General features: G+C 34.4%; 24 protein-coding genes. 8 read left to right on the top strand and 16 right to left on the bottom strand.

Annotation, left to right across the window (positions count from 1 at the left end; genetic code table 11):
* A partial coding sequence (locus ACKI2W_RS02495) for an Ig-like domain repeat protein (RefSeq protein ID WP_407378953.1) occupies positions 1 to 8529 on the bottom strand: 8529 nt, incomplete at its 3' end.
* A 335-nt stretch (positions 8530 to 8864) separates the two neighbouring features.
* Between ACKI2W_RS02495 and ACKI2W_RS02490 the strand changes: the two genes are divergently transcribed.
* The 3 genes from ACKI2W_RS02490 to ACKI2W_RS02480 all read left to right on the top strand — a co-directional run bounded on the left by ACKI2W_RS02490 (position 8865) and on the right by ACKI2W_RS02480 (position 29120).
* A complete protein-coding gene (locus ACKI2W_RS02490) occupies positions 8865 to 16190 on the top strand; it encodes an Ig-like domain repeat protein (RefSeq protein WP_407378952.1) in 7326 nt (2441 codons plus the stop codon).
* A gap of 111 nt (positions 16191 to 16301) precedes the next feature.
* Entirely contained in the window at positions 16302 to 23225 is a 6924-nt protein-coding gene (locus ACKI2W_RS02485) for a hypothetical protein (RefSeq protein WP_407378951.1), read from the top strand.
* Positions 23226 to 23342: 117 nt separating this feature from the next.
* Positions 23343 to 29120: an Ig-like domain repeat protein gene (locus tag ACKI2W_RS02480; protein WP_407378950.1), complete on the top strand. Its 5778-nt coding sequence runs from the start codon at positions 23343 to 23345 to the stop codon at positions 29118 to 29120.
* Between the two features lie 250 nt (positions 29121 to 29370).
* Here ACKI2W_RS02480 and ACKI2W_RS02475 read toward each other — a convergent pair whose 3' ends face one another.
* A complete protein-coding gene (locus tag ACKI2W_RS02475; RefSeq protein ID WP_407378949.1) occupies positions 29371 to 29970 on the bottom strand; it encodes a DUF3800 domain-containing protein in 600 nt (199 codons plus the stop codon).
* A 339-nt stretch (positions 29971 to 30309) separates the two neighbouring features.
* Here ACKI2W_RS02475 and ACKI2W_RS02470 point away from each other — a divergent pair, with 339 nt between their 5' ends.
* The 3 genes from ACKI2W_RS02470 (at position 30310) to ACKI2W_RS02460 (ending at position 34116) form a co-directional block, all read left to right on the top strand.
* Positions 30310 to 32700: a hypothetical protein gene (locus ACKI2W_RS02470; protein WP_407378948.1), complete on the top strand. Its 2391-nt coding sequence runs from the start codon at positions 30310 to 30312 to the stop codon at positions 32698 to 32700.
* Between the two features lie 250 nt (positions 32701 to 32950).
* A complete protein-coding gene (locus tag ACKI2W_RS02465; RefSeq protein ID WP_407378947.1) occupies positions 32951 to 33985 on the top strand; it encodes an AAA family ATPase in 1035 nt (344 codons plus the stop codon).
* Positions 33982 to 34116 carry a hypothetical protein gene (locus ACKI2W_RS02460; protein WP_407378946.1) on the top strand — a complete coding sequence of 45 codons (135 nt, stop codon included), beginning with the start codon at positions 33982 to 33984 and terminating at the stop codon, positions 34114 to 34116. The genes ACKI2W_RS02465 and ACKI2W_RS02460 overlap by 4 nt, the downstream gene beginning before the upstream one ends.
* A gap of 26 nt (positions 34117 to 34142) precedes the next feature.
* Here ACKI2W_RS02460 and ACKI2W_RS02455 read toward each other — a convergent pair whose 3' ends face one another.
* Together ACKI2W_RS02455 and ACKI2W_RS02450 are read right to left on the bottom strand one after the other, a co-directional pair.
* Positions 34143 to 35594 carry a sodium-dependent transporter gene (locus ACKI2W_RS02455; RefSeq protein WP_407378945.1) on the bottom strand — a complete coding sequence of 484 codons (1452 nt, stop codon included), beginning with the start codon at positions 35592 to 35594 and terminating at the stop codon, positions 34143 to 34145.
* Between the two features lie 36 nt (positions 35595 to 35630).
* Positions 35631 to 35888 carry an STAS-like domain-containing protein gene (locus ACKI2W_RS02450; protein WP_407378944.1) on the bottom strand — a complete coding sequence of 86 codons (258 nt, stop codon included), beginning with the start codon at positions 35886 to 35888 and terminating at the stop codon, positions 35631 to 35633.
* A gap of 122 nt (positions 35889 to 36010) precedes the next feature.
* Here ACKI2W_RS02450 and ACKI2W_RS02445 point away from each other — a divergent pair, with 122 nt between their 5' ends.
* The gene (locus ACKI2W_RS02445) at positions 36011 to 36388 is read left to right on the top strand and encodes a hypothetical protein (protein ID WP_407378943.1); all 378 of its coding nucleotides are present in this window, start codon (positions 36011 to 36013) and stop codon (positions 36386 to 36388) included.
* Between the two features lies 1 nt (position 36389).
* Positions 36390 to 37079 carry a nitroreductase family protein gene (locus ACKI2W_RS02440; RefSeq protein WP_407378942.1) on the top strand — a complete coding sequence of 230 codons (690 nt, stop codon included), beginning with the start codon at positions 36390 to 36392 and terminating at the stop codon, positions 37077 to 37079.
* A 9-nt stretch (positions 37080 to 37088) separates the two neighbouring features.
* Here ACKI2W_RS02440 and ACKI2W_RS02435 read toward each other — a convergent pair whose 3' ends face one another.
* The 12 genes from ACKI2W_RS02435 to ACKI2W_RS02380 form a co-directional block, all read right to left on the bottom strand.
* Positions 37089 to 38165, bottom strand: a complete 1077-nt coding sequence (locus ACKI2W_RS02435; protein WP_407378941.1) for a CapA family protein — start codon at positions 38163 to 38165, stop codon at positions 37089 to 37091.
* A gap of 4 nt (positions 38166 to 38169) precedes the next feature.
* On the bottom strand, positions 38170 to 39597 hold the full coding sequence (gene ftsY, locus ACKI2W_RS02430) for a signal recognition particle-docking protein FtsY (protein ID WP_407378940.1): 1428 nt from the start codon (positions 39595 to 39597) through the stop codon (positions 38170 to 38172).
* A 224-nt stretch (positions 39598 to 39821) separates the two neighbouring features.
* The gene (locus tag ACKI2W_RS02425) at positions 39822 to 42542 is read right to left on the bottom strand and encodes a hypothetical protein (protein ID WP_407378939.1); all 2721 of its coding nucleotides are present in this window, start codon (positions 42540 to 42542) and stop codon (positions 39822 to 39824) included.
* Between the two features lie 64 nt (positions 42543 to 42606).
* A complete protein-coding gene (locus tag ACKI2W_RS02420; RefSeq protein WP_407378938.1) occupies positions 42607 to 44832 on the bottom strand; it encodes a carboxypeptidase-like regulatory domain-containing protein in 2226 nt (741 codons plus the stop codon).
* A gap of 144 nt (positions 44833 to 44976) precedes the next feature.
* Complete coding sequence (gene pfdA / locus ACKI2W_RS02415; protein WP_407378937.1) at positions 44977 to 45408, bottom strand: prefoldin subunit alpha; 432 nt, start codon at positions 45406 to 45408, stop codon at positions 44977 to 44979.
* Positions 45409 to 45429: 21 nt separating this feature from the next.
* Positions 45430 to 45654: a 50S ribosomal protein L18Ae gene (rpl18a, locus tag ACKI2W_RS02410; RefSeq protein ID WP_292797672.1), complete on the bottom strand. Its 225-nt coding sequence runs from the start codon at positions 45652 to 45654 to the stop codon at positions 45430 to 45432.
* A 17-nt stretch (positions 45655 to 45671) separates the two neighbouring features.
* A complete protein-coding gene (locus ACKI2W_RS02405) occupies positions 45672 to 46343 on the bottom strand; it encodes a translation initiation factor IF-6 (protein WP_407378936.1) in 672 nt (223 codons plus the stop codon).
* A 42-nt stretch (positions 46344 to 46385) separates the two neighbouring features.
* On the bottom strand, positions 46386 to 46631 hold the full coding sequence (locus ACKI2W_RS02400) for a 50S ribosomal protein L31e (RefSeq protein WP_058740110.1): 246 nt from the start codon (positions 46629 to 46631) through the stop codon (positions 46386 to 46388).
* A gap of 12 nt (positions 46632 to 46643) precedes the next feature.
* On the bottom strand, positions 46644 to 46799 hold the full coding sequence (locus ACKI2W_RS02395; protein ID WP_149731730.1) for a 50S ribosomal protein L39e: 156 nt from the start codon (positions 46797 to 46799) through the stop codon (positions 46644 to 46646).
* A gap of 28 nt (positions 46800 to 46827) precedes the next feature.
* On the bottom strand, positions 46828 to 47409 hold the full coding sequence (locus ACKI2W_RS02390; RefSeq protein ID WP_407378935.1) for a hypothetical protein: 582 nt from the start codon (positions 47407 to 47409) through the stop codon (positions 46828 to 46830).
* 5 nt (positions 47410 to 47414) lie between these two features.
* Positions 47415 to 47771, bottom strand: a complete 357-nt coding sequence (locus ACKI2W_RS02385) for a DNA-binding protein (protein WP_292797640.1) — start codon at positions 47769 to 47771, stop codon at positions 47415 to 47417.
* Positions 47772 to 47795: 24 nt separating this feature from the next.
* The coding region (locus tag ACKI2W_RS02380; RefSeq protein WP_407378934.1) for a 40S ribosomal protein S19 at positions 47796 to 48075 on the bottom strand (280 nt) is incomplete at its 5' end.

Genomic DNA, 48075 nt, shown 5'->3' with positions numbered 1-48075 from the left:
TAACACAGTAATGTTATTGGTTTTAACCTCACCGGTAGCAGGGTTGGTTAAAGTAATTGTGTAGTTACCAGCAATCAAGTTGATAGCGATTGAAGCTGAACCGTTAGCATTTGTAGTTCTGGTATATGCTGCACCGTTTACATCAAATGTAACACTAGCGTTAACCAAAGGATTGCCGTTTTCATCAAGGAATGTAGCGACAAATCTTTGAGGAGCCTTTTCAACTTTAGTCAAGTCTTCGGAAATGATAGTTTCCTCAGGAGCTGGAACCTCAATAGTCTCGGTTGTGTTTGCAGGTGCGTATTTCTTATCACCAGTGTAGGTAACGCTTACAGTGTGGTTACCAGGAGCTAATTCCGGTAATTCGAAACTTGCAGTACCGTTTTCAACAGGAACATAGTAACCTGTACCGTCAACGTCAACAAGCATGTAACCGGTAGCGTCTTCAGGCAATTCGATTTCAATTGCATCTTCAGAAGCTGTTACGTTAGCTTCAGGATCAACATCGGTTTCGTTTTTAGGAGCTGCAGGAACAGTTACAGCAACAGTTGTATTAGCTGGTGCGTAAGTGTCGTCACCGTCGTAAGTTACAACAGCGTCATAAGTTCCTTCATCCAATCCGATAACTTCAACAGTAGCCTGACCGTTTTCGATAGGAGCAAAGTAACCGGTACCGTTAACGTCAACTAAAATGTTACCGGTAGCGTTTTCAGCTACAGTTACAGTAATAGTAGTGTTTTGAGCATCTGCGGTTAAGTTAGCATCTTCTGGGACAACTTCAGGAACAGTCACAGTTGTATTTGCAGTTGCAGGTGCATATTTATCATCACCAGAGTAAGCAATTTCTACTGGATATTCACCAGGAGCAAGATCACTTAAATCTAAAGCAATTTCATCATCTGCATCGAAGTAGTATTTCTTATCACCAACACTTACAACAACATAACCTTCAGCATCTTCAGGAAGCTCAACAGATACATCACTGTCGTTTACAGCAACAGTTACGTTAGCATCTTCAGGTACAACTTCAGGAACAGTCACAGTTGTATTTGCAGTTGCAGGTGCATATTTATCATCACCAGAGTAAGCAATCTCAACAGGATATTCACCAGGAGCAAGATCACTTAAATCCAAAGCAATATCATCACCAGCATCAAAGAAGTAATCAGTACCATTAACACTAACAACAACATAACCAGTAGCATCTTCAGGCAACTCAACAGACACTTCAGTATCATTAACATCAACAGTAACATTAGCATCTTCAGGAACAACTTCCGGAACAGTTACAGTAGTGTTTACTGCAGCATCGAGGAAGTTTTCATCACCTAAGTATTCAACAGTTACATCATAGGTTCCAGCAGGTAAATCTGCAACGTCAATAGTGATTGGAGCTTCACTTGCATCTTTGATGTAAGAATCGTTTCCAACAGTTACAATAACTTTACCTGTTGCATTTTCATTGATGTTTACAGTAATGACTGTTTCATCAACATCAGCTTCGAGTTCTGCATCTAATAATTCAGGAACTTCTAATTCTGTTGTGAGAGAAGCATTGTTATAGTTGTCGTCACCTAAGTAGGTAATATCAACAGTGTAATTACCAGCAGCTAATGCAGGGATTTCAATTACAGCAGTTCCGTTTTCAACTTCAGCATAGTATCCTTTACCGTCAACTTTAGCTAAAACAATACCAGTAGCATCTTCAGGTAAAGTTAAGGTTAAGGTTGAATTTTCAACGGAAGCAACAATGTCTTCAGTGATTTCTACGTCAGCTTTGATGATTTCGAAAGTGGTTTCAGCAAATGCAGGACCGTATGTAATACCGTCACCATCGTAAGTTACAGATACAGTGTATGTACCAGCAGGTAATTTTCCTAAATCTAAAGTTGCGGTACCATTTTCAACAGGAACTTCAGTTTCTTCACCATTGAATGAGATAGTTACATTACCTTCAGCGGAAATTGTTACAGTAATGATTTCATTGTCAAATACTGTGACATTTTCACCGTCAACAGTTAAGTTTGAGTCAAATCCTAATGCGTATAATGTTTTATCAGCAACAGCGTAAATTATACCATTGTTGTCCATAGCTAACTGACCGGTTACTTTGGAACCTAAGTTGATAGTCCATAATAATTCACCGTCAGCACTGACAGCTACAACATCACCAGCAGCAGTGCTTACATATACATTACTGTCAGCATCGAGAATGATGCTTACACCAGTGGAGTTGAGTTCATATACTAAGCTTTCACTACCGTCAGTAGTATCATATTTGTATAAAGTTCCATTTGCGTTTACAGCATATAAGAATCCATTTTCATTGTCAACAGCAAGAGTAGTGCCGATTGCATCACTTACAGTAGCATTCCATAAGATACCTTCTGTACTGATTGCATAAATACCGTTTAAAGTAGCATCTAAAATGTATGCAATATTGTTTGAATCAATAACAGGTCTTCCAACACCATTAATGTTGGTGTCACTGAATACAGTTGCACCGGTTGCAATGTTAACTATTTTGAAACCTTTTACTGTGTTAGCATAGATGTATCCTAAACTATCGAATGATGGGGAAGCTTTAAGAGCTTGTGAACCATATCCTACACCAGTAATTTCAACAAGGAACAAGTTGAATCCGTAAGGTTCCCAGTCACTTCCGGTTTCATCTAAAACACTTATCCAGTAGTTACCTGACCATCCTTGACCGTCAGCAGGATATCCGTAATCAGTTGGAGTATAGATTCTTCCATCAGGACCAGTGATTGGAGCGAAATTACTTGAAGCAGACCAGAAGTTTCCATTGATAGCTGCACCAGTGGTTGCATTGTAAATCATCATAGCGTTATGATATTGTGGAGCTAGTACTAACTCATCTTTGTATAATGCAATACCAGCGGAACCGATTCCGCCAGACCATCTTAAAGTACCATTGCTTGTGAATGAATAGATTTTAGATCCGTCATTTACATAAATATTTCCTAATCCGTCGATGATAGCAGAGGAACGTAAATCACCGTTTAAAGCAGCTTCCCATATGATTGAAACACCATCTTCACGGGTAGCGTTAGCAATGCCTGAGTTTTGTGGGTTTCCACCTACACTAGGCCATTGTGAAGTTCTAGGGATTTTAATTGAAACAGTTCCATTGTTAGCAAGATAATTATCATCACCTTCATATGCAACAATAATATCATAAGTTCCCGGTGCTAATTTAGCGAAAGTAACACTGCCAGTTCCATTTTCAATAGTGCCTTCAGCAATAGTTTCATTGTTAGCAATTACAGTAAATTTACCTGTAGCATCATCAGCAGAAATAGTAACATCCACAGTAATTTCATTTGCATCATCATCAATAGTTGCAGTTGGAGTTACTTTAGGAAGAACAACTAAACTGAATGTTTTGTTAGCAGCATTATAAGTATCATCACCACTGTAGACAATAGTTACAGTATGATTACCTGCAGCAATATTTGTAATTCTAGCTTGCCAACCCATATTAGCATAGTATTTCCAATTTGCAGTATATTGTTTGCCATTTTCATCAATACCTTTAGTAGTACCTGTTGTGACATTAACACCATTGGAAATAATATTGTAATAGAAAATGTATCTTGAACCTTGCTCAATAACATCCCCTTCAGGAACGTTTTCAAATTCAACATCCAATTTAGCAATATCCACAGTAGCATTACCAGTTGCAGGCATGTATGCGTCATTACCTTCGAAAGTAGCAACGATAGTTTGGTTACCACCAGGAATAGTAGTAGTTAATTCTGCAACAGTTCCGTTAATAGCTACAGTAGTGTTTTTACCATTGATTGTGAAAGTAACATTACCTTCAACAGTTTCATTCAAGGTTGCGGTTACTGTGACATTATCGAATGCTTTGTAGTTACCTTCAGGAACGGTTACTTCAATGGAGATTGGATCTCTGTAACCTAATGCGAAGAGAGTGTCATTAGTGTATGCATAGATTATACCTTCATTGTTCATAGCTAATCCACCAGCAATTGGAGCACCTAAATTGATAGCCCATAATAAATTGCCTTCACTGTCCAATGCAGTTACATATCCATTAGTATCACCGACATAGACTTTACTGTCACCGTCAACGATTATGCTTTTAGCTTTTGCACCTAAATCATAGACAAAGGTTTCAGTTCCGTTATTGATGTCGTATTTATACAATTTACCTTCCTTGTTGACTGAATATACGAATCCGTTTTCATTGTCAATAGCTAAAGTTGTTCCAACAGTACCTGAAACTGTAGTGTTCCATAAATAACCTTCAGCGGTTAATGCATAAAGTGAATTTTCAGTTTCTTTACTTAAGTAGAATACGATATTTGAATCACTGATTGCAGGTCTTGCATTAGTGGATATTTTTGAGTCTGAAAATATTTTAGCTCCAGAATAAATGTTAACTGCACGAATACCACCTTTAGTAGCTACCCACATGTTGCCCTCATCATCAAATACAGGAGGTGCAATAGCTTCAGTGTCTATATATGCTGCATTCCAGTTAAATTTGTTAGTGTTACTGTAATAGGAGTTATAACCTTCAGTATAATCTATAACAGTTATCCAATTACCATTATTCGCCATATTATTATATTCGGAAACTATATAGACTCTTCCGTCAGGTCCTTCAACAGGGTAGTACATTGAACATGAAACCCATTGGAATGTACCAGAATAGGATTCGCCTGTTATGAAATCATAGATGACAATTTCATCATCGGTACGTTCAGCCATTACAATACTGTCATTGTAAAGACCAATGCCCGGCACTTTTCTACCCGGAGCTTTACTGAATAAAACATTTCCTTCCATATCATATACATAGACAAGATAACCGTCATTAAGGAATATAAGTCCGTCAGAACCTATTAATGGAGAGTATGTGGCTTCAACAATCCTTGTAATTTCACCAGTATATTCTTTCCTAATATTGTTAGGATATTTTGTTATGTTAATGGATTGATCATTGCTCCAAAGGACATATACATCATCTACTGGACGAGTATAATCAGGATTTCCACTGTTTTTATTATCAAAACCAGTAGTTACCCATTGGGAAGTTCCAGGAGTCCTGTTTATGACAATACTTTTTGAGGATGTGTAATTGTTTCCATTATTGTTTTGCCAGACAACAGTGAAATAATGTGCACCAGAATCCAAATCATTTATCTTGAATTCAGGGAATCCGTCATTACCTGTGACATTACCTAAATATTCATCATAATCATAAACATGTACGACACCGTTGTTGTCATGACCGTATTTGTCGTTGAATGTTAAGGTTACATTGTTTCCATTGCTTGTTAGTTTGACATCCAAACCGGTTGGATCACAAACAAAAGTAACTTCAATTGAAAATGGATCATAATTAATGTCACCTTCATAGGTAATAGTTTTCACTTCAGGACCCATCTTATCTGCACGGTTTACCCAGTCAATCGTTACAACACCATTTTCATTTAACTTACCAGTACATGGTTCACTACCTGTCGGAATTGAAACCTTACCTGTTGGAATAGGATAACCATCTTCAACAGTAATGGTTATAGTAACCGGAAGAACAGTATTGACGGTTTTTGTAGGTTGTTCAGGAGAAATAGTCATGCTAGTTACATTATGTTTTAAAATATCAAAAGAGTAATTAAAATCATAACTTACATATTTATATTTAGAGCTGGTGAAATGTACGGTTAAAGTGTAAGAACCGTTCATTAATTTTTTAGTAACATCAACGCTTGCTACACCATCCCTTTGTAGATTGCCGTAATTTTGTGAAAATGAATTTGGACCAACAAAATCAACAGAAACTCTACCACCATAGCTTAATTCACTTGTAAAGTTAAATGTGAATTTACCCCCATCTTGAGTAATAATACATGGTGGAATATATTTAACTACATCAAATGTATCAACTAATTGTTTTGCATTATGGTAGTTATCTCCACTATAAGTAAGATTTATTCCGTGAGTTCCATTGCTTAAACTACTATCAAGGTTTGTAGTACCACTAGTAGAACCCCATGTTCTAGACCAGCCATTATCTAAATTACAGGTAACAGACCCACTGACACTCATTTCAGAATCTTTAACTGCATATGTGATATAACCATTATCAGGATTAATACTGTAAGTTATTTCAACATCCCTTTTTTCAATTTCAAATTTGGAATCAGATTTTTCTTTTTTAAGGGTAGGTGCATAATTAGGGCTGCCTAAGTATTCATAATAGATATCATAGATTCCACCTATTAATTCATCACCCTTATTAACAATGACAACACCTTTTACAACAGGGACTTCATACATTGTACCATTAAGGTATACTGCTAATGTACCGTCAACAGGTCCATTATTACCTGATACAGAAATTACAATAGTACCATTGTTACGTACAGTAGTATTCTCAACGAATAATACATCAATACTATCAATAGTACCTGCAGAGAGAGTATAATTTATAGTGTAGCCGTCGACTGTTGCATTAATGCTACTTTCACCAGTAATTGGTGAAGTGTATGTGACAGTAGCTATACCATGAGTTAACTCAAGTTCAGTATTGTCAACATTACCTTCAAAGATGATTTGCCTTACAGGCAATGCATCGATATCAGGTATTGCATTATTATCAGAGTCTCTGATAAATCCTGCATATATGGTTTCACCTTCATTATATGCTTCTAACCTGAGATATTTTTTAGGTGTGGAAAGAGTATTTTCAATTCTAACCAAATTTTCAGGATTATTGGTAATCCACCAGTTGTATTCTTCTGCAACATTAGCCGCGTTATTTCTTAACCTGATTTGAGCGGAAGAATTATCTTTAAATATATTATATGAGATAGTTCCTTTACCGTTACCTTCATAGTAAATTGTAGGCCAATCATTGTCTGCAGAATTATTTACGAATATACAACCAGTAATATTGGCATTACGGGTATAAATAGCTCCGTTACCATTAGATGCAGTGTTGTTTATGAAAGTACAATTAATTATATTATTATTGGAGTTTGAACCAATTGAATAAATTGCACCAGCACGAGCACCTCTTCCACGTTCATTATTATTGTCACCTTTATTTTCAATGAATTGAGTGTTGACTACATTAAAATTTACATAATCACCACAAGCAACAGCCCCCCCATACTGATCAGCACCATAATACCAATCATCTTTAGGAGTTGCCTTGTTTGTATTATTTTTAAATAAAGAGTCTTTAATTGTTAAAGTAGTTCTATCTTCAGCATAAATAGCACCACCATTCTTTTGACCCTCATACAATACATTATCAATGAAAGTACAGTTTTCTACTGTAAGAGTCCCGCTGCCTAAATAAATAGCACCACCATGGCCTGAAGTAGCATAAGCATCAGAAATGATTAAATCTTTTAAAATAACATTAGAATTATTACCTATGTTGAATATTCTTACCAAATCAGTACCATTGATAACATGATTGTTACCGTTAATAGTGATGTCATTGTTTACATTGATTCCATCTTTATATAATCCATATTCGGCAGGATATAAAGTAAAATTATAATCTAAATCAATGACAGCACTATTTCTAATTTTTGAATCTAAATCCCAAAATCCTCCAGGTAATTCTTCTGGAACATAAATGGTTTGTTCATATGTTAATCCTGTTGCATATACACCATCCTGAACGATTTTAAGAGTATTAGAACCGAATATTTTTTCAAATGATACAGAAGACTTGCCATCTTCACCAACAGTACCATTAGCAACTTTTTCATCAGCCACATAAACAGTAAAATTAGCAGGACCGTCATTTGTTGAAATATCGACAGTTATAACATCAGTTATTGTTACTGTAGCATCCAATTTTCTCGGTTCCATTAAGACCAATGTTACTTTTTGAGAAAATGATCTATCTGCATTACAAAGAACAAAATCATATGTCCCTGTGAAAACATTTAAACTGTATTGATCGGTAAACATCATACAATCATCAAACTTAATATATTGATAATCATCAATGACACCATCACCACCATTATCCCATGGAGGCATAAATGAGAAATATTCGTTCATAGCATCTTTTCCATTAAAATCAAAATCAGAGTTATATGAATCCAATTTAATCACATTATCATTTTCATCATAGACATTGAAATAGATTTTAGAATATTGATACCCATAACTATCCCAGTCCCCTTCACTTCCAGGTTCCCAGTTTTCGGCTTTCATGAAAGTAATCACACCATCAACCTCATCTTTAAATTCGACTCTAGTGAATTGACCATCACCAATCAATCCTTCTTCATCTTCGCTAACCCCCAGTAAGGAGCTATCGGAGTCATTCGTACCTATGTCATCACAGACATAGTCAAATCCATCACTTTCTACATCCAAGTCAATATCACTTGATATAGAAATATCCGAATTTGAATCAAGTTCATTGTCAATAGCAGTTGCACTGACTGCACCAATGCTTAAAACCACCATTAACAATATAGAAATAAATAAAAATTTCTTCTTCATAGTTACCATCTATACTACCAATTTAATGCAAATTTCAATTAAATATGTTTTTCAATTAAAAATGAAAATTATAAAATTTAAATTGAAAATTACATATTTATAATTATATCAATTAAATATAAAAATATATCCATTTTTTATATTATAAAATAGTAAAACATAATATAAACTATATATGTATAAAAAATTTAAAATTTAAATAAATGGCATGTAATAGCAATACATAATAATTCCATTTTTTAAATCAAAAAAAATTAAATCAATTTTAATATAAATTATTAATCAATAAATCAATATAATTTTATAATATTTAAATTAAATTTAAGGTGTATGAAATGAAAAGGATAATACTAATTACATTAATAATCTGCATATTTTTATCAATGAGTTGTGTAAATGCAATTGATAACATTAATTATAGCAATTCTACAACAAATTGTGATGCTTCAAGTGAAACTATTTTAACCACTACGATTGATGAAGATGAAAATCCAACACTAGGTTATGGAACTTATAACGGTCTGAATAATGAACCCGCATGGGTTGTAAACAATTATGAAATAACACTCAACAAAGTTAATTCACACAACAATGTTGAAATTCTGGTTAATTTTTCTGGAATAACCCAAGTAACTGAATTCACTTTAATCAAATATCCAGTATATATTGTGGAAAATGAAGAAATAATAGGCCAAATTCCTCTTTCATCAGTGTCAAATAACGACTATCCGACAACAATCGGAGCAACATATTCGTTTAACGCAACATTCAATTATACAATAAAAAATTACGATACTGAACTTAAAGTGAAATTATGCAGCTTGGATTCAAATACACTGATTTTTGAAAAAAAACTACCTGTTACACTACATGGGCTTGATGAAAACTCCATCATAATCTCAAATGAAAATAATGAAACAATAACTTCTAATTCAAGCTGGACAAATTCAATCGAATCACTTGAAAATGCAATAAAACTTGCTGAAAATAATGGAACCATATATCTGAATGATTTGACATTATATTCCAACAATAAACTAAACAACCAAATCGAAATATCAAAAAATATCACAATCATCGGGAAGAACGTGAAGATTTATGGAATGGATAATGATTATCTTTTCAAAATAAAATCCAAAGTCACCTTTAAAAATATACTCTTTGAAAATACCTTCGATTATTTAATTGAAAATGAAAATGAATGTATTCTGGAAAATTGTACCTTCAGAAATACCTATGGAAAAGTTATTAATAATAACGGAAAATTGAAAATAATAAATTCCAAATTCAGTGAAATAAAAAAATTTCAAACATTATCCAAATGGAATACTGTCGATAATAACATAACTTCTTTAATTTATAACCAAAATGAATTAAAAATCATCAATACAACTTTTAATGATATTATCATGCCTAAAAAAATAAAAATTATGGAAAATAAAAGTGCTGCAAAAATAAGCAATCCCTCAGTAATATACAATACAAATAATGCATTGATAAACATGACAAACTCAACATTTTATAAAATTGATGCTGAATTAATAATTAATGAAGGTAAACTATTTATAAATAACTGTAATTTCTCAGAAATAAATGTACAAAATCCCAATCTTGAAATAATACATGATAAAGAAATTAATTTACAAAGTGCAAAAGTCTATTCCTATAAATTGAATTGGGACGATGAAAAGACAATCGGACCAATTTATTCAAGCAATTTCATAAGCATTAATAATACAAATTTTACAAATATCTCACTTAAAGCTGATCGCTTTAGATCATATACTCAAGGTTATGCTAAATTCGACTATTTTGTAAATAACAAAGATCATACAATTTATATTAGAAAAATAAAAACATACAATGAATTTGAGGGAGGAGTAATTTATAATAGTGGAAAACTAATATTAACACAAAGCAGTATTGAAAATGCTGTAGCGACATCAGCCGGAGCAATATACAATACAGGAAACGCATCAATTAACAGATTGAATACTAATAATATACAGGCATTTTGGGGAACCGGAGGAGTAATAATAACAAAAGGAGACATGAACATCACAAATTCCTATTTAAATAACAGTCAGTTGGATATTAGTCACACACAACTCGCAGGAGGTACCATTTATAATGCTGGCAGATTGATGATAGAAAACACAATAATTAATAAAACTCATGCATCAAATATGCGAGGAGGCGCAATATTCAACGAAGGAGAACTAAATATTACTTATTCTTCCATAATTAGTAGCAGTGCACTTGATAAGGGAGGAGCGATTTACAATGACAATGGTGCAACATTAAATGTAAATTCAACACTTTTTGAAAAATGCTCTGGTTCTTATGGAATTATCAGTAATAGAGAATATGGAAATGCAACAATATATAACTCCTCATTCATTGATTGCAAAATCGGATTAGATCAAAGTTATCCAAGAAGATATGTAGGAATAATACTTAACGAAGGAAATATGTTATTTGAAAGAAATATCCTTGACTTCAGAAATTATGTTGCAGATAGCGGATCAGGAACCTACGGTATTCACAATAATGGAAAAATAAAAATAACACACAACCTATTCATAAACACAAACACAACAACAAAAGTAGATAGATGGGGAGATGAAACAAGAAATATCATTATATTCATAATAAATGAGAATGGACATACAGAAATCAGCCATAACTACTTTGATACAAACAAAGACCCATATGGAAACTTTTCATCAGCAGATGTCGGACATTATTTCGTATTAGATATTGAACCCGAATACATTCCGCTCCAAATCGGAGAAGAAACAAATATAACCACAACATTGAAATTAGACAATGGAAAATACTACAAAAACTACGAATTGTTACCAAACATAACCATAGAATTCACCATAACGGGAAATAATGAAAATTATATAGTTAATGTGCCAATGCTAAATGGAAAGGCCAGTATAACATTTAACAAAACACAAACCAAAGGATCATACAACATAACTGCAAGATTAGGATACTGTATCAAAGAAATCACAGTAGATATTGGTAAAAATTACTCACAAATGGAAGTGAAGGCTGATGAAATATTCTATGGAGAGAATGCGACATTTTACATGAATGTGATTGGAAATCTAACACACCAACCAACAGGACACATTTCAGTAATTGTCGATGACAAAAAATACACAACTCCAATTAATAATACACATGCAAACATAACAATCACCGGATTAATACCCAAAACATACGATTTAATAATTAGATATGAAGGAGACGAAGACTACTTCAAATCAATATTCCATCATAACTACACTGTCCACAAAAGACCGACCAGTATAAACATGTCAATACCTGAAATTTATTATGGAGAAACAGGAGTTTTAACTGTCAATTTAACACCTAACGGAGTATCAACACAGGCATACATGTATATTACAGATGAAACAAACAAAACCACGAAAAAAACTGTTTATGTAAGAGACGGTACAGAATTAAAACTCAAAAATTATGCTGCAGGAGAATACAACATAACCATAGAAACCTGGGAAAACCTGAAATATGAATCATCTAATGCAACAGCAATATTTAAAGTAAACAAGTTTGAAACCAATTTAACAATCAATGCAACAGACATAAATGCAGGAGAAACAGAACTCCTAAATATAACACTATCACCAAAAGGAGAAGTAGCAGGAGAAGCGATACTCCAAATAAACAACTACACAGACATAATATATCTCAAAAATGGAGAAAATACCATTACAATAGTAAACTTAACTGGAGGAACATATAATGTTACAGTAACATTCCCTGGAGACAAAAAATATGCCTCAAGTACCGCATCATGCACATTTACTGTAAAAAAACTGCAAACAAACATAACCTCAAGAATAGAAAACAACACATTATACATCAATACAACACCAAATTCAACTGGAAAAGTATTGATTTACATTAATGATGATATCTACGAAGTTAATCTGACAAACAGCCAAATCATATTCCCAATAAACTTTAAAAAAGCAGAAAACTACATATTCATCTACTATCAAGGTGACGGATACTACAACTACACAACATGCAACCTAACATACGAATATGAAACCTTATTAAACCTAACAGGTTATGATGAAACATTCTACAACACAGAAAATGCAACATATTACGTTACATTAACCGATGAAGAAGGATACGGCATTGCAAATAGAACAATTACATTAACAATAAACAATGAAACACAAGAACACACCACCGGAAACGACGGAAGCATAACAGTCCAACTTAACCCAACAGTAGGAAACTACACAATAACTGCAAAATACAGAAACAAAACAACCACAAATACAATAATAATACTAGAAGACGCATTCATCAACACAAACGACACCAAAGCATATGACAACATCGATTTCACATTCCAAGCAAAAATAAAAGACCACAAAGAAAAACCAATAACAAATGCAGAAATCACATTCATAATCAACAACAAAACATACACCAACAAAACAAACGATAATGGTCTAGCAACAATCACACTAAACCTCAAAGAAGGAAACTATAAAATCACAACAACATACAAAACAATCAGCAAAACAAACAACATAACCATAGAAAACATACTCCTAAAAGGAGAAGACCTAACATTCTACAACACAGAAACCGGAACATACACAGCAACATTAATAGACAAAGAAGGAAACAAAATAGCAAACCAAACAATAACAATAACACTAAACAACAAAAAATACACACAAAAAACAGACATTAACGGTACAGTAAAACAAAAAATAAACTTAGACACAGGAAACTACACAATAACAGCCCAATACAAAAACCAAACCGAAACCAACAAAATAACAGTACTAGAAGACGCATTCATAAGCGCAAACAACACAAAAGCATACGAAAACACAAATTTCCCATACAAAGTTTTATTACTAGACCACAACAATAAAACACTTCCAAACAAAGAAATCACATTCATATTCAATGAAAAAACCTACACAAACACAACAAACAACAACGGAATAGCAACACTCGAACTAAACCTCAAAGAAGGAAACTACACAATAAAAGCCTCATACAAAACCAAAAATATAACAAACAAATTAATAATAATCGATGACTCACACCTAGTTGGAAACGACGTAAAAGCATACTCCGGAACCAATTTCACATACAGAACAAAACTAACAGACCACAACAACAACCCAATAACAAACGCAACAATAACATTCAAAATAGGAAACAAAACATATACCAACACAACCAACAGCAAAGGAGAAACAACACTAACATTCAACCTAGAAACAGGAAACTACACAATAACCGCCCAATACAAAAACATAACAATAGAAAACAACTTCGAAATAATCGAAGACTACATCCTAAAAGGAAATGACATAAAAGCATATGCAGAAACCAATTTCACATACAAAGTCAACCTAACAGACCACAACGGAAAACCAATCAAAAACGCAAAAATCACATTCGAAGTAAATGGCAAAACATACACAAACACAACAAATAACAAAGGGCAATCAACAATCACACTAAACCTTAAACTAGGAAACCACACAATAAAAACAACCTATAAAAACACAACAACAACCAACAACATTGAAATGATTGAAGACTACATCCTAAACGGAAACGACATAAAAGCATATGCAGAAACCAATTTCACATACAAAGTCAACCTAACAGACCACAACGGAAAAACAATCAAAAACGCAGAAATCACATTCGAAGTTGACGGTACCACATATAGAAATACAACTAATAATAATAGTGAAACACAATTGAACTTAAACCTCAAAGAAGGAAACTACACAATAAAAGCAACATACAAAAATACAACAACCACAAATAAACTTGAAATAATAGAAGATCATATGATAACCGGTCAAAACATCCGCGCATTCGAAAACACAGACTTCACATACACAATAACACTAACAAGAACAGACGGAACACCAATAAGCGAACAAACAATCACATTCATAATCAACAACAGAAAATACACAGCAACAACAAACAAAACAGGACAAGCCTCAAAAACACTAAACCTACCAGAAGGAAACTACACAATAACCACAATCTACAAAAACACAAAAATAACAAACAACCTAACAATAATCGAAGAATACAACCTAAATGCAAGCAATATACGAGCATATGCTGAAAGTGATTTCCAATTCAAAGTCAACCTAACCAATCACGACGGAAAAGCAGTCAAAAACGCAGAAATCACATTCGAAATAAACGGAAAAACCTACACAAACAAAACAAACAATAATGGCCAAGCAATACTAAACTTAAACCTACCAAAAGGAAACTACACAATAACAACAACATACAGAAACATAAAACTAATAAATCAATTAGAAATCGTGGAAACATACCAATTAAAAGGAATTAATGTAAAATCCTATGAAAACTTCGACTTCGACTATATTGTGACATTAACAAACCACAACAACAAAACAATCGAAAACCAAATAATAACGTTTGATGTTGAGGGAAAAACATATACCAATAAAACCAATTCCAATGGTCAAGCAACAATAACACTAAACCTTAAAAAAGGAAACTACACAATAACAAGCACATACAAAGACATTACAACAACAAATAAACTAGAAATCATCGAATATGACCTGGAAAAAATCGAAAGCCAAGACATGGAAATGTATTACAAAGACGGATCAAGATTCAACATAAGACTCACAGAAAACAACACACCACTAAGAAACAAAACAGTAACATTCACAATTAACGGAGGAACATACACAAGAACAACCAACAACAACGGATACGCAGGAATCGCAATCAACCTAGAAAGCGGAAAACACAAAATCACAACACAATACAACAACCTAACACAAGAAAACACAATTCTAATAAAATCAACAATCATAGCAAACAACATGACAAAAATGCATAAAAACGACACACAATACCATGCAACATTCTACAACAAAAAAGGAGAACTCCTCAAAAACACACCTGTAACATTCAACATCAACGGAGTATTCTACACAAGAACAACAAACGCAAACGGACAAGCAAAACTAAACATAAACCTAAACCCAGGAGAATACATAATAACAGCAACAAACCCAGAAAACGGAGAAGAACGCGCAAACATTATCACAGTACTCTCAAAAATACAGGAAAACAACGACCTAACCAAATACTACAGAAACGAATCACAATACACAGTAAAAATCATAAAATCCAACGGACAAACAGCAGGAGCAGGAGAAAAAGTAACATTCAACATCAACGGAGTATTCTACGAAAGATACACCAACGCATCAGGATACGCAAAACTAAACATAAACCTACAACCAGGCAACTACATAATAACCGCAGAATACGAAGGATGCCAAGCATCAAACAACATCAAAGTACTACCAACAATACAAGCAAAAGACCTAACCAAAAAATACGGAACAACACAAGCATTCGAAGCAACACTACTCGACGGACAAGGAAACCCAAAAACAAACGAAAAAATAACATTCAACATCAACGGAGTATTCTACACAAGAACCACAAACACAGACGGAATTGCAAAACTAACCATCAACCTAATGCCTGGAAAATACATAATAACCACCACCTTCAACGGACTAAATATAGCAAACAATGTCCAAGTCAAGGAATAAACACTAAACAGCCATCACCATCAACTTTTAATTTTCAGAACCATAATAAATTATTTAAACTATATTTGATATAAATTAAAACAATTAAGAAAAAGGATTTGAGTTGAAAAAATGAATTTTAAGAAAAAAACAATGTTTATATTAATTATTGCTCTGACATTGATGATATTTTTATCACCATCATATGCGAGTGAAATAAACACCGACACAAGTATTGATAATTCTGATTTTCTACTAGAAATTACCAATACTGAAGATATTCAATATGAAATTATTGGCAACTACCCTTCTGGTACTGGAAACAGTTATTTTGAGGGTGATTACGAATATAATGAATATAATGATAGTTACTATGATTATACTAAAGATCCCTCCATAAACTATCCTATTACCGGAGTATATCATGGGCCCCATCACGAACCAGTACTAGTAATAAAAGAATTTAATATTAGTGCAGAAGATATTGATTCAAACAATTACGTGACAATTAATGTAGAATTTAATGGAACAATCTGCAGTAATATTTTTACTTTAGAAAGATACCCTATAAGAGTACAGGCAAATGATAAAATTATTGGAATAATACCAGAAAACTCCGTTTCAAATACGGATTATCCTATAAGCCCCGAAGATTCTTCATGGGCTAACTTAAAACCAAACTATGCATTTACAACCTCATTTAAATACAAATTACAAGACAACACTACAGAATTAAGATTAATATTATGTAGTTTTTCATCAAATACTCTTGTATTCCACGGATTGACAAAAATTCCAATAACTAATTTAAATGAAAACTCCATTAGAATTTTAAATAATAATAAAATATATACTTCCAATTCCTCATGGTTAAACAATGCCGAATCTTTGAATAAGGCACTTGAATTAGTAGAAGAAAATGGAACAATCATTTTAAATAACACTAACTTTTATATTAACTCAAAAATAAATATCACTAAAAACATTTCAATAATTGGAAATAATGTAACAATCGATGCTTTGGAAAATTCAGAAATATTTGAAATCGCATCCAATGTAAAATTAACCAATATTACTTTTAAAAATGCTTCAGATTACATGTTAAATATTAAAAATGTAAATTGCATATTAGAAAACTGTATTTTCACACAAACCAATGGAAAAATTATTAATAACACTGGAAATCTTAAAATAATCAACTCAACATTTAAGGACATTGATGGAATAAAAACATTCAACAAAATGAATATGAATGACAATACATTTACTTTAATTTATAATCAGAATACAATTGAACTTGAAAACACAACATATGAAAATATAAAATTGCCAAGATATATTGAATTAGACAATCAAACGGTAAATTCAAGTTATTTAATTTATAATTTAAAAAATTCATTTTTAAAAATGAAAAATAATATTTTTAATAACGTATCCACAAAAATAATCCACAATAATGGAAATATAACTCTTAAAAATACAAATATCACAAATACAAATATTGAATTACCTATACTGAAAACAACATCTTATCCTAAAAAACTCAACAACACTGAATTGATTTCATCATACATCAAAACCTTTGATCCCACTACCCTTACAGGATTAATAGATAATTTAGGTGAAATGAATATCTTAAATTGCCATATTGAAAACATTACATGGGTCGGAAAAAAAGGAATAGGTTCACCTCTTTCAGCTTCAAACTACATATTATTTTATATTTATAATCCATATGAAGCATACGGAGTACATGGTGTACCAGCAACAAGCTTTTTAACAAAAGCCAGTGCAATTAACAATGAAGGAACATTGCATATTGAAGAAAGTTCATTTAAAGGATTAAGTGCCACATCTGCTGGAGCGATATATAATTCAGGCAATGCAACACTCAATAAAATAATCACAAATAATATAAAAACAAATGAAATTGGAGGAGCAATAGTAAACGAAGGCGAAATGAGCATTAACAATTCTTACTTTAACAATACTTCCCTTAGCGTATCTTATACCTATAACATCTATGGAGGAGTAATTTACAATTCTGGTAAGTTAAATATAGAAAATACAAGAATTAACAAAACATCTGCTGATCGAGCAAGAGGAGGATCAATATACAACAAAGGTGAGTTAAACATTTCCCAATCATCAATAAGCAATAGTAATTCCAATGAAGGAGGAGCTATATTAAACGAAGGAACTTTAAACATTAATTCAATACTTTTCGAGAAATGTTCTAGTTCATTCGGAATAATAAATAATAAAGAAGATGGAAATGCAATAATATACAATTCTTCCTTTATAGACACAAGTATTGGATTAGGAGGAAGTTATCCTAGATTATATTTCGGAACAATAGCAAACGAAGGAACTATGTTGATTGAAAGAAATATCCTCGACTTTAAAAATTATGTTGCAGATAGCGGATCAGGAACCTATGGTATCTACAACAATGGAGAAATAAAAATAACCCATAACTTATTCATAAACACAAACACAACAACAAAAATAAATAGGTGGGGAGAAGAAACAAGAAATATCATCATATTCATAATGAATGAGGAAGGAAAAACAGAAATCAGTAACAACTATTTTGATACCAACAAAGACCCATATAACGATTACGCAACAGCAAACATTGGCCATTATTTTGTATTTGAAACTGAAGAAGAATACATACCACTCCAAATCGGAGAAAAAACAAATATCACAACAACACTAAAACTAGACAACGGAAAATACTACGAACACTACGAATTACTCCCAAACATAACAGTAGAATACACAATTACCGGAAACAATGAAAAACAAACAATATACACCCCAATGATAAACGGAAAAGCAACAATAGAATTCAACAAAACAAACACCAAAGGATCATACGAAATCACCGCAAGAATAGGATACTGCATCCAACAAATCACAGTAGACATAGGTAAAAATTACTCACAAATGAATGTAAAAGCAGAAGAAATAACCTACCCAGATAATGCAACATTCTACATGACCATAACCGGAAACTTAACACACCAACCAACTGGAAAAGTCTCAGTAATAATAGATGAAAAGAAATACACCACAAATATCAAAGATACAAAAGCCGAAATAACAATACCAGAACTAATACCAAAAACATACGACCTAATAATCAAATATGAAGGAGACGAAGACTACTTTAAATCATACTACCACCACAATTACACAGTCCACAAACAACCAACAAAAATGAACATTACAGTAAATGAAATCAAATACGGTGAAATAGGAATATTAAAAGTCACATTATCTCCAGAAAAAGTATCAACACAAGCATACCTATACATCACTGACAAAAACAACCAAACAACAAAAAAGACAGTATACGTAAGAAATGGGACAGAACTAAAACTCAAAAACTATGCCGCAGGCCAATACAACTTAACTTTAGAAACATGGGGAAACAGATACTATGAATCATCAAATGCAACAGCAATATTTAAAGTAAATAAATATCCAACCAATTTAACAATAAACGCAACCAATATCAATGCAGGTGAAAATGAAATACTCACAATAATCCTAAATCCAAAAGGAGAAGTTGCAGGAGAAGCCACACTCACAATAAACAACCATACAGAAATAATATTCCTTAAAAACGGAGAAAACACAGTAACAATAACCAACGTAACCGGAGGAATATACACAGTTACAGTAACCTTCCCTGGAGATAAAAAATACGGTCCGAGCAACGCAACAACAACATTCACAGCCAAAAAACTGCAAAGCAACATAACAGCAAAAATAGAAAACAACACATTATTTATTAATACAACACCTAATTCAACAGGAAAAGTATTAATATATGTAAATGATGATATCTACGAAGTAAACCTAACAAACAGCAAAATAGCATTACCAATCAATTTCACAAAAGTCCAAAACAACATATTTATCTACTACCAAGGAGATGGATACTACAATTACACAACAACAAACCTAACATATGAATATGAAGAACTTGTAAATTTAACAGGATATGATGCAACATCATATAACACAGAAAATGCTACATATTACGTAACATTAACCGATGAAGAAGGATACGGAATTGCAAACAAAACTGTCACAATCACAATAAACAATGAAAGCTTCGAAAAAATCACAAACAGCGACGGAAGCATAACACTAAACATCAAACTAAACACTGGAAACTACACAGCAACAGCACAATACAAAAACAAAACAACAACAAACACAATAACAATACTCGAAGACGCATTCATAAACGCAAATGACACAAAAGCATATGAAAACACAGACTTCACATTCAAAGCAACATTAAAAGACCACAACGGAAAAGCAATCAAAAACGCAAAAATCACATTCGAAATAAACGGAAAAACCTACACAAACACAACCAACAACAAAGGAGAAACACAAATCACACTAAACCTCAAAGAAGGAAACTACACAATAACAACAACATACAAAACAGTTAAGCACACCAACATACTCATCATAATAGATGACTCACATCTAGTTGGAAATGATGTAAAAGCATACTCAGGAGTCAACTTCACATACAAAACAACACTAACAGACCACAACAACAACCCAATAACTGATGCTACAATAACCTTCAAAATTGGAAATGAAACTTATACCAACAAAACCAATTCAAAAGGAGAAGCAACATTAACACTCAACCTGGAAACAGGAAACTACGCAATCAAAACCATATACAAAAACACAACCATAGAAAATATTCTCGAAATAATTGAAGATTATATTTTACGTGGAAACGATATAAAAGCATATGCAGAAACTGATTTCCAATACAAAGTAAACCTAACCGACCACAACGGGAAAGCCATAAGAAACACTGAAGTTACATTTGAGATAGGTGGAAAAACATATACAAACACAACCGATTCTGAAGGAAAAGCTATTGTTAATTTAAATCTTAAATTAGGAAATCACACAATCAAAGCAACCTACCGAAACACAACAACTGAAAATAACCTTGAAATGATTGAAGACTACATCCTATCAGGAAATGATGTTAAAGCATACGCAGAAACTGATTTCCAATACAAAGTAAACCTGACAGATCACAACGGAAAAGCAATAGCAAATGCGGAAATAACCTTTGAAGTTGATGATAAAACCTATACAAATATAACTGATAATAATGGACGAACAATATTAAATTTAAACCTCAACGAAGGAAACTACACAATAAAAACAACATACAAAAATACTACCACAAGCAACAAATTGGAAATAATAGAAGATTATGTGATTACAGGACAGAATATACGTGCATTTGAAAATACTGACTTCAAATACACAATAACTTTAACAAGAACTGACGGAACACCAATCAACGGTAAAACAGTCACTTTTGTAATCAACAACAGAAGATACACATCAACAACAAACGAAACCGGACAAGCTTCAAGAACACTCAATCTACCAGAAGGAAACTACACAATAACAGCAATATATAAAAACACAGCAATAACAAACAACCTGACAATAATCGAAGAATACAACCTCAACGCAACTAACATAAGAGCATACGCAGAAACTGACTTCCAATACAAAGTCAACCTAACCAATCACGACAGAAAAGCAGTGAAAAATGCAGAAATAACCTTCGAAGTTGACGGAAAAACATACACAAACAGGACAAATACCAACGGACAAGCAATATTGAACCTAAACCTTCAAAAAGGAAACTACACAATAACATCAACATACAGAAACATCAAACTTACAGGAAAACTAGAAATCATAGAAAACTATCAATTAACAGGAATCAATGTAAAATCCTATGAAAACTTCGACTTTGAATACATTGTGACACTAACAAACCACAACAATAAAACAATCGAAAATCAAGAAATTACATTCAATGTTGACGGTAAAACATATACAAATACAACAAACAATAATGGACAAGCTACAATCACATTAAACCTCAAAAAAGGAAACTATACAATAACTGCAATATACAACAATATCACAACAACAAACAAATTAGAAATCATTGAATATGACCTGGAAAAAATCGAAAGTAAAGACCTTGAAATGTTTTATAAAGACGGATCAAGATTCACCATAAGACTCACAGAAAACAACACTCCACTGACAAACAAGACAGTTAAATTCACAGTCCACGGAGCAACATACACAAGAACAACAGACAATCAAGGTTATGCAGGAATCGCAATAAACCTGAACAGCGGAAAATACAACATTACAAGCCAATACATCAACCTAACCAAAGTAAACAGCATTCTGGTAAAATCAACAATCAACGGAAATAACCTCGTTAAAATGTTTAGAAACAACACACAATACCGTGCAACATTCTACAACAAAAAAGGAGAACTCCTCAAAAACACACAAATCACATTCAACATAAACGGAGTACTATACTACAGAAACACAAACGAAAACGGAACAGCACAACTCACAATCAACCTAAACACAGGAAAATACATAATAACAGCAACTAACCCAGAAACAACACAACAACACTCAAACACAATAACAGTAATCTCAAAAATACAGGAAAACCATGATTTAACAAAATACTACAGAAACGAATCACAATACACCGTAAAAATCATAAAATCCAACGGACAAGTAGCAGAAAAAGGAGAAAAAGTAACATTCAACATCAACGGAGTATTCTACGAAAGATACACAAACGAATCAGGATATGCTAAACTAAACATCAACCTCCAGCCAGGAACATACATAATAACCGCAGAATACGAAGGATGCCAAGCATCAAATAATATAAAAGTACTCCCAACACTACAGGCAAAAGACTTAACCAAAAAATACGGAACAGCTAATCCATTTGAAGCCACACTTCTAAACGGACAAGGAAAACCACAAACAAACAAAAACATAACATTCAACATCAACGGAGTATTTTACGAGAGAACAACCGATGAAAATGGAATATCCAGACTCAACATAAACCTGCAGCCGGGAGAATACATAATAACCTCCCAATACGGCACTGCAATAACATCAAACACAGTTAAAGTAACACCATAAACACCACAAAAAAACACCATCACCCCAATTTTATTTTAAAATGCATCAATAATACTTAAATTATTTAAATCATATTTGATATAATTATAAATTAACTTTCATGAAAGGAGACCAAATATGAATTTGAAAAAAATATTGATTTTATTAATAATTCTAACGATTTTCATCAATATTTCAAGTATTTATGCAACAGACAATAATACTGAAATTTTAAATGAAAATGATAATTTTAATTTATATGTTGATATAAATAACGGAAATAATGATAATACAGGCAATAACTGGGACAATCCAGTTAAAACAATTCAAAAAGCAATAGATTTGACACCACCCAATGGAACTTCAAATATATATTTGAGTAATGGAACATTTACTGGTGATGGAAATACGCAACTTAAAATCGAAAATAAAAATATTATAAACCTTATTGGATCTAACAGCACCATAATAAGTGGAGAAAACATATACAAAATATTAACCATATCCAATACCACAAAATTAACAATGAAAAATATCCAGTTTGTTAATGCAACCATTAGCAGCAATTACGGATCAGTAATAGACATCAATAAAGATTCAAATGTCATAATTGAAAATTGTATAATAAAGGACAATACGAAATCAAGCATTTACAATGCAGGAAATCTAACAATAAACAATACATTATTTAAAAATAATAAAGACAGAGTTAATGACATTTTTAATAGTGTTTTAGGTGGTGCAATTAGAAATATTGGAAACCTGATAATTGATAACTCCAATTTCACTGAAAATTATGCAGGAAGCGGCGGAGCAATTTACAACAGAGGAAATTTAACCCTTTCAAACTCCGCATTCAGATATAACAAAGCAACATGCCATGGAGGATCATTAATAGAAGACAGTATTAAAACCCGTGCAGACGGAGGAAGAGGTGGAGATATCTGTAATTTCGGTAATGCGATAATAACTAATTCAACATTTAAAAACACCGAAGTAATCGATTTGGGATATCATGGAGGATCCATCTACAACAATGGAACAATAGTACTTAAAAAAGTTGAAATATCAGATATAAATGGAGCTAAAGTTTCAGACCCAATTGGAAGACATTCTCTTGGAACTGCAATAGCAAACATTGGCGATATCACAGTTGAAGATTCAATAATCAAAAATATCATTACCGTACATGCTTACCAGGGAAGAATACAAGGAGCAGTTCATAATGAAGGGTTATTTACTGCTGTGAGAACTGTTTTTGAAAACAATCAGGCAGAATCATTAGTTTATAATCCAATCTATTATGATATCGGTTCCGGAAACATTTACAATACCGGAGAAGGACTTTTAAATGTTACTTCATGCGTATTTTTAAACAACAACACATATGCAATGTCAACAGTAGTTCAGGATGTAATGATTCGTGCAGGAAGTGCAATTTCTCTTGAAAACAACTCCTGGAACGGAGAAGATCCCTTAAGCAATTACCACCTCTACGGAACATTAAATGTGACAAAATACTGGAAAATATCATTGGAACCTGAATACACAATCCTAAACATCAGCGAAAAGACAAACATCACTGAAGTAATGACATTAATGTATGAAAAGCATACGGTTGACTATTCACAATTACCTGAATTATACGTTACATTTACCGTTAATGGACAAAACATTACCAAAAAAATTGTAGACGGAAAAGCCAGTGTGGAATTTAATCAAAGTGACGTTAAAGGATCATATAAGGTCATAGCAAATCTTGGAGGAAACATACAGACTGCAGATATTGATGTGGGTAAGGAATTATGCGATATGGATGTGGAAGCTGAAGAAATTTATTACGGCGATGATGCCACATTTTACATGACCGTGACTGGAAATTACACTCATCAGCCAACAGGAAAAATTACGGTTATTATTGACGAACAAAAATACAGTGCAAACATCAATAATACAAAAGCTAGCCTAAGTGTTTCTGGTTTAATCCCAAAGACCTATGATTTAATTATTAAATATGAAGGAGATGAAGACTACTGCAAATCAATTTTCCATAAAAATTATACCGTATCAAAAAGACCTACACATATTAACATGACCATAGATGAAATTTACTATGGAGAACAAGGAAAAATTAAAATAACAATAGATCCCGAAAAAGTGTCAACACAGGCATATCTCTACATAACAGATGAAAACAACAAAACAACGAAGAAGAATACATATGTGAGAAACGGAACTGAATTAACCCTTAAAAACTATGCTGCCGGAGAATATATTATTACACTAGAAACATGGGAAAACAGATACTACGAATCCTGCAATGCAACAGCAATATTTAAAGTCAAAAAGTATGAAACAAACCTGACAATAAATGCAACCGACATTAATGCAGGCGAAGACGAAATATTGACAATCACATTAAACCCTAAAGGAGAAGTCGCAGGAGAGGCAACATTAATAATAAATAACCACACGGAAATAATATTTCTTAAAAACGGAGGAAATACAGTTACAATCAACAACGTGACCGGGGGAATATACAATGTAACGGTTTACTTCCAGGGAGATAAAAAATACGGCCCAAGCAACGCAACATCAACATTTACAGCCAAAAAACTCCAAAGCAACATAACCGCAAAAATAGAAAACAGCACATTATATATTGATGTAGAACCGAAAACAACCGGAACCGTGCTAATCTACATAAACGATGAAATTTATGAAGTTAACTTAACAGACAGTAAAATTGAACTGCCGATAAACTTCACCAAAGCCGAAAACAACATATTCATCTACTACCAGGGAAACGGATACTACAACTACTCAACATACAACTTAACATACGAATACGAAGAGTTAGTTAATTTAACCGGATATGATGAAACATTCTACAACACACAAAACGCAACATATTACATAACATTAACAGACGAAGAAGGATACGGAATAGCAAACAAAAACATTACAATAACAATAAACAATGAAACATACACAGAAACAACAGAGTATGACGGAAGCATAACACTCAAACTAGACTTAAATGTAGGCAATTACACAGTCACGGCACAATACAAAAACAAAACCCTAAAAAACACGATAACAATACTTGAGGACGCATTCCTAAATGGAAACGACACACAGGCATACACAAACATTGATTTTACATACACAATACAACTAAAAGACCACAACGGAAAAGCAATAACAAACGCAGAGATTAAATTCGAAGTTGACGGAAAAACATGCACAAACAAAACCGATGAAAACGGAATAGCAATACTTAATTTAAACCTCAAAGAAGGAAACTACACAATAACAAGCACCTACAAAAACATTACAAAAACCGCTAAAATCATTATTGTTGATGATTCACACCTCATAGGAAATGATGTGAAAGCATACTCAGGAGTCAACTTCACATACAGAACAAAACTAACAGATCACAACAACAATCCAATGACAGATGTTACACTAACATTCACATTTGAAAATAAAACATATACCAATACCACAAATTCCAATGGAGAATCAACACTAACATTCAATTTAGAAACCGGAAACTACACAATAACAACCAACTATAAAAATACAACAATAGAAAACATTTTCGAAATAATTGAAGACTATATTTTACGCGGAAACGACATAAAAGCATACGCAGAAACAGACTTCCAATACAAAATCAACCTAACCGACCACAACGGAAAAACCATAACAAACGCAGAAATAACATTTGAAGTAGACGGAAAAACCTACACAAATACAACAGATTCTGAAGGTAAAGCAGTCATTAATTTAAACCTTAAATTAGGAAACCACACAATCAAAACAACATACAGAAACACAACAACTGAAAATAACCTCGAAATGATTGAAGACTATATCTTATCCGGAAATGATATTAAAGCTTATGCTGAAACCGACTTCCAATACAAAATCAATCTGACCGACCACAACGGAAAAACCATAACAAACGCAGAAATAACATTCGAAGTAGACGAAAAAACCTACACAAATACAACCAACAATAATGGTGAGGCAATATTAAACCTAAACCTCAACGAAGGAAACTACACAATCAAAACAACATACAAAAACACAACCGCAACAAACGAACTGGAAATAATAGAAGATCACTTAATCATAGGCCAGAATATCCGTGCATTTGAAAAAACAGACTTCAAATACACAATAACCTTAACAAGAACTGATGGAACTCCAATCAACGGAAAAACAGTCACTTTCGTAATCAACAACAGAAGATACACTTCTACAACTAATGAAACAGGACAAGCCTCAAGAACATTAAATCTGCCGGAAGGAAACTACACAATAACAGCAATATATAAAAACACAGCAATAACAAACAACCTGACGATAATTGAGGAATATAACCTCAACGCAACTAACATCAGAGCATACGCCGAAACTGATTTCCAATACAAAGTCAACCTAACCAATCATGAAGAAAAAGCAGTTAACAATGCAGAAATAACCTTCAAAGTTAACGGAAAAACCTACACAAACAAAACTGACAATAATGGTCAAGCAATATTGAATTTAAACCTTCAAAAAGGAAACTACACAATAACATCAACTTACAGAAACATCAAACTTACAGGAAAACTTGAAATCATAGAAACCTACCAATTAACAGGAATCAATGCAAAATCCTATGAAAACTTCGACTTTGACTACATTGTGACACTGACAAACCATAACAACAAAACAATCGAAAACCAAATAATAACATTTGATGTTGATGGTGAAACCTATACAAATACAACTGATAACAACGGTCAAGCGAAAATCAATTTAAACCTCAAAAAAGGAAACTATACAATAACAACAAAGTATAACAACATTTCAACAACAAATAAACTTGAAATCATTGAATATGACCTAGAAAAAATCGAAAATGAAAACCTTGAAATGTTTTACAGAGACGGATCAAGATTCACAATAAGACTCACAGAAAACAACACACCATTAACAAACAGAACTGTGAACTTCACAATAAACAACAGAACATACTCAAAAACAACCGACAATCAAGGTTATGCGGGAATCGCAATAAACCTGAACAGCGGAAAATACAACATTACAACCCAATACAACAACCTAAGCAAAGTAAACAGTATTTTGGTAAAATCAACAATCAACGGAAATGACCTTGTTAAAATGTATAGAAACGACACACAATACCGTGCAACATTCTACAACAAAAAAGGAGAACTCCTTAAAAACACACAAATCATGTTCAACATAAACGGAGTACTCTACTACAGAAACACAAACGAAAACGGAACAGCACAACTCACAATCAACCTAAACACAGGAGAATACATAATAACAGCAACCAACCCAGAAACCAGTGAACAACACTCCAACACAATAACCGTACTCTCAAAAATACAGGAAAACAATGATTTAACGAAATACTACAGAAACGAATCACAATACACTGTAAAAATCATCAAATCCAACGGACAGGTAGCAGGAAAAAGTGAAAAAGTAACATTCAACATCAACGGAGTATTTTACGAAAGATACACAAACGAATCAGGATACGCAAAAATCAACATCAACCTGCAACCAGGAACATTCATAATAACCGCAGAATACGAAGGATGCCTAGCATCAAACAACATAAAAGTGCTCCCAACACTACAAACAAAAGACCTGACAAAAAAATACGGAACAGCAAATCCATTTGAAGCAACACTCCTAAACGGACAAGGAAAACCACAGGCAAACGAAAAAATAACATTCAACATCAACGGAGTATTCTACGACAGAACAACAGACGAAAACGGAACAGCAAGACTCAACATCAACCTGCAAGCAGGAACCTATATAATAACCTCCCAATACGGCACTGCAATAACATCAAACACCGTAAAAGTAACACCATAAAACACTCAAAAAAACCATCACCACATTTTATCACAATTTATAAGTTTTGTCAATGCTTGTTTCTTTTTGAATTGTGTTTTAATTCAAACATTACTGAATTTGAATTATACATTTATCTTGTCGAAATGTTTAAATAGTGATGTATACATAAATGATAAGTGAAAGATTCAGAAGGTAAAAGCCTCCAAGAGGTTCAGCCTCCTTTAGCTTCGTCGCCACAGGCGACGACATTATACGGCGAGGAGGTTCTTCAATCTTCATATGCTCTTTTTATAACTACATTGTCAAGCAAATCAATAAATGAAGAATCACCATGCTCTACACTTTGAAAAACAGACCAGACAATTATGTCTATAATCTGAAGTCCCTTATGGTTTACAGAATCTTCATGTTTTATATCAACTGTATAACAATTAACATTATCTAAATTAGGTAAAAACATATTATTGAAATTATCTACATATTTTTCTTTTGGTTTACACTTATCTATGATTATATTAGTTGGATTAGTTATTTTTAATTCTTTTGCTAATTCTGAAGCTATTGTATCATATAATATATTATAATCATGATTATTAACTATTTTATACTTATTTTTCTTATCCAATACAACAACTACTGCTTCATAATCCAATTTATTAAGCTTCTTTAATAATTTTTTTAGAACAGATTTAGGTGTTCTATTTCCCTTGAGTTCTTTGGATTTACCAATTTTTTTCATATGTATAATTCTAGCTTTTTTTACTAACCTATCTAATGTATTTGGATTTTTTACTAGTATTGCACCAATCACGAAGTATTTCGTTTGTTTTGCTAGTTCTCCCGATTCATCAATATAAATATAATCCATACTATCTAATATTCGTTTAATACTTTAAAACATTTTTCAAAACTTAAGTGTAATAAAAATATTACTAAACAAAATAACGTTTTAGAATCAATTTTTCTACAAAAGCAATCTTATAAAATGAATATAGGAAGTATAATAGTATTAAAGTAATTCTACTGATAATTAAATTTAATGAATTTATGAATTAATAGAAACCTGAAAAAATTTCACTAAAACACAGCAAAAATTCCATCACCACAATTTTATTTTAAAATCCATCAAAAAAACTTAAACTATATAAATTATATTTTACAAAAATACAAATGTCTTTTGAATAAAAGGATAACCCTTCAAAAGGAGGTGAAAATAATCAAGCTGAAAGGTATTATCGTATTATGTGCAATATTATCAATAATCCTACTGATTAGTCCGATTAATGCGGAAGAAAACATTACGCTTCAGGCTCCCAATATTGACAATGATACTATCATAATTACAGAAGAGAATATTCAAAATTATTTTGATGACACCAATACTTTGAATTCTTCCTTTGAAAATAAAACTATCTTTTTGGAAGGAGAATTTGATTCATTGGGAACTTTGAATATCAACGCTAAAAATGTAACAATAACAGGGAATGAAAAAACGATATTGACAAATACCGTCTTTTTCATTGATGCGGATTATGTTACCATTGCAAACATTACCCAAAATCTGACATATCCTTTCGAAGACAATGATAACAGCGGAATATATGTCAATGGGAATGATGTTACTCTTTCCAATATTACTTTATATTATGTAGTTCCTCGTGATATTAGTGCTATCGGGATAAATGCACAATATAAGAAGAATTTTAAATTGCTCAATAGTGTGATTTATTTTGAAGCAAATAATCGTAATGACGGAACAGATTATGCGATTAATCTAGAAGGATGTTATAATGCAACACTTGACAACAATACACTTGAGGCATATTTCCCGCTCAGGACAATCAACTTCGAAACCGGAGGTGTGAATCATGTTGCAGGAATATGCATTATAAGAAGTGATGATTTCAAGTTAACGAACAGTAACTTAACAGTTAATGTAAATAAAAGACCTATTAGCGCATACCCTACATTAGTTGCCGTGAGAATTGTCAATTCAAACAACGGTATTGTCAGAAGCAATGACTTGTCAATGGAAGATTTTGTAACCAGTCTCGGATCTGCAAACTATCTTTACGGAATAGATGTTTACACTTTACGGAATTTATCCATTGATTCTAATAACATTTCCATTAAAACGGATGGAGGGGTGATGGCTGCAGGTACAGCTTACGGTATACAGCTTACAGGACCTCTGGCAGATGTGAATATCACAGGAAATGATATTTACTCCATTTCAAACGGACCTAATTTAGGTATCTATTCACAAAATGCATACGGAGAAACCTCTCTTCTTATTGAGGATAATGATATCAACATTACCGGTCTTGCAGGACAACATGAATGGGCTTTAGTGGCTGGCATTGAAGTTCAGGATTCAAATGACACAATCAGAAACAACAGAATTTCAGTTCACAGTGTCGGTGCAGTTACAGAAAACTCCAATCTTTACGGTATCAGTTACAGACAGAATACCGATGGAGACCATACTTTCGATATTGAAAACAATCTTGTATTCAGTGAAGGATATTATGCAGTTTATCTGCTCTCATCAGTTGATTCAACAATCAAAAACAACATGCTTGTTACATCAAGAGAAGATGCACCGGATAAGACACTGGAAGGATATAAGGAAGGACCGAAAGAACATTCCGGAGATACCTTCTACAACAATACAGTCTTAAACGAGTACACTTACTGGTCCAAAATACTAAATACAATTGATGGAGGAGAAAATACGACCTATATACCTCCAGAAAATGTAAATAACCGAACTAATACCATTGACGGTAAGATAGTGGATCCGGAAAGCGGAAATCCAACTTTTGATTCCAATCCTATGAAAACTGGAAATGGAACAAAACCTGTAAAACCTAATTTAAATCCTGATGAAAATACTCCTGGAGGAAATGGAAGCGGCGACGGTGAAGGATTGAATGATTTTACCAATTCAACTACAAAAGGAGGCATTGATGATTACACAAATGCCACTTCAAAAGCTGAATTGGAGGATTATACCAATACCACGAAAAATGCCCAAAAAGATGATTACACAAAAAGCAATACCCAATCACAGGATGCTGATTTAACCGAACAGGAAGTTAAAGACAACTGGGAAGACTATACCAATCATGACAATAACAATGACAATGAATGGAAAGATTATACACAAAATCAAAGGAATTCCCAGAAGGAAAGTTCTAACGGAACATTTATCGACAACAGCGATAAGCCACTGGATAACGGTATTAGCCTGCCTGATTCAAAAGTTCCTAGTAATATGACTTCAAATACAGAGGGTGGAGAAATAATTACTAATTCAAACAACGGTGAACTTATAAGTACAAACAGCAGTACTCCAAGTATTACCGGAAAGGAATCAGCGAAAAGTAAAGACAAAACCAGTGAATCATCAGATTCCGATACAAGCAGTCCGTCCGCAGCAGGTGCAGTAAGTCCATCCAACGCATACGAAATAACCAAAAGTATAACGGATACACCTAAATCAACAAACATACTTATTCCTATTGTTTTAGGTTTGTTAATACTTATGTTATTAGTATTTGGATACAGAAGAAAATCTAAAGATGAAGAATATTAGTCAAATTAATTTTTGACTAATCAATTTACTTTTTTTAAATAGAATTTATAATTAATTAAAATCCATCATAATCATCAGAAGCATTGAATTATTATAGCTGGTTTTAATTATATGTTATCAGATATTGAGATTATAATTCTGGATATCTTTGATGTAGATTACAAAATATCAAAATAAAATCATTAATAAAATTTATATAATTTTTAAAATAAATTAATATTAACCATCAGTTAAAAAAGAGATTGAAAATATGGATACAAATATTTTCCCAGAAAGTCCTTTTGAACCAGGACATCATGTTTCACCAGACAAATTTAAAGGAAGAGAAGAAGACATTAATAAAATAATCAGATATATGCCGAAAATTATTAATCAAGGAATACCAGAACATTTCTTTATAATAGGGAAAAGAGGAATGGGAAAAACATCATTTGTAAAGTTTATGGGCAATAAAGTTGAAGAAGAATTCCACATGCTTCCAATATATCTCAATAATGAAGGTCAGGATAAACTTGAAGATTTAATACAAAGTTTATTAGAGGCAATATTTAAAGAATTAGACAAAACTAAAAAGGGACAGAAAATAATTGAAGAATTTATAGGAAGCATTAATGAAATAAAACTGCCTGGAATAGGAATTTCACTGAAAAATAAAGAAGATTTCGTTGAAAACGTGAAAAACAACTTTGCAGATTTTTTACTCAACATAAGCAAATCCCTTAAAGAAAAAAACGGATTGTTTATTATTATTGATGATATAAATGGATTATCAAAAACTTCCGAATTTCCGAATTGGTACAAAGGATTATCTGAAACAATAGACTTCAGTGACAATTTTGTTCCGGTGGCTTTTACATTAGTTAGTTATAAAGAAAATTTCAATAAACTAACTAATTTAAATCCGTCATTTTCAAGAATATTCCATTTAATTGAAATTGATCATTTGAATGATGAAGATATTGAGTTATTTTTCATAGAAAATTTTGAAAAATATAATATTAGATTTGAAAACAAAAAAGCACTGAAACATATGGTTTATTATTCATGGGGAATGCCATTAGTTATGCAGCAGATAGGTGAAGAAACATTTTGGAATGTTAAAAACGATTTAATTAGTGAAGAGATTGTTTTTAAAAGTGTTTTGAATGCATCCATAGAACTGGGCAATAAGCAGATAAGTTTAATATTAGACCAGATTGAAAATGATGAATATGAAAATATCCTTCTCAAATTAGGAAAGCATAAGTTAATTGAATTTGAAATTCAGACATTAAAGAGATATTGAATGATGAGGAAAATGAAATTTTAAATGAATTCCTATTGAGAATGGAAGAACTGAATATTTTAGAACATGTGGGTAAAAAATTAAGGAAAGATATACCTTCACCAACAGATTGTATTTCGTATATTTCCTAATTAAAGCCAATATTAACTAAAAAAGATTAGTTAGAAGCTTTAAACTTAGTTAAAGCAAAACTAACCACTAAAACACCAATTATAATTATACAATCGACCATTAACTCAAAGGTTTCCGCCTTGCCGAATAGCTGGAATATTCCTATTGCCCAGATTATGATTAAAAATATCGGCAATACATATTTGATGATTGTTTTCCAAACTTTTCCGACCTTCAAAAGCCCGTGTTCGTTTAATATCGGTATGAAATGATCAAGACCGTAGAACCATGCAAATATTATGCACTGGACTCCAATCAGAAGAAGTATTCCAAACTCGTTGACAAATGAGTCTATGATTCCCACCAGATAGCTACTTATTCCGGTTGTCAGCATCAGTGAGAAAAGACACCCTACAATGGACAGTATTGTTGCGGCTTTCTTACGGGACATGTTCAGTTTGGCTGAAAATGAATTGAGCATCGGCTCGAAAAATCCTAAAGCGGAAGTAATTCCTGCAAAGAGTATTGCCAAAAACAGCAACGGTGCGATAATTCTTCCAATCGGTCCCATGATGTTGAATATCATCGGGAACACAATGAATATCAGTCCGGTTCCTTCAGTAATCAGCTGAATCATTGGAGTTCCGGCAGTCTGTGACATGAACCCTAAAATGGAAAATACTCCGAATGCTGTAAATATTTCAAATGCGGAGTTTGATGCTACAACAATAAGCACGTTATCCGTCAGACGTGAGTTTTCAGGAAGATAGCTTGCATAGGTAACAGCGATTGCCTGACCCATACTCAGTGAAAAGATGATTTGGGCAAATGCCGCAAGCCAGATGTTTACATCAAGCAGTTTTGACCAGTCAGGAGTCAGCAGAGTATTGATTCCGATAGCTGCACCGGGCAATGTCAGTGCATAGATTACAATGAATCCCATTATTACAAAAAGAGCAGGAATGAGAACCTTTGAGAACTTTCCGATACCCTTATCCACATCCTTATGTGATATGAACCACAGTATTACCCATAATATTGCCACACCGACCGTTGTCGGAATCAAAAGGAAACTTGCAGTTTCCAGATTGGAGCTTCCTCCGACGACATGGGTGAAATAATGTACCGTATCGGTTCCCCAGCCGAAAGTGAAACTGCTTAAGAGATATACCAAGTCCCAGCTCAGTATAACCATATAATATATTACAACTACAAAGACAAATGACACCAAAATCCAGGCGATAACTTCAAATTTGGGATTGATTTTCTTCAGGATATTTGAAAACGAGTCCTTAAAACTGAATCCTACACCATATTCCAATATCAAAAATGGAATGCCCATAATGGCTATTGCAATGAAGTACGGGATGAAAAATGATCCCCCACCGTTGGAATAAAGCACATAACTGAAACGCCAGATATTTCCCAAACCAACGGCCGCTCCAATCATCGCAAAAATAAATGATAAAGATGAATCCCATTGTGCTTTTTCACTCATAGATTAATATATTATTATTCATGGTTAAATAGATACTTACTCGAAATTTTTACGTATGGTGTTGAAAAAATCTTTTACTTCACCAGTTAAATTAATTTCCTTGATATTTTTATCCATTTTGATTTTTTTAGAAAAATATGCCTGGGCAAAAGACCTGCTTATGAAGGTTACTCCGGAAAAATCAATTATAATATCTTCATCAGGAAAATCATTGATTTTGGTTAATATTTCAGTAGCTGCAGAATTTAATTCTAAAGAAGGATTAATCTCATCCTTAATGATTATTGTTTTCATGATTTTACCTCCGATAGGCTCATGAATCAATTAATATTATCTAATATGAGTTATTTATATCTTTTTAAAATAATCTGTTAAAAACAATACTTTTATAAAATTTACAATACAACTTAATAGTGATGAAAGTTTTTGACAAATTTATTTTAGGCGATACGCAGAATATCGACTGGTGCTTTGAAAATACCCATTTTAATCAGAGATTGGCGCAAAACGGGATTAAACGGGAATATATCGTTGATGCGATAATGTATGAAGAGCCGATAAGATATGAAAAAAGCGGAAACGATGAATATGAAGTGATTTATGAAGCTCCACCTAATAAGGACTATAAGGAACTTAAATTAATATTCGCATGCCATGGAAACACAATTGATCTGGTTACGATAATGCCTAACTTTCAAACAGCAACAAACCGTCAGAAAAAGAAATACCAGTCAGACAAGCGGAAAGACATTGAAAAAAAGCGCCTAAAGGCAATATCAAAAAGGAAATGGTAATATGGATTTAGCAAGCCAGATTTATGTTAGAAAATCCTGCAGGAAGTATTTGGACGATGAAATCGACATGAATCAAATCAACGAGTTTCTGTCCAATGTGAAATCATTAATTCCTGAAATCAGTTATTATTATGAAATTCTAACCAAAGATGAAGTCAATATAAGGACAAGATGGAAAGCGCCTTATTATTTGGCAATATATTCTGAGAAAAAGGATAATTTTGGAGTTAACGCAGGATTCGTGTTTCAGCAGCTTAGCCTATACATGCAGACATTAGGCATTGGAAGCTGCTGGGTCGGAATGGCATCAGTTAAACAGGACAATCCTGATTTTGTAATTTTAATAGCTTTTGGAAAGTCAGATGATTTGACAAGAGATATTTCACAGTTTAAAAGAAAAGACCTATCTGAAATAGCTGACAGTCCGGATGATAAGTTAAAGCCTGCACAGCTTGCACCATCAGCAGTCAACTCACAGCCATGGTATTTTAAACATACCGATGAAGGATTTGACATTTATAAAGTCAAACCTAACGTTTTGAAAAGAAAAATAATCGGAAAATGGATGGACATTGATGTTGGAATTGTACTGGCGCATTTATACGTCTCAAATCCTGAAACTTTTGAATTTGAAGTGAAAAACAAAAAAGATATCAAAGGCTATTCATATATCGGAAGCATAAAAATTTAGAACAAAGGATTATTCATCCCTTGTCAGATTAAATGTTAGTTTTCCGGTTCCGTTTTCAGTTATGTTAAGCTGGTCACACTGCGGATTGAGCTCTTCGAGAAGAGCTTTACCGTCTTCAGGTGACATGAAATACGGCAGATATCCAATCATGTCAACAGGATATATCGTCAGTTCGCAGGTATCATTGACCAGATCCATCTGAACGAAATAATCCCTTTGGGTGTCTGCACGGGCCAAATCAAATATGAAATTACCCATACTGTAGCAGATTGGTTTTCCCTTATACATTTCAACGCCCTGAGTTACATGAGGATGGGCTCCGATAACCACATCTGCACCGTAATCTATCAGTTCATGAGCTATCCTTTCCTGGTCTTCATTCGGTGAACGTGAATATTCGTTTCCGAAGTGCATATAGACTATAATAAAGTCAGAACCGTTTCCACGTGCTTCAGAGATTTGTTTTTGAGCATCTGCTGAGTCATATGCAGAGTAACCTGGCGCTGAACCGTTTGCATAAGGCAGTACTTCATAACTGTATTCTGCAAAGTTGTCTGAATCCATATAGTTAAGTATAGTTATATTTCTTCCGTTTACTTCTTTTGTAACTGACTGGTGAGCATCGCTTTCGTTTTCACCGGCACCCATAGGAGTCATTCCGGCCTCGGCAACGTATTTGATGGTATCCCTCATCCCGTCAATCCCATAATCGCAGACATGGTTGTTTGCAAGGGTTGCAATCGTGTTGTTGTTCGCCTTGGCCAGAGGAACATACTCAGGACTGCATTTGAGCGGAACATCGCCTTTGACTGCAGATGTTGATGTTGTTGCCGCATTTTCAAAGTTTACAATCAGCAAATCGACATTTGAAGTTACGTTTGAAACTCCTGCAAACGGAGATGTATCAAGGCTTAAAACGCCCGGCATGTTACGTGCAAACATTACATCTCCAACAATAGCTATGGAAACGTTTTCCTTGGGCTCGTTTGAATTGATATCACCATTATAAAATGTTCCAAATGCCGCCACAGCAAGAAGAACCACCAGAATAATCACTAAAGCAATTACTATTTTTTTAAAACGCATTTTTCTATTCCTCAACAGCCGCTTCATCCTCGCTGAAAAGCTGGTTCAGCATCCATTCCGCATCATATTCCATGATGTCGTCATATCCCTGGCCGACACCTAAAAACATGATTGGCTTTTTAATAACATAACCTATGGACAATGATGCTCCGCCTTTGCTGTCAGCATCGGCTTTGGTCAGGATAACTCCGTCAATGTCAATGGCTTCATTGAATTTAGCCGCCTGCTGGGTTGCATCATTACCTGTAAGCGCATCACCGACAAATATGACAAGATCAGGTTTTGAAACCCTTTTGATTTTTTTCATTTCATCCATAAGGTTTGTATTGGTCTGCATTCTTCCGGCAGTGTCAATTAATACCAGTTCTTTTCCCTGTGCCTTTGCGTGTTCAACCGCATCAAATGCAACAGCTGCCGGATCTGATCCTTTCTGGTGCTTTATGATTTTTACTCCGACATTGTCAGCGTGATGGGTGACCTGTTCAATAGCTCCTGCACGAAAAGTGTCTGAAGCGGCAATTACCGGAGTGTAGCCTTTTTTAAGGTAATAATTGGCCAATTTACCGATTGTTGTTGTTTTTCCGGTACCGTTAATACCGACAAACATCACTACCAGAGGTTCTCCCTGAGCCTTTTTCTCCTCAATCATTTCAGTCATGGATTTTCCAGGGATGTCGATGATTTCAGAAACCGCATTTCTTAAAGCATTGTAAGTGTATTCTGTAATGTCGCTGCTTCTTTTAATCTTACGGCCAATTAGATCGTCCTTGACAGATTCTACAACTTCGGTTGCAACTTCCATTGCAACATCTCCTTCTAAAAGACCCATTTCAAGTTCCCATAATGTGTCTTCAACATGTTTTTCTGAAATGGTTTTTTCACGGACAAATGAGAATAGTCCTCCGGTTCCTTCAGGAGATTCATCCTCATCCTTATTCCTTGACCAGAAGTGAGACTTTTTCTCCTCTTCCCCATCTTCAGTCCCCTCTTCCTTATCATCAGATTCCTCTTCTTCAGGAGATTCATCCTCATCCTTATTCCTTGACCATAAGTGAGATTTTTTCTCCTCTTCAGGCCCTTCATCATCAGATTCTTCTTTATCATCCTTGTTTCTAGACCAGAACCGGGATTTCTTCTCTTCGGCTTCTTCAATCTCTTCAACTTCTTCAGTGGCTTCATCCTCATCTTTGTTTCTAGACCAGAAGTGAGATTTTTTTTCTTCTTCAACATCAGCTGAAACATCTTCAGAAGTTTCCAATAATGTAGATTCGTCAATTTCTTCTTTTTCTTCTTTTTTACGGCCAAATGAGAAAAATGACCGTTTTTGACCGGTTTCTTCCTGAAGATTATCTTCCTGTTTTGCTTCTTCGATAATCTCCTCTTCCAATTTGTCACTTGTACGTGAAAGTTTCTTTTTTAATGATTCAAACAAAATTAACCCATCCATATAATTTTATTTAAAAAATTTAATTATGACTATTTATATTTTTCATATTATTTAAACAAATTTAAAAGCAATTTATATGATAAAATGAAAAGTCACAGAGATTAAAAATAGCTTTGATAATTTTTAATGAAATCGGTTGAAGTATAAAAATAATAAAAAGGAAAATTAGTTAAATCAATAACTAATTTTGAAAATGAAAATCTGAATGCTTACTTCATTACCAAAGTATCGAAATTGATGAAGTTTGTAGCACCCCACCTGAACATTACAATACCTTTAGCTCCGGAATTAAGGGCAGTCTGGGCATCATTTGCCAGCTCTGAAACAGGAAGCGGAGTGACATCATCGTCTGAGCGATAAGCCTGAAGGCCAGTCCATACCTCAGCGCCTTTCGAATTGTCAACGAACCATTTTGTGACAGATCCTATCCAGGATGTGCCGCTGTTGTAATTTCCCTTATAGACCATCGGAGCGATGAAGTCGAGGTATCTGCTCAATGTTGAGTAATCCTGACCGTAATAGTAAATCATGCTGCTTGGCTCAGGCATTATTGCGGCAGATGCCATACAACTTGGATTGACAGCCTTGATAGCGGCCACTGCATTTACCACAAAGTAATTTATGGAATCAACACCGTTAGGATAGTTATGTGCTGTTCCTGGGAACCTTAAATAGTCAAAGTGAACGCCGCTTACGCCGGGAACGCCAGCATAATATCTGGCTTCATCAATTTTTGAATTAATCAAATCGTAATTGTATGATCCGTCACTATTGGACAGAGTGCTCCATCCGCCATAGTAGGCCACCTGCATCCATATATGAACCTTCATTCCATAGTCGTTTGCCTGTTTTATCCAATGGATGACATTATTTTCACCATATGCAGTAAATGCGTAGGAGTGCAATATTATATGCTTTGTTCCGCTTGAAGCAAGAACCTCAAAGTCCACATCATTCATGTTTCCATACCTAAGCCAGTATCCATATCCGTGAGGAACGCCTGAACTTATCTGCAAAGTGGAATCGCCTGAAAACGGAGCGTGATCATAGTCTCCTGCAAATGAATATGAAACGTCATATCTTCCGGCGGCGAAATTATTCAAATCAAAATGCACAACACCGTCCTCGTCAGTGCTTTGTGTGTAGGTGTTTGAACCTATGTTAAACTTTATTTCCCTTCCGGGCAATCCATAATCCGCCGTTAACAACTTGAGATTATATGTGAATCCGTAATTCTTATAATATGTTGGAGTCAGAACAATGATAGGAGCATATTTTCTCGGGTTTACTGATAAGACTGAAGAGTTTTGAGAAGGCAGCAGAATATCATCGCCTAAAAAGAAATACCTGACATTATAGACATCATCCCTCAGATTGATTGTCAATGAAGCGATTCCCGCTGAGTTTGTGGTTCTTGTATAGTTTACGCCATTGATTTCTATGATAACCTTCTTACCGGTCAGTTTGACAGTTCCTGAAGAGAGATAAATGTTGAATTTTTCTCCTCTGCCTTCGGTTACATAGAACGTATGAGGTACGATTTTAGTTTGAAGGTTTTCAATGACAACGATTTCAACAAGTTTTCTTGTAAACTTATAGTCCGTGGAATTATAAAAGACTGTAGCTGAATAAATGCCTTCATCACAGTCTATTGTGAAATTGGCCACACCGTTTTCATCACTTACTGCAGTGTAAGTTTTTGATGCGACATTCAGATAAACCGTCTGATTTGAAAATGTCCTGTTGTTTTCATCATACAATGTTGCAGAGTATGTCGTGTTTGCAAGGACGGTTGCGTCGGAAGCTTCAATGTTTGCTCTGGTTCCTCCATAAGTTTCAACAGCTGAAGTTGCGGATGAAGCGCCATAGACTGAATTGGCCTCATGAGTGAATTTCAATGTGTAATTGCCCTGAGCCAGATTCAGATAAAAGCTTGCAACACCGTTTTCATCGGTAATCTGTGAATAATTGCTGTCGCCGACAGTCAAATTGATGATTTCACCGGCAACACCGTAATTCAGCCTGTTTGTCAGTGTGGCTCTGACGGCATCGTCATCATTCAATCTGAAGACATAATCCTGAGTCGTCAGCCTGGTGTCTGAGTTGAGATAAACATGAATGCTGTTTGATGAAAGCTCACCGTTGATTTTGTTGTGGCAGGTTATGATATAATCTCCAGGCCCCAAATTGATATTGAGTTTGGCATTGCCGTATTTGTTGGTCTGACGGGTGTAAATTACCCCGTTGACGTTAAATTCCACATCACTAAATTTTAAGGGATTGCCCTGAGCGTCCCTGAATGTGGCCCAGTACTGATGTGAATCCCTGTATATCTTAACCAGATCTGATCCGTTTATCGTCGGAAGCACCGTAATATTGTTTGAATGGGCAAAACCGTCATTTGAATTGTATGCAGTTATGACATACTCCCCAGGGTTCAGATTGATGTTTAAACGGGCTACACCGTTCTGATTGGTGTGGCGCGTATAGAATACCCCATTGATGTTGAAAGTCACGTCACTGAAATCCAGAGGTTCTCCTGCGCCGTCAAAAAATGTTGCCTCATACTGTGAGCCGTTCCTGTAATACTTGACCAGATCATTTCCGGATATTGTAGGCAATACGTTGATATTGACCGCCTTATGGGAATATGAATACTTTTCAGTTCCCAAAAAGTAAACGTCTGACAGGTATTTGCCCGGAAGCAGATTGATTGCTATGGATGCCCTGCCGTCAGTGTTGGTTGTTCTTGTATAGTTCATGTCATTAATGCTGATTATTAACTTCTGATTTGCCAGAGGAGTGTCATTTGAATCATACAGACCGACATTGAGACGTGTTCCATTTTTATAATGCATAGATACGTCGTCTGCAGCGATGCTGACGTCCTCCAGTGCAGTGCTGTTGTCCTGAGCGCAAACGCAGCTCATGGCTAAAAACAGCACCATAACTAAAGAAATGAATATTAATCTCTTAATTATAAAACCTCCTTGTTTATCTTGAATTTACTGTAATCTTATTGGTTATGCTGTACTCGTCGTAGGATGAAGTGACGATATATTCGCCATTCTGCAAATTAACATGCAGTTCAGCAATACCGTTTTCATCTGTCATGTTAGTGTATATTGCTCCGTTAATGTTAAATTCTATGCTTTGATTGAAATAAGGATTTCCCTTACCGTCGATTAATCTGACAGTATAATTGCTTTCATTTGTGTAGCTAACAGTATCATTTCCGAATAATGTCGGAAGCACCTTGACGATGTTTGAGTGCATAAACTCTCCGTATTGGGCTGTGACAATGTATTCGCCCGGCTGCAGGCGGATGTTGAGATTGGCATATCCTGAAGAGTTGGTTGCTCTTGTGTAGAAAACCCCATTAATATTGAAAGTTACGTCTTTATTGACAACAGGATTTCCAAGACCGTCCAATGCCCTGATGGAATAGGCAGAAGCATTCCTGTAATATTTAGTCAGGTCATGTCCGTCAACCAGGGTAGGCAATACCTTAATCACGTTACTTGACTCGGCACCGTTGGGATCGATGCATGTAATGATGTAGGTTCCGGGATTAAGATTGATATTTAACTTGGCACGGCCGTTAGCATCGGTGTTTCTTGTATAAAACACTCCGTTGATGTTGAACGTGATTGCTTTTAAAGCCAATGGATTACCTGAAGTGTCCTTGAATGAAGCATAATACTGGGTGGCGTTTCTAAACATCTTGACGATGTCGTTACCTGAAATGGTGCTCAATATCCTAATCTTTGAGGTTGTTGAGTTCGCTCCAAAATGCCCGTTATAGCTTGCGGTTACTGTATAATTGCCCGGATTGAGATTTATGGCAATTGAAGTCGCTCCTTTATCGTTTGTGGTTCTTGTATAGTCAACGCCATTAATGCTGACAATGACCTTTTCCCCAGAAATAGGATTGGAACTGATGTCCTTTAGATAAACATAAAGCCTTTCAGGACCTTTGGCATATTTTTCCACATTACCTGAAGAGATTTTCACCCCATAATCGTTTGCATACAAATCATTGCTGTTTACGAAATTATTGTTCAGTGAATAGAATATCTCATACTTTCCGGATTTGAGTGCCTTAAGTGAAAGATTGATGTAGTTTCTTTCATCACAGCTGTTGAGATACCAGGTTAAAACACGTGGAGCAGCATCATATGTATAGGTTCCTTTGGATAATGCGGCACTGCTGAATGTGAATCCTTCGGGAAGGGCAAACCTCACAACCGGACTTGAACCGGAAACGTAGCTGACCTGATATTTCAAATCGATATTTTCACCCACTAAAGCGGAGCTGACTGGAGTCAGCAACTTGAAAATCTCCACACTGGTCTTATCGAACACATGGGTTCCCAGATACATCTTGTCGGGAGTCATCGGAATTGAGTTTTTGGAATGGAAAGTGCCGAAATAATATAAGTCATCCCTTAAAGAAGCGGTTGAACGTCCCACACCTGCACCGTTGTCGTTGGAAGTGTATGTGTCAACACCGTAGGACAGTCCGTTTTGGGAAGCCGTCAATTTCCAGTGGTAAGTCTGAATGTTTCTCCTGTTGACGCCATATGAATCAGTATAGGTAATCCTGATGGCCGCATCAACAGGATTCAAGCTTGCGTCATATGTGCCTTTCTGAGACTTTGAATAGACGTTCGGACAAACAAGATACTGGCCAGGCTCCAGCTTGGAAACATGATACAGATTAGGAAATACCACCCCATAAGTTCCATCGCTGGCTTTAATGACGAAATGTCCCAATGAATCTCTGGATATGATATTATAGATTCTTGAAAGGTAATCATTGGAAATCACGTTATTTACAACCATTTCACTGGCTATGCTTTCAATTTGCCTGAATGAGCTGCCGTCGGTTACGCCGCCGTTACCGATGAGCCATCCGTTTGAAGTTACAATTGCATGGGCAAAATAACCGTCTGAAGTCTTATATTGCTTTACATAATCGATATTGCCCCAGCTGCCGCTTTCAATGGATAAAGTAACGGCATTTGTTGCATCACGCCTGACTGATATGACTCCTTCACTGTCACTGACATGCAGTACAATTGAACTGCATTCGCTTAAGTTGACCAAATCGTCATCCGAAGCAGTATCTTCAATGACATCTATTGGAGTGCCGTCGGCAAGCACAATATCATTAACTGCCGTGTCGTTGATGGAATCATCGGCTGAAACAGCAGACACACATAAAAAGAAAATAGTTAATGATATAAAAATAAGAATTTTTAAATTGTTTTTAATTATAAACACCTCATTAGAAAAGTATGTTCAATAATATAAAAATAGATTACTGTTAAAATGAAAAAAAAGAAAAAAAGTTATAAGTAATTAATAGCCTGTTACGCCGCCCTGAGCTGCAGCCTGGATTTGCTGAGCCTGACCTTGAAGATTTGCCAAGATATCAGTAATCTGCTGTAAGTTAGCCAACATCTTATCCATACTGTCTTCCAAATCCTTTTTTTGCCCAGCAATAATCACTTTAGCGCCTTCAGCATCTTTTTTAACAGCGTATCCTGCACCAATACTTATAATTATTTCATCAGTGTCTTTAAGTTCCCCTTTAATGAAAGAACCAGCACCTACAGGTACAAAAGCCTCAACAGCTTTTTCACCATTCAAGTCATCTAAAGTGTTGGATAATGCATCAACTTCAGCGATTGAAGCCTGAATCAGTTCGATTTGCTGGCGAACCAAATCCGCTTGCTGGTTATATGCATTAATTTCATTAATGAGTTCGTTTAATCTTTGCTGATCTTCCATAATAACACCTCGCAAAGTGCATTATAAAATTTCTTTTACAATTGGGTCTTCGACATCTTCAGGAGCAATTTCGGTGATTTCAGAAATTTTAATCTGGTTTCTGTTAATACCGTGTTTGCTTCCGAAACGTTCATAAATTTTTTCTTCGATATCAGCTTCACTGGTAGCTTTATATTCTTTTACAAATTTATGAAAATCATCGCCCATTACAAAAGTACCTTTAACTCTGTAAATTTTAGTTATCATATTAATCCCTCAGATATTTATAAATCATCTAAAAAGCCTAATGCTTCTTCAACTCTAGCCATTTCAGGACCAGTACTATCTTTCGCAACAATTGCCCCATGTGAATTTGCAATGGAACATGCTCCAACCAAAGAGATTCCTCTTCCGACAGTACCAATATCTCCTTCAACACCAAATACTTTACGAGAAAAGTCAACTTCACTTTCAACAGCAGTGCTACTGATTAAAAACCCTTTGTTTGTTACGGATATTAATGATCCTATAATATCGCTGCCCACCATTGATGTGGCTTCGACATCAACATCCAAAGTGCTTTCTATTGTATTGATAGCATCTTCGGATAGGAACGGACTTACAATAGCTCCATTGTCATTTGCTGCGACAATGTTACCCACAGCAGTGTAATTGCCGGGAATTGCAGCCACGTCAAGTCCCAATTCTTCGAACTGTTTAACTTCTCTATCTAAAACATGTGGGGAAACAACTATACCGTTTGAATTAGCTACAGATAATGAACCGATAAGGCTACTTCCAGAAATAGAAGACTTAACTGCAGGGACTTCCAATATTTCCTCAACTAATTTGACCTTTTCGTCAATTAAGTTATAAGGAACAATAACAAAGTCATCAGTTACCTGAATGAAAACCCCAATGTTCGGGTTTCCTACAATATCTATTCTTCTTAACATATTGTTACCTCACTTGTTAAGTATTTGAAAAAGGTACGATAGCTATTCTGCTAAAGTAGCTTCTACAACACCATCATCATCTTTAACTGCTTTTACAGTGATTTTTGAAGGTATTTTCTGAATACCTCTTGCCCAAATTACATGATTGATAGATTCATCAAGTTTAACTTCTTCAGCTTTCATGTGTTTGGTTAAGAAATTTTTAACTTCCCTAATAGCTCTAGGAGCTCTGATAGTCCTTTTGACATTTTTTACGTTTCTAAGTGGAATTGTGTAAACTCTTTCCATGATAAATCCCCCTTATAATTTAAGGCTGTTTCTTCTCCAATGTCTAGGTTTAGGTCTGTATCTAAGTTTACGGTTAGTTTTAGCATAAGCCCAGATTGGAATTCTCCTATTTTGTTTGTTTGCTTTTGCCATTCTTAATTTTCTAGCTAATGGTTTATTTCTACTCATTTTTTCACCTGTTAATAAAGCATAATTATTATTTATATCCTATAACTCGAGTTTGATAATGTTCCGGGAAAATGTCCAGAGAATTTCCTCCCTTCTCATCAATCAGAGTCCTTATTTCAACCTCATAATCGGAACTGTTGTCCTTATTGCTTTTCTCATGAGATATCTCAAAAAGATTGGATGTTATCAGTTTAACTGATTTGTGACCGAAACTGTCCAGATTAATGTATTGGACGTTTTTCCTATCTTCAAGACTTCTGATCTGATTGACATTGAGCTTTGGAGTTCTGTCATCTCTTCTTGTTCCGTCGGCAATTATATCATATTCATCAGCAACATGTTCAATGACCGTCTCATGAATGAACTTTATTCCGTCGTTTGGAAATCCGTCATCCATAATCATGCTGCAGGTTTTATCCAAAATGTCCAAATCAAGATTGAGGACCTTATGGTCAAAACCCAATGATTTCGCTGATTTTCTGGCAGGAACATATGAATCATAGACACCAAAGTTTGCAGTGCATAATTCAACGTCAAGACCTAATCTGTTAAGCATTACAGCCATAAAAGATGAGTCTTTTCCACCACTATATAATACAGCCGCTTTCATGGATACTATTTCCTTGTAATTTTAATCTCCCTTTTCTGACCGGCAATCTGTCTTAGAAGAACTTTTAACTGTTCATCTGTGACTTTTCCTCTTAAGCTGCCTGCCTGAGCGGACTGAATCAGCTGAATTTCAATCTGATTGACAAGCTCCGGTTTGGTCAGTTTAAGATTAGCCAGTCTGTTACGAGCTTCAGAAGTTAAAATTTGACCTAAAATCTGTTTTTTCTGAGCTTCGAATTGTGCCTGTGCAGCCTCTTGTTGTTGCATTTGAGCCATTTGCTGCTGTTGTGCCTGTTGCTGTGCAGCAGCCTGTGCCTGCAACTCAGCCATTCTTTTTTGACGAATTTCATCAAGATCACTCATATCAAACTCTCCAATATAATTTAATTAGTATTTTGCAAGTTCAGGAATATCTTTAATGATTTCACCAGCGGTTTTATCCAGGAAAGATCTTCCTTGAGGGGAAACAACTCTTCCTCCTTCAACTTTTTCAACTAAACCTGCGTCTTCTAATTGGTGAAGAGCGTTTCTAATGATAGCTCCACTACCTTTTCTAAATACTTCAGGAGTTACACCACGGTCTTTTTTACCACCGTAGAAAGTTCTTAAACTCATTACTCCAACAGGTCCATCCATGTACACTCTTCTAATGATAGATGCACATCTT

It is taken from the genome of Methanobrevibacter sp., assembly GCF_045603845.1.
In the GTDB taxonomy this organism is placed as follows: domain Archaea; phylum Methanobacteriota; class Methanobacteria; order Methanobacteriales; family Methanobacteriaceae; genus Methanocatella.
The sequence above is the reverse complement of the archived record's forward strand: the minus strand, read 5'-3'. Positions and strand labels throughout refer to the sequence as shown.

Coding starts and splice junctions, on each gene's coding strand:
- ACKI2W_RS02450 (WP_407378944.1), bottom strand. CDS start 35,888: ATGAAAACAATAATCATTAAGGATGAGATTAATCCTTCTTTAGAATTA.
- ACKI2W_RS02485 (WP_407378951.1), top strand. CDS start 16,302: ATGAATTTTAAGAAAAAAACAATGTTTATATTAATTATTGCTCTGACA.
- ACKI2W_RS02465 (WP_407378947.1), top strand. CDS start 32,951: ATGGATACAAATATTTTCCCAGAAAGTCCTTTTGAACCAGGACATCAT.
- ACKI2W_RS02435 (WP_407378941.1), bottom strand. CDS start 38,165: ATGCGTTTTAAAAAAATAGTAATTGCTTTAGTGATTATTCTGGTGGTT.
- ACKI2W_RS02445 (WP_407378943.1), top strand. CDS start 36,011: ATGAAAGTTTTTGACAAATTTATTTTAGGCGATACGCAGAATATCGAC.
- ACKI2W_RS02390 (WP_407378935.1), bottom strand. CDS start 47,409: ATGAAAGCGGCTGTATTATATAGTGGTGGAAAAGACTCATCTTTTATG.
- ACKI2W_RS02395 (WP_149731730.1), bottom strand. CDS start 46,799: ATGAGTAGAAATAAACCATTAGCTAGAAAATTAAGAATGGCAAAAGCA.
- ACKI2W_RS02475 (WP_407378949.1), bottom strand. CDS start 29,970: ATGGATTATATTTATATTGATGAATCGGGAGAACTAGCAAAACAAACG.
- ACKI2W_RS02405 (WP_407378936.1), bottom strand. CDS start 46,343: ATGTTAAGAAGAATAGATATTGTAGGAAACCCGAACATTGGGGTTTTC.
- pfdA (WP_407378937.1), bottom strand. CDS start 45,408: ATGGAAGATCAGCAAAGATTAAACGAACTCATTAATGAAATTAATGCA.
- ACKI2W_RS02440 (WP_407378942.1), top strand. CDS start 36,390: ATGGATTTAGCAAGCCAGATTTATGTTAGAAAATCCTGCAGGAAGTAT.
- ACKI2W_RS02480 (WP_407378950.1), top strand. CDS start 23,343: ATGAATTTGAAAAAAATATTGATTTTATTAATAATTCTAACGATTTTC.
- ACKI2W_RS02400 (WP_058740110.1), bottom strand. CDS start 46,631: ATGGAAAGAGTTTACACAATTCCACTTAGAAACGTAAAAAATGTCAAA.
- ACKI2W_RS02385 (WP_292797640.1), bottom strand. CDS start 47,771: ATGAGTGATCTTGATGAAATTCGTCAAAAAAGAATGGCTGAGTTGCAG.
- ACKI2W_RS02425 (WP_407378939.1), bottom strand. CDS start 42,542: ATGAGCTGCGTTTGCGCTCAGGACAACAGCACTGCACTGGAGGACGTC.
- rpl18a (WP_292797672.1), bottom strand. CDS start 45,654: ATGATAACTAAAATTTACAGAGTTAAAGGTACTTTTGTAATGGGCGAT.
- ACKI2W_RS02490 (WP_407378952.1), top strand. CDS start 8,865: ATGAAAAGGATAATACTAATTACATTAATAATCTGCATATTTTTATCA.
- ACKI2W_RS02455 (WP_407378945.1), bottom strand. CDS start 35,594: ATGAGTGAAAAAGCACAATGGGATTCATCTTTATCATTTATTTTTGCG.